The organism is Microbacterium sp. zg.Y909, from assembly GCF_024626565.1.
The window spans coordinates 1-53,363 of sequence record NZ_JANJFJ010000008.1 but is presented as its reverse complement, the minus strand read 5'-3'; the positions used below and the strand labels follow the sequence as shown (position 1 = coordinate 53,363).

Here is a 53,363-nt window from a genome sequence, read left to right as displayed (position 1 = left end):
GCTGGGGTCTGGGGGGTGTCGGCGAGGTCGGGGGCGATCGCGTTCACGCGGATCCCGGACGGGCCGAGCTCCACGGCGAGGCTCTTGGTGAACGCGGCGACGCCGGCGTTGTAGGCCGAATAGACGGCGTTGCCCGGGATGCCGCGGAACGCCTCGACGGTCGACACGTTGATTATGCTGCCACCCCTGACCGCAAGCATTCCGGGGAGGAGCGCATGCGTGACCGCGAACACATGCCAGAGGTTGATCTCGTGCAGCTGCCGCCACTGCTCCGGCGGGCTCTTGGCGAAGAACGACTTCGCGGGACGGAAGTCGCCGACATTGTTCACGAGAACGTCTGCGTGGCCGTGGTCGGCCTCGATGGTCGCCGCAAGCAGGGCGATCGTCTCCTCCCGGGTGATGTCGCCGACCAGCACGGTGCAGGTGCCGCCGTCGGTACGGATGTCGGCGGCGGTGTCGGCCGCGGCATCCGCATCGATGTCAAGGAGCACCACGTGGTCGCCGTCATGTGCGAAACGGCGGCTGATGCCGCCGCCGATGCCTCGTGCTCCACCGGTCACCGCGACGGTGCGGGGCCGCTGCTGAGGAACGCCAACGTGACTCATGCAACAAACCTAGCATTTGGTTGGTACCATGGACAGGTCGGCGCAGCGGAGCGCCATACGGAGGAGGCGGAGTGAGCCTGGTCATGGATTTCACGGGCAGGGTCGTCGCGGTGACCGGCGGCAGCCGAGGGGTCGGGCGCGGTGTGGTCGAGGCGTTCCTCGCCGCCGGCGCCATCGTCGAGTTCTGTGGCCGCTCTGAGCCGGCGAGCGTTCCCGAGCGTGACGGCCGTGTCGCGGCGTTCCGTCCCGTCGATGTGCGCGACGCCGCGCAGAACGAGGCATGGATCGCCGGGATCGCCGAGCGCCACGGCCGCCTGGACGTGCTCGTCAACAACGTCGGCGGCTCCCCGTTCGGGCGATTCGAAGCAGGGTCGTCGCGCTACTTCCAGGCCATCACCGAGATCAACTTCCTCTCCGCTGCGGTGGCCACGCGCGCGGCGTTCGCGCCGCTGCGTGCCGCCTCCGGGAGCGTCGTCAACATCACCTCGATCAGCGCCCGGCGACCGAGCCCCGGCACCGCTGTGTACGGCGCCGCGAAGGCAGCCCTCGAGAGCCTGACCCGCAGCCTCGCGGTGGAGTGGGCGCCGGAGATCCGCGTCAACGCCGTCAGCAGCGGCCTCGTGCATACCGAGAGCGCCGTGGACCATTACGGAACACCGGAGCAGTACGCCCGGATCGCGGGCACGATCCCACGCGGTCGGCTGGCATCGCCTGACGAGCTCGGCAACGTCTGCGTCATGCTGGCCTCGCCGCTCGCGGCCCACGTCACCGGCGCCGTCATCCCGGTGGACGGAGGCGGCGAATGGCCCGCCTTCCTGACCCACACCCCGCACGCAGACATCGTGCAGCAGGCCGACCGCCTCGACAACACCGGAGGAACCCCATCATGACCGAAGCCGTCATTGTCTCTGCTGTGCGCTCGCCCATCGGCCGCGCGTTCAAGGGCAGTCTCAAGGACATGCGTGGCGATGACCTCGCCACCCAGATGGTGCAGGCCGCCGTCGACGCGGTCCCCGGCCTCGACCCGAACGAGATCGTCGACCTGATGGTCGGCTGCGCCCAGCCGGCGGGACAGCAGGGCTACAACATCGGACGGATGCTGGCGCTGCAGCTCGGGTGGGACGCGGTACCGGGCACCACGGTCAACCGGTACTGCGCCTCATCCCTGCAGACCTCGCGCATGGCCTTCCACGCGATCAGGGCCGGCGAGGGAGAAGTGTTCGTCTCCGCCGGCGTCGAGGCGGTCTCTCAGTTCGGCTCGGGCAAGTCGGACGGGATGCCCGACACCAAGAACCCGCGGTGGACGGAGGCCGCGGCCCGCACCGGCCGCGAAGCGGAGGACCCCGACTTCGTGTGGTCCGACCCGCGGGAGCGCGGTGAGCTCGAGGACATCTACATCGCGATGGGAGAGACCGCCGAGAACGTGGCGTCCTTGCGCGGGGTTTCGCGCCGCGAGCAGGACGAGTGGGCGGTGCTCAGCCAGAATCGTGCCGAGGCCGCGGCCGCTCGGGGCTTCTGGGATAAGGACATCACCCCCGTGCGTCTCGTCGACGGCACGCTCGTGACGAAGGATGACGGCCCCCGCGCGGGCGTCACGCTGGAGGGCATCAGCGGCATGCAGCCGGTGTTCCGCCCGCACGGCACCGTGACCGCGGCGAACTGCTGCGCGCTGAACGACGGTGCTGCCGCGCTCGTGATCATGAGCGACACCCGAGCCGCGCAGCTGGGTCTCACCCCGCTTGCGCGCATCGTGTCGACGGGGGTCTCGGCGCTGTCGGCCGAGATCATGGGCCTAGGGCCGGTGCAGGCGGTCGAACGCGCCCTCGCCCACGCCCGCATGAGCATCGGCGATATCGACATCCTGGAGATCAACGAGGCCTTCGCAGCCCAGGTGGTGCCCTCGATCGCCGACATCGGTATCGACCCCGAGCGGGTGAATGTGAACGGCGGCGCGATCGCCCTCGGCCACCCCTACGGCATGACGGGCGCCCGTATCACGACGACGGCGATCAATGCGCTGCGTGAGCGCGACGAGCAGTTCGCCGTGGAGACCATGTGCACGGCAGGCGGCCAGGGCATGGCGATGGTGCTGGAGCGCTTGAGCTGAGTCCGAACGACGAAGCGGCCTCCCGAACGGGGAGGCCGCTTCGTCGTTTCGCAGCGATCTCCGCCTTTCAGCGGGTCAGGCGACCATCTGGCGCAGCTCCGATTTCAGGATTTTTCCGGTCGCGTTGCGCGGGAAGTCCTCGACGAACACGAACTCGCGGGGCACCTTGAAGTTGGCCAGCTGGGTGCGGCAGAACGCCTCGAGGTCGGCGGCGTCCGGGCGCGGTGCGGCGTTGTGCAGTAGCAGCACGTAGGCGCGGCCGACGGTGCCGAGACGCTCATCGCCGACGCCGATCACGGCGGACTCGTTGACGGCCGGATGCTTGCGCAGGGCGTTCTCGACCTCGGCCGGGTACACGTTGAAGCCGCCCACGATGTACATGTCCTTCAGGCGGTCGGTGATCTTCAGGCATCCGTGCTCGTCGAGGCGGCCGACATCGCCGGTGTGGAGCCACCCGTCGGCGTCGCGCACCGCGTCGGTCGCGGCCTGATCCTCGAAGTAGCCGAGCATGACGTTGGGCCCGCGCAGCAGGATTTCACCGTCGGTGTCGATTCCGGCATCCTCACCGTCCGCCCCGACCACGCGGATCTCAACGCCCTCGACGGCGGGGCCCGTGGTCTCCGCCGTGTGCTCCAGCGACTCGCCGGGCCGGGAGAGGGTGGCGACCACGCATTCGGTGAGCCCGTAGGCCTGGGCTACGGTCTCGAAGCCGAGCGTGCCCACCATGTCGTGGAAGAGCGTCGCCGGCGCGGCGGTGGCCCCGGCTATCGCGAAGCGCAGCGACGACAGGTCGTACTCGCCGAGGCGGGGGTGGTCCAGCAGCGAGGTAAAGACGGTGGGCACACCCGGCAGCACGCTGATGCGCTCCGTCTGCACGAGCTCGAGCAGACGGCCGGCGTCGAACACCGCTACGGGGTAGATCGTCGTCCCCGCCATCAGTGAGGCGACGATGCCGGCCTTGTAGCCGAAGCCGTGGAAGAACGGGTTGACCACGGCGTAGCGGTCATCGGGGGTCAGTCGTGCGCCGAGGCCCCAGGCGCGGGCGACCGAGAGGGTCTGGCGGTGCGCACTGAGCACCCCCTTCGGGATGCCCGTGGTGCCCGAGGTGAACAGCACATCCATGATGTCGTCGGAGGTCACGGCGTCTGCTGCCGCAGCCACGCGGCCCTCGTCGACCGCATCGCCCGCGGCGAGGAACTCGGCCCAGGAGACGACCCCGGCCTCACCGGTGTCGTCGAGGGTCACCACCGTGCGCAGGTGGGGGAGGCCGGGGATGGACGGGCCGTCGGATCCGCGCCCGGCCGCCGCTGTGCGCAGCGCCTCGCTGTACGACTTGCCGAGGAACCCGTCGGCCAGCACCAGGGCGGTGGCGCGGGAGCGCGCGAGGATCTCGGCCGCCTCATGCCCCGTGTAACGGGTGTTGAGGGGCACCACCGCGATGCCGATGAGCTGGGCGCCCAGCATGGCCAGGATGAACTCGTGCCGGTTGGGCGCCCAGAGACCGATGCGGTCTCCCGGCGCCACACCCTGAGCGAGGTAGGCGCGGGCGACGGAGCGGACCCGGTCGTACAGCTCGGCGTAGCCGATGGTCAGGTCGTCGCCGATGATGGCCGGATGGTCGCCCAGCGTCGCCTTCTCGGCGAGGAGGGCGGGCACTGTCGTGGCTTCCGATACTGTCATGGTCGTCCTTTCCAGGAACCTGCGTACACTCCGAGTGGGAGTTTCGGGAAAACAGTTCGATGCAACCCGCCTGAGCAAGCGCGTGTGAGATCTTCGGTTGAGGAGCAGGGATGGCAACGACCAGAAGCGGAGGCCGTCAGGAGCAGAGCTCCGAGCGACGCGATCAGATCATCTCGATCGCCGCGCGGCTCATCGCCAAGCGCGGCTACTCCGCGACCACGGTCCGCGACATCGCTGACGAGGCCGGCATCCTCTCCGGCAGTCTGTACCACCACTTCTCCTCCAAGGAGGCGATCCTGCAGGAGATCCTGCGCAGCTTCCTCACAGGGCTGCTCGGGCGTTTCGAAGAGATCGTCGCCGAGGGGGGCAGCCCTCGCGACAACCTGGACAAGCTCATCGCGCATGCCTTCGCCACGATCGAGAGCCAGCCGGATGCGGTCGGCCTCTATCAGAACGAACTGTCGTTCCTCGCGCGCCAGCCCGGCTTCGAGTTCCTGCGTGAGGACAGCGAGCGCATCGAGGCGATCTGGCTGTCGCAGATCGTCGAGGGGCAGAAGGTCGGCGTGTTCCGCGACGCGATCGACGCCCCGATCGCGTACCGATTCATCCGTGACGCCGTGTGGTCCACCGTGGCGTGGTACCGTCCCGGTCGCGGTCACACGGCCGCGAGCCTGACTGACAACTTCCTGGACCTGCTGCACGAGGGCCTCCTCGCCGACTGAGTGCATCACGGACGGGGTGGATGCCCGTCAGTCGGCGACTTCGCGGCTGCGGGTGCCGCGCGGATCGAGGATCTCGCGGATCAGTCGCAGCTCCACGGCGTTGGGGGTGCGCGTGAGCGGGGCATCCGTCTCGTCGAGTGCGAATCCGGTGCTCGCGGCCACGGTCCGGGGGTCGACTCCGGGGTGGACCGACAGCACCGTGACGGCGCCGTCGGGGGCGTACCCGAGCACCGCGAGGTTGGTCACGATCACGCCGAGGTGGTGGTGCTCAAGGCCGGCCTCGCGGGCACGGTCGTTGCCGACGCCGGAGACCATGTCGACGGTCTCCACGAAGATGCGGGGGCTGTGACGGGAGATCCAGTAGTCCACGCGGTGGTTGGCGGTGTTGCCCGGCGCACCGCGCACGCCGATGAGCTGGCGCGTGGGGTGCGCCCACCCGCCGATGAGCGAGATGTTCTGGTTGCCGAACCGGTCGATCTGGCTTGCGCCCATCATGCTCTGGCGGCGACCGGTGGCCACGATGTCGAAGATGCGACGGAACGGCGCCCACCCTTCGATCGTGGGGGCGGGCGCGCCGGGATCGCCGGGCATGGGCGGACCGGAGAGGAAGAAGGCCTCGCCGTCGCTGAGGACGATGTCCGGGGCGGTGGTGAGCTTCGCCAGACGGGCTCCGAGGGCGGGGATGATGCCGACGGCGTGCGCGAGGATCTCGCCCGAGGTGCGGTAGGTGTCGGCGCAGGCGGTGATGCAGACCTCAGCGGTGGTGGCAGAGCGCGCGCTCTCGGGGGTGGCGACGGTGGTCATGACTCTCCTCGGTCGGCGTGGAAGCGGGCGACGGCGGCGTGGTAGCCCGCCTCGTCGACCAGCAGGAACGTGCGCTGGAACTCGGCCCAAGCGTCCGGGTCCTTCGCGGAGGCGGCGTAGTGCTTCTGGAAGAGCTCGTCGCGCTCGTAGTCGGGGGCGCACGTGGTGAAGTGCGCGCCCTGGGGCGCCTCGACGACCGCCGAGGCGTAGATGCGGCTGAACAGGAGCGTGTGGAACGAGCCCTCGTCGAGCAGCGCCGAGGTCGGGATGACCTTCTCGGTCGACACGATCGTGCGCGTCGCGGCCATCGCGAACAGGTCGTCGAAGTAGGGGTCCGGGCCGAGGTACTGAGCGTTGCCCTGGGCGTCGGCGCGGTTCACGTGCACGAGGGCGACGTCGAGGGGGAGCGCCGGCATAGCGACGTACTCGGCGTCGGAGTAGGGCGATGCCACCGTGCGCAGCTTCGGATTGGCGGGGAGCACGTCGGACCCGAGGCCGGCGAGGATGGGGAGGAAGTCCAGGCGTGCGTTCGCGGCGCGGAGCCCGGTGACGAACATTCCCTCGTCGTACTCCTCGATCTCGAGGTCGCCGCGCTCGCGTGCCTGGGTGAACAGCGGGTCGAGAGGGATGCTGTCCAGCGACACGAACCCGTAGACGAGTCGGCGTATGCGGCCGGCGGCCGCGAGCAGCCCGACGTCGGGACCGCCGAAGGCCACCACGGTGAGATCGGTTATGTCGCGCCGCAGGATCTCACGCACGAGGGCCATGGGCTTGCGCCGGGACCCCCAGCCGCCGATGCCCACCGTCATCCCGCTCTCGATGGTGGCGACCGCCTCCTCGATGCTCAGCCGCTTGTCCGACATCCCCGCTCCTTCGCGCGACAGCGCTAAACCTAGCGCTTGTTTGGGAATCACAGTAGCATGCCGGGAAATGACCAGCGAGGGAGCTGCGCATGACCGGAGAGTCCATGGTCGACCACGTCGTGGTCACCGGAGGGGCTAGCGGGATCGGCGATGCCGTGGTCGGTCGGCTGCTCGACCGGGGGATCGACGTCACCGTGTTCGACCTCCGACCGAGCGTCCGACTCGGGGTGCCCACCCGCATCGTCGACCTGCGCGACGAGAGCGCGGTCGAGGCGGCGATGACCGAGACCTGGGCGTACGCCCCGGTCGGCGGCCTCGTCGCCTGCCACGGCATCCGGGGCGCCTACGTGCCCGCACTCGAGATGGACCTCGACCAGCTGCGCCTGATGTTCGATGTGCACGTGGTGGGTGCGCTCGCCGCCTCACGGGCGCTCGTGCGTCGCCTCGGCGCCGCGCCGGGGTCGATCGTGCTGGTGTCATCGACCACGGCCTACCGTGGGTGGGCGAACCAGACGGACTACGGACCGGCCAAGGCCGCCGAGCGCCAGCTGATGGAGAACCTCGCGGTCGAGTGGGCTCCGCGCGGCGTGCGGGTGAACGCCGTCGCGCCCGGACACACCCTGACCCCGTTGGTGCAGGAGATGGTGGAGCACGGCTACGACCTCGCCCCGGTCGTGCAGCGCATCCCGCGCGGACGTCTCGCCGACCCCGCCGAGATCGCCGCCGCGATCGTGTGGATGCTGTGCGACGCCACGCACGTGATCGGACAGTGTCTGCCGGTGGATGGCGGGTGGACGGTCGTCGGCCGATGATGCCGACCCGCGTGCTCGGAGATCTGGAGGTCTCGGCGCTCGGCATGGGCGCGATGACCCTCACCCAGCTGCCGGGCGCTGACACCGCCCGCGGCATCCGGGCCGTGCACGCCGCCGTCGATGTCGGGATCACCCTGTTCGACACCGCCGACGCGTACGGGCCGACGGATGACATCGGTGTGAACGAGCGGACGCTCGTCGAGGCCGTGCGGCGGCACCCCGACGCGGCCGAGCGGGTGGTGATCGCCACCAAGGGCGGACACACCCGCGGTCCGGCCGCCACCTGGTGGGTGGACGGCTCCCCGGCGGCCGCCCGGGCCTCGGCGCAACGGCTCGGCCTCGATGCCCTACCGCTGTACCAGCATCACCGTCCGGATGTGAAGGTGCCCTACGCGGAGTCGATGGGGGCTATGCGCCAGCTCGTCGATGACGGGGTGGTCGTGCGCGTCGGCGTCTCGAACGTCGATGCCGACCACCTCGACACCGCGATCCGCGTGGTGGGCGGCGCCCTGGTCAGCGTGCAGAACGAATACTCGGTGCTCGAGCGATCGAGCGAGCCGGTGCTGCGGCGGTGCGAGGACCACGGCTTGGCGTTCTTGGCGTGGGGTCCGCTCGGCGGCATGCGCGCGGCGAAGGGACTCGGCGCAGCTGCGCCATCGGTCGCACTGGTCGCCAGCCGGCACGGGGCGAGCCCGCAACGCATCGTGCTGGCCTGGCTGCTCGGCCGTACTCATCCCGATTCCCGGCGCGAGTCGGCCGGAGAGCGTGCAGGACTCGGCAGCCGCGGTCGACCTGCTCCTCGACGACGACGACCGGCGTCTGCTCGACGGCGTGGCCGCGGCGGCGGGGAGTGCTCAGTGAGGCTCTTGCAGCAGCTCGACTCGCACGTCGTCGGGGCCGAGCACGTAGACGTAGCGGTAGCCCTCGAGCGGGCCGGCGGTGGCGGTCATGGTCGCAGACAGTGGAGCGTGCCCGAGTGCCTCCAGACGCGCCAGGCTCGCCGCGATGTCGGCGACGACGATGGCCGGATGCGCGGCGCCGATGTGCCCGTTGTCGGGGTCGATGCGCCGGTTGTCGGCACCGCGGTACTCGGCGAGCTCCAGAAAGGCGCCGTCCTCGAGGCGGATGAACGTCAGCAGGACCCGCACGCCGGGGTGGCCGGTGGCAGCCTCGACCGCCGGTCCGCTCTTCGACAGGGGTCCCGTCACGTCGCCGTCGGTGGCCGCGACGTAGAACGCGGTAGCGGCTGCGGTGTTGCTCACGGTGATGCCGATGTGGTGCAGCCGGGGCATCCTGCCTCCTCTTCAAACAAACACTTGCTCAGAAACTATCTCGGAGGACATCCATGAACGCAACGCCCGTCATCGACCTCGCCGGTCGGGTGGCCGTGATCACCGGAGCAGCCGGGGGTCAGGGCCGCTCGCACGCCGCCCTGTTCCACGAGCTCGGCGCGGACCTCGTACTCACCGACCTCGACGGCCCCGCCGTCCGCGGCGTCGCCGCGCAGTTCGGCGACCGGGCAGTTGGGCTCGAGCACGACGTGTCGTCGTCCGATGCCTGGGGGCAGGTGGCGGCCGTGGCGAGGGGGAAGTTCGGTCGCGTCGACGTGCTCGTCAACAATGCCGGATTCTGCCCCGAGGGGCCCCTCGCCGCGACCTCCGAGCGTGTCATCCGCCTCACGCTCGACGTGAACCTGATCGGACCGATGCTCGGCGTGCAGGCGCTGCTGCCGCTCATGGGAGACGGCGCCTCGATCGTGAACATCGCCTCCACCGCCGGCGTCGCCGGCTACGCCAATCGGGTGCCCTACTCGGCATCGAAGTGGGGACTGCGCGGGGTGTCGCACGCGCTCGCCCGGGAGTTCGCGGGCACCGGGATCCGGGTGAACACCGTGTGTCCCGGCGCGGTGGACACCCCCATGGCCAGCGAAGACGCCCGTTCCGGCGTCGGGTTCATCACCCGCATCCCCATCCCGCGCGCCGGTCGTCCGGAGGAGATCTCGAACCTCGTGGCCTACCTGGCCAGCGACGCGAGCAGCTACTGCACGGGGCAGGACTTCATCATCGACGGCGGTCAGGTCGCCTGATGCCCAGCTACGCCTTCGACGGTGTCCTGCCGGTGGTTGATCCCACCGCGTTCGTGCACGAGACCGCAAGCCTGATCGGCGACGTCATCATCGGGCCCGGATGCTACATCGGCCCGTTCGCGAGCCTCCGCGGCGACTTCGGGCGCATCGTCGTGGGGGAGGGGTCGAACGTGCAGGACTCGTGCGTCATTCATGCCTTCCCCGGTGCCGATGCCGTGCTCGAGCCCCACAGCCACGTCGGACACGGAGTGGTGCTGCACGGGTGTCGCATCGGCTCCTTCGCCCTCATCGGCATCGGCTCCACCGTGCTCGACGGGGCGGAGATCGGCGCGGAATCCCTGGTGGGCGCGGGTGCGGTCGTGACGGCCGGGACAGTGGTTCCGGAGGGCTCGAAGGTGCTCGGAGCCCCGGCTCGCGTCGTCGGCGCGCTCGACGACGAGGCCCTGGCGTGGAAGCGCAACGGGGTGCGGATCTACGAGGAGCTGGCGCGGCGGAGCCGCGAGACCCTGCACCGCGTCGAGCCTCTCAACGCGGTGGAACCGGACCGGCGCGGCACCTCGTGGCCGTCGGATGCGGCGACGCCGCTGCATCGTAAGCGCGCGGAGGGGGCATCGTGAGCGAGCGGTTCACCGACTGGCTCGCCATCACGCGCACGATCGCCCGCTACGGGCGTTTCGCCGACCAGCGGTGCTCTGCCGACATGGCCGACCTGTTCACGGCGGACGGGCGGCTGCTGATGTTCCGGCCGCGTGCCGACACGCCTGCCGAGTCGCCGCAGGGCCGTGTACAGCTGATCGCGGCCTTCGATGTGCTGGCGAACTTCGCCGCGACGAGTCACGTGCTGTCGCCGAGCGACATCGAAATCGATGGCGACACCGCGCGTGCGCGCACCGCCTGCATGGCGCACCACATCAGCGACACCCCGGACGGGCGCACGCGCTTCACGCTGGCCGACCGCTACGACGACACGCTGGTGCGCGTGGACGGCGGCTGGCTGTTCCAAGAGCGCCGGAAGTACACGGACTGGACCGAGCAGACCCCGCTCCGCCGCTGATCCGGTTCCCCATGCCCCGGTGCGGGAATCAGAGGGGCCAGGCGGCGCGGAGCTCGCGCGGGGTGCCGAAGAGCTGACCGAGCGCGTGGGCGCGCTTGAAGAAGAGGTGCGCGTCGTGCTCCCACGTGATCGCGATGCCGCCGTGCAGCTGGATCGTCTCGGCGGCGATGTGCGCCAACGCCTCAGAGCAGGTGGCCTTCGCGATGACGGCGAGCTCGAACCGGTCGGCGGTGCCGGAGGCGAGGGCGTCGGATGCCGCGCGCGAGGCGGTGCGGGCCGCCTCGGCCTGCACGTGCATGTCGGCCATCCGGTGCTTGAGAGCCTGGAAAGAGCCGATCGTCCGCCCGAACTGCACCCGCTGCATCGCATATGCGACCGTCTCGTCCAGTGCACGCGCGGCCGTGCCCGCCTGTACGGCGCTGACTGCCGCGAGGGCGAGAGCTCGGACGGTCTCCAGTACCTCAGGGTCCGCAGTCCCCAGCGGACGCGCCGGTACGGCGTCGAAGCGCAGGGTCACCAGGCGCAGGGTCTGATCCATGGTGGGGGTGTCTTCGCGCTCGACCGCGGCGATGTCGAGCAACTCGAACAGACGCGGGCCATCAGGGGTGCGTGCGAGGGCGAGCAGCACGTCGGCGGCGGCACCGTCGAGCACGAAGCCACTAGCGCCGGTGAGCGTCCACCCGGATCCGCTCTCGGTCGCCCGCACCCCGACGCGGCCGGCGACGAAGCGTCCGTCGGGGTCCGCCCACGCCAGGGCTGCGGACGACGAGCCCTCGGCGATGCCGGGAAGCAGACGCGCAGCGGCGTCCGCGTCTCGCGATGCGATGATCGCCTGCGCCGCAATCGCGACGGAGCCGAGGTAGGGGGATGGCGCGAGCGAGTAGCCGATCTCCTCGAGCACCAGTTGCGCCTCGCGGAGCGTGAAGCCGGCGCCGCCGAATTCCTCGGGGATCGCTATACCGGCGATCCCGACCTCTTCGCACAGCAGTCGCCACAGGCCGGCGTCGAATCGCTCGGCCGTGTCCAGTGCGCGACGGGTCGCCGCGCTGTCCGCACGCTGGGTCAGAATGCCGCGCACCAGCGCGACGAGTTCCCGCTGGTCCTCATCGGGGTCGAATGACATCACCGCTCCTTCGGGAGGATGTCGCGGGCGATCCGTGCCCGGTGGAAGTCGGGGGTGCCCCACGCCGCAGACAGTGCGGGCGCGAGACCGAGCCAGATCCGCAGCGTGTGCTCGGCGGTGTAGCCGATGGCGCCATGCACCTGCAGCGAGACCCGCGCGGCCAGCATGGCCGCGTCTCCGGCGGCGACCTTCGCTGCGGAGACCGCCCTGTCCTCGTCGGGCATGCCGGTGCGCAGGGTCGCGTTCCAGACGAGTGGCCGCGCGAAGCTCAGTGCGATGCGCACGTCGGCGAGCTGATGCTTGAGTGCCTGAAACTCGCCGATGGGACGGCCGAACTGCTCGCGCACCTTCGCGTACGACACGGCTTCGTCGAGCATCCGCTCGCCTGCGCCGACGAGGGTGGCCGCCGCGGCGACGGACGCCTCGTTCAGCGCGGTATGGAGGGCCCCGGGGTGCAGCGCGGTCGCGGTGCCGGCCGCTACGAGACGCGCGAGGCGTCGGGTCGGCGCCACCGAGGTCAACTCCTCGACGACATCGCCCTGCTGCAGTGCGTCTCCTCGCACGACGAACCGGTGGGAGGCGAGAGCCGCGTCGAGCGCTGTGGGCGCGATCCCGTCGACCGCCGCTGTCGCGATCGCCCCGGCGGCGAGCTCGGCCCGGGTGTGCTCGGGGACCAGCCCGGGCAGCAACGCGACCGTCTCCAGATAGGGGCCCGGGACCGCGTGGTAGCCGAGCCGTTCGAACACCACGGCAAGGTCGCCGAGGGTGCCGCCGAATCCGCCCGCATCCTCGCTGGTGCGCAGGCCGAGCAGTCCGAGTTCGGCGAACTGCCGCCAGAGGCCGAGTCCGGGGCCGGTGTCACCGTCGGCCCAACTGCGTGCGACGTCCGCACCGCCCGCACCCTCGACGATCTCGTCGACGGTCTCAGCGAATGCGACCTGTTCTTCCGTGGGCAGGAACCGCATCATCCGCGCCTTCCGTCTCCGCCGCGGGGGAGTCCGAGGATTCGCTCCGCGATGATGTTCCGCTGGACTTCGTTTGTACCCGCGTAGATCGGGCCAGCGAGGGAGAACTGATAGTCATCGACCCAGCGACCCCCGCCGACCGCGGAGACTCCGCGCAGCTCGGCCTCCGGGCCGAGGATGCGCAGCGCGGTCTCGTGGATGTGCACGTCGAGCTCCGACCAGAAGACCTTGTTCACGCTGCCCTCGGCTCCGACCGTACCTCCGTCGAGGAGCGTGCTGACCGTGTGCCAGGTGAAGAGACGATAGGCCTCAGCGCCGATCCAGGCGTCGACGACCGCGGCATCCTCGCTCCGGCGCGCGTACTCGGCCTGCAGGGTGACGAGCCGTTCGGTGGCCGCGAGGAAGCGTCCTGGCGCGCGCAGCGAGAGCCCGCGCTCGTTCCCGGCGGTGCTCATGGCAACGCGCCATCCGTCGCCCGGCGCGCCCAGAACGTCTTCGTCCGGCACGAACACGTCGTCGAAGAAGATCTCTGCGAAACCCGTCGTGCCGTCGAGCTGAGCGATGGCGCGGACGGTGATGCCGTCGGCGTCCATCGGGAAAAGGAAGTAGGTGAGTCCGCGGTGCCGCTGGGCGTCGGGGTCGGAACGGAACAGACCGAACCCGCGATCGGCCCAGACCGCGCGCGAACTCCAGATCTTCTGTCCGTTGAGCACCCAGCCGCCGCGGGCCTCGTCGCGGCGGGCGGTGCTGCGAATCGCGGCGAGGTCGCTGCCGGCGCCTGGCTCCGACCATGCCTGTGCCCAGATGAGCGAGCCGTCGGTCATCTGCGACAGGAACCTCTCGTGCTGCGCGGGGGTGCCGTGCTCGAACAGGATCGGCGCGAGCAGCGAGATGCCGTTCTGGGCGACGCGGGTCGGTGCGCCCGCACGGTAGTACTCCTCCTCGAAGAGCACCCACTCGGTGATGCCCGCGTCCCGCCCGCCGTACCGCTCCGGCCAGGAGACGACCGACCACCGGCCTGCCGCGAGCGTCGCTTCCCATTCGCGGTGGGCCGCGAATCCCGCCTCGGTGTCCATCGACGGAAGCGGGCTTCGGGGCACGTGCTCTTCGAGCCAGGTGCGTGCTTCGGCGGCGAATGCCTCCTGCTCGGGGGTGAGGTCGAGGTTCACTTCTTCGCTCCCCGCGCGGTGTCGGCCTTGATGGAGCGCACATCCACACCGCCGAGCGAGTCTCCGCCGACCTCGGCGTTGTGCGCATGCGCGGCATGATGCAGGCCGAACACCGAGTCCATGCCGGTGCGCATGCCCTGCAGGTCCTCGGCCTGGTTCACCGCCTTCTTGGTCAGCGCGAGTCCGAGGCGGGGCATCCGGGCGATCCGCTCGGCGAGCTCGAGGGTGCGCTCTTCGAGGTCGTCGCGGGCGACGACGTGATTCACCATGCCGAGCTCGTACGCGCGGGCGGCCGGCATCCGGTCGCCCGTGTAGAGCATCTCCTTGGCCGCGCGGGGATTGGTGACCCACGGGTGCGCGAAGTACTCGACGCCGGGGATGCCCATCGCCACCACCGGATCCTGGAAGAAGGCGTCGTCGGCGGCCACGATGAAGTCGCACGACCAGGCCAGCATCAGGCCGCCGGCGATGCAGGCGCCCTGCACCATCGCGATGACGGGTTTGGGGATCTCGCGCCAGCGACGACACATACCGAGGTACACCTCGGACTCGCGGGCGAAGCGCGAGTCGACGCCTTGCGCGCCGACGTGGTCCCACCAGATGACGGCCTTCCGCTCGAAGCTCTGGTCGATGTCGCGCTCGGGTGTGCCGATGTCGTGGCCGGCGCAGAAGTGCTTGCCGTTGCCGCCGAGCACGATGACCTTGACGGTGTCGTCGTCGACGGCGCGGGTGAAGGCGGCGTCGAGCGCGTAGGTGACCTTCGAATTCTGGGCGTTGCGATACTGGGGGCGGTTCAACCGGATGATCGCGGTCGAGCCGCGCACCTCGTAGGTCACCACGGCATCGGCGGATTCGACGGTCATGATGGGTTCCTCTCTGAACTCCCGCGCCAACCAAACAATCGCTTGGTTTCCTTGATACTATACGTGAACGGCACCGCCAAGACCACGTCGGACGCGGGGCCGACGGTCACGACTCGATGAGGAGACAGATGGACGCGACGCAGCACGACGCGGATGAGCGCTTCCGCGGCGAGGTCCGGGAGTGGCTGGAGCAGAACCTCACCGGTCGCTTCGCCGAGCTGCGCGGGCGCGGCGGCTCTGGCCGCGAGCACGAGGACTTCGAGGCCCGGCTCGAGTGGAACCGGCATATGGCGGCCGCCGGATGGACGTGCGTCGCATGGCCCGTCGAGCACGGGGGACGCGGGCTCAGCATCGCGCAGCAGGTCATCTTCCATGAGGAGTACGCGAGGGCTGACGCTCCGGCCCGGGTCAACCACCTCGGCGAGGAGCTTCTCGGTCCGACTCTCATCGCCCACGGCACAGCCGAGCAGCGGGCGCGCTTCCTCCCACCGATCGTCGCCGTCGAAGAGCTCTGGTGCCAGGGCTACTCCGAGCCCGGCGCCGGCTCCGACCTCGCCGCCGTGTCGACGAGGGCGCAGCGTGTAGGCGATGAATGGTCGATCACCGGACAGAAGGTGTGGACCTCGCTCGCGCAGCAGGCCGACTGGTGCTTCGTGATCGCCCGCACAGAGGCCAGCTCCAGCCGACACCGCGGACTCTCCTACCTCCTCGTGCCGATGGACCAGCCCGGTGTGGAGGTGCGGCCCATCCTGCAGCTGACCGCGACCAGTGAGTTCAACGAGGTCTTCTTCGACGATGCGCGTACGGATGCCGCGCTCATCGTCGGCGGCGAGGGGAACGGCTTCAAAATCGCGATGGCGACGCTCGGCTTCGAGCGTGGGGTTTCGACGCTCGCCCAGCAGATCGCATTCCGGCGGGAGCTGGATGCCGTGATCGATTCGGCCACGCGCAACGGCGCAATTGACGATGCGGTCATCCGCGACAGGCTCGTGCGGGCGCGGATGACCCTGGAGGTCATCCGCCAGCACGCCCTGCGCACGCTCGGCGGCGAACAGGGCGACGGTGCCTCGGTCACGAAGCTGTTGTGGTCGAACTGGCACCGCTCGCTCGGCGAGCTCGCCATGGATGTGAACGGCCCCGCGTCCCTGCTCGTCGGCGAGGAGTATGCGCTCGATGACCTGCAGGCCCTCTTCCTGTTCAGCCGCTCCGACACGATCTACGGCGGATCCGATGAGATCCAGCGAAACATCATCGCGGAGCGCGTGCTCGGCCTTCCCCGAGAGGCCCGCCCATGAGCATCACCGCCCCTGAGTACGTCGCCGGGCACGACCTGCTTGCCGGAAAGCGCGTCGTAATCACGGCCGCCGCCGGTGCCGGCATCGGCCAGGCCGCCGCGATCCGCTGCCTGGAGGAAGGGGCCGCGGTCGTCGTCCTCGGCGACACGCACCCCGGCCGTCTCGCCGAGACGGAACGCGACCTCGGTGACCGCTTCGGCGCGGACCGCGTGCGCACCGCCGTGTGCGATGTGACGGTCGAGGAGCAGGTCGGCGCCCTCCTCGACGTCGCGGAGGAGGGCGGGGCCATCGACGTGATGATCAACAACGCCGGTCTCGGCGGATCGGTGTCGATCCTCGACATGACCGACGACCAATGGGACAGGGTGATCGACGTCACCCTCACCGGCACCTTCCGCGGCATCCGCGCGGTCGGTCGCCGCATGGTCGCCGCCGGAACGGCCGGGGTCATCGTCAACAACGCCTCCGTCATCGGCTGGCGTGCGCAGGCCGACCAGGCGCATTATGCCGCCGCCAAGGCCGGTGTGATGGCGCTCACCCGCAGCGCAGCGATGGACCTCGCCGCCCACGGCATCCGGGTCAACGCGGTCTCGCCGAGCCTGGCGATGCACCCGTTCCTCGAGAAGGTCACCTCCCCGGAACTGCTGGAGCAGCTCACCGCCCGCGAGGCGTTCGGCCGCGCGGCGCAACCCTGGGAGATCGCCAATGTCATGGTGTTCCTCGCGAGCGCATATTCCTCGTATATGACCGGCGAGGTCGTCGCCGTCAGCAGTCAGCACGCGTGAGTTCAGAGAGAAGGAAGAACATGGCAGAGGCATACATCGTCGATGCGGTCCGCTCGCCCGTCGGCAAGCGCGGCGGCTCGCTCTCGGGCATCCACCCGGCCGATCTCGGCGCGCACAGCCTGAAAGCGCTGGTCGAACGCACCGGCATCGACCCCGGCGCGCTCGACGACGTCATCATCGGCGCGACCGACACGATCGGCGGACAGGCCGGCAATGTCGGGCGCTCCGCTGTGCTGGTCGCCGGCTTTCCCGAGCACGTCCCCGGTGTCACGATCGATCGCCAGTGCGGATCGAGCCAGCAGGCTGTGCATTTCGCCGCGCAGGCGGTCATAAGCGGCACGAGCGACCTGATCATCGCCGGGGGCCTGCAGAACATGTCGCAGCTTCCGATCTCCTCGGCCATGGCCGCCGGCGAGGCCTATGGCTTCACGACCCCGTTCGCCGAGTCGCCCGGATGGCAGGCCCGATACCCCGACCAGGAGATCTCGCAGTTCGTGGGTGCCGAGATGATCGCCGAGAAGTGGGACATCACGCGCGAGGAGATGGAGCAGTTCGCGCTGGAGAGTCATCAGCGGGCCGCGGTCGCGCAGGACGAAGGGCGTTTCACGAGCCAGATCGCGCCGCTGAACGGCCTCGCACACGACGAGGGCTTGCGCCGTGACACCTCGCTGGAGCGGATGGCCGGGCTCCAGACCCTGACCCCCGGCGGGAGGCTGACCGCCGCCGTGGCGTCGCAGATCAGCGACGCGTCCAGCGCGGTGCTCGTCGCAAGCGCACAGGCGGTGAAAGACCACGGGCTCACCCCGCGCGCCCGGATCCACCACATGTCGGTGCGCGGCGACAGCCCGGTGTTCATGCTCACGGCCCCGATCCCCGCGACCAAGTACGCGTTGGAGCGCTCGGGCCTGAGCCTCGACGACATCGACCTGTTCGAGGTGAATGAGGCCTTCGCCTCGGTCGTGCTCGCCTGGATGAAGGAGACCGGGGTCGCGCGCGACAAGGTCAACGTCAACGGTGGCGGAATCGCGCTCGGGCATCCGATCGGTGCGACCGGCACCCGGCTCATGACCACGATGCTGAACGAGCTCGAGCGCACCGGTGGCCGCTATGGCCTGCAGACGATGTGCGAGGGCGGCGGGCTCGCCAATGTCACCATCATCGAGCGCCTCTGAGGGGTGTCGACATCGAGAACGGGCCGCTTCGGACGGGCGGCCCGTTCTCGTCCCGTTCAGTCGATGAGGCAGGATGCCGCGACCTGGAGCTGCTCCACGGCGTCGCGGACGACCCGGTCGACGAGCTCCTCGCAGCTGGGCAGGTCGTCGATCATGCCGACCACCTGCCCGGCGGCGAGCATCCCGGCACGCGTGTCGCCGTCGACCAGTCCGGCTTTGAGCAGCATCGGGGTGTTCGCGGCGAGGGTCATCTGCGCCCAGCTGCGCCCCGTGGCCTTCTTCATCGAGGCGGCGTCGGTGGCCAGTCCGCGCCAGCTCATGCCCGACATCCGCTTGAACGCGAGCGAGCGCCGCAGGGTCGGAAGCAGCTGCCGGATGCCGGCGCGTCGCTCCAGGCCCTCGATGTACTCCGTCCGCAGCAGCCGGTGCGGCATCCCGTCGGCCTTGGTCGTGACGACCGTTCCGTCGAGTCCGAAGCCCAGGTAGCGCTGCTTGATGGCGTCGGGAACCGCGCTGTCGCGCGTGAGCAGGAATCTCGTCCCCATGCCGACTCCCGCAGCACCGTAGGCGAGCGCGGCGGCGAGCCCGCGGCCGTCGTGGAAGCCGCCCGCGGCGACCACCGGAATGTCCACCGCCGCGACGACGGAGGGCACGAGTATGGAGGTGGGGACCGCGCCGGTGTGGCCGCCGCCCTCGCCGCCCTGCACCATGACGGCATCCGCGCCCCACGCCGCGACCTTCTCGGCATGGCGCACCGCACCGATCGAGGGGATCACCACGACGCCGTGCTCCTTGAGCTTCTCGATCAGCTCCCGTCGGGGGGCGAGCGCGAAGCTTGCGACTTTCACTCGGTGACGGATCAGGATGTCGACGCGCTGCTCGGCGTCGCCGGCGTCCGCGCGGAGGTTCACCCCGAACGGCCGCTCCGTGCGCTCCTGGACCTCGATGATCTGTCGCTCGAGTTCGTCGGTGCCCATGGTCGCGGAGGCGAGGATGCCCAGCCCTCCGGCTTCGGCTGTCGCCGAGACCAGGCGGGCTCCGGCGACCCACCCCATGCCGGTCTGCACGACGGGGTGGTCGACGCCGGTCAGGCGCGTGAGTGCCGTCGTGAGCATAGGGGGAGTGGTCATGTCGGGACACCTCTCTGTGTCGTGCGTCGAGTCGTACGCCCACGCGCAGTGCGCGGGCGTATGCGCGGAGCATACTCTACTTGCCCTAGCGTTTGCTTGGTTGCTAGGGTGAGGGTGTTCCATCGGCCGAGGACGCCGGTGCAGCCTCGAAGGAGAGTCGAACATGGCAGGAATTCTCGATGGTCGGGTCGCGATCGTGACCGGCGCCGGACGCGGTCTCGGGCGCGAGCACGCACTCGAACTCGCCCGGCAGGGTGCGAAGGTCGTCGTGAATGATCTGGGCACCGCGCTGGACGGCGCCGGGAACTCGGTCGGCCCCGCCCAGGATGTCGTCGACACGATCCGCGGCGAGGGAGGCGAAGCGATCGCCAACGGCTCCGACATCGCGGACTTCTCGCAGGCGGGCGAGCTCATCGCGCAGGCGGTGGACGCCTTCGGAGGGCTGGACATCCTCGTCAACAACGCCGGCTTCGTGCGCGACCGCATGCTGGTCAACGCCGAAGAAGACGAATGGGACGCCGTGATCCGCGTGCACCTCAAAGGGCACTTCGCCCCCTTGCGCCACGCGAGCGCCTACTGGCGCAGCCAGGCCAAGGAGGGCCGGCTCCCCACCGCCCGAGTCATCAACACGTCGTCGGGGGCGGGGCTCCAGGGCAGCGTGGGTCAAGCGGCCTACTCGGCGGCCAAGGGCGGTATCGCATCGCTCACCCTGGTCGCCGCACACGAACTCGGCCGCTACGGCGTCGCCGTGAACGCGATCGCACCCTCCGCGCGCACGCGCATGACCGAGGGCGCCTTCGCCGAGGCCATGGCTGCGCCCGCCGCGGGCTTCGACCGCATGGACCCGGCGAACGTCTCCCCCCTCGTGGCCTGGCTCGCCAGTGCCGACTGCGATGTCACGGGCCGCGTGCTCGAGATCGAGGGTGGGCGGATCTGCCTGGAAGAAGGATGGCGTCACGGACCGGTCCGCGAGATCGACCGCCGCTGGGCCGCTGCGGAGATCGGCGACGCCGTGCGCGCGCTCGTGCACGAGGGCGCACGCCCGGAGGCGGTGTACGGCGCATGAACACCGGCGACTGGGCGGGCCGGCCGCTCGGCACGCGCACGGTCGGGTACGACGAGAGTGATGCGATCCTCTACGCCCTCGCGGTCGGAGCCGGCGCCGACGATCTCGACCTCGTGTTCGAGGATCGGCTCCGGGTGCTTCCGTCATTCGGGCTCACGCTCGCGCAATGGGCCCCCGACATCCTCGCGGCAGCCGGTGCCTACGGCGACGCCGCCGTGCACGGATCCCAGACCCTCGAGGTGCACCGTCCGCTGCCGAGATCAGGCGAGATCGCGCTGACGGCGCGGGTCGGTGACGTGTGGGACAAGGGCACCGCCGCGGTCTTCGAGGTGATCGTGGAGTGCGATCTGTTCACTGCGATGTGGTCGCTGTTCGCACCGGGCAGGGGAGACTTCGGTGGCGAGAGGGGCCCGTCGCGCGAACCCGAACCCGGTCGCGGGCGAGGGACGATCAGCGCGATGTCGACGTTCCCGACTCAGGCCGCCCTCTACCGGCTCACCGGAGACCGCCATCACATCCACATCGACCCGGAGGCTTCGGCGCGGATCGGTCAGCCGACCCCGATCCTTCAAGGGCTGTGCACTCTCGCCGCCGCGACCCTGGTGCTCGCGCGCGATCGCGGCGCCCACCCCGCAGACCTTACTTCGCTCCGCGGACGCTTCAGCGGGCCCGTCGTCCCCGGCGATGTGCTCGAGCTGGAGAGCTGGCCGGAGGGAACTTTCGACCTGCGCCGCGACGGTGTGCCGGTGATCTCGGATGGAAAGGCGGACTTCGCATGAGCCGTGTCCTCGTCGTCGGTGCCACAGGCATGATCGGAAGCCGCATCGCGACCGACCTCGCCGCGAGAGGGGACGAGGTCACGGTCATGTCGCGCCGCGGCCCGTCCGATCGCGACCCGAGCGCCGTTGCGGGCCTGCCGCGGCTGATCGGGGACTACACGGAGACCGAGTCGAGTCCCGTGCTGCTGGAGGGCTACGACGCGATCGTGTTCTCGGCGGGCAACGACATCCGACATGTCCCGGCCGAGCAGGAGGACGCCGCGTTCTGGGAACGCACACAGAGTGGCGGCGTCCCACGTTTCGCCGCCCGAGCCCGGGCCGCCGGAGTGTCCCGTTTCGTCCAGATCGGTAGCTATTACCACCAGTTGCACCCGGAGTGGACGGAGCGCATCCCCTATGTGGCGGCGCGCCGGGACGCCGACGACGGGGCACGCGCACTCAGCAGCGACGGCTTCGCCGCGATCACTCTGAACCCACCCTCCATCGTCGGCGCCGACGAGCGCGGGCTGCGCCGTTTCGCTCGCATGGTCGCGTGGGTGCGCGGGGAGGTCGACGAGCCGGCGCTTTTCGCTCCTCCCGGCGGTACGAACTATATGTCCGTCCACTCGCTCTCGCAGGCGGTGCAGGGGGCGCTCGACTCGGGCGCAGCAGGCCACGCCTACCTGGTGGGCGACCGCAACCTCAGCTATCGCGATTACTTCCAGCTCCTGGCCGATGCCGCAGGCAGCCGGCACGTGATCGAGGAGCGCGACGAGGAGCACCCCTTCCAGCCCGACCGCTTCATCGTGCAGGGTCGTGGGGCCGTGATCGCCTTCGAGCCCGACGCCGAGGAGACCGCGCTGCTCGGTTACGACCGCCACGACGTCGAGCGCGCGCTCGAGGAGATCGTCGCCGGGGTCGACGCGCGACCATGAGCGGCGACAGCACCCGCGTGTGCGTGAGCGGCATGGCCGCGCTGTCGTGGGACCTCGCCGACGAGATCGCTATGTACGGGCGCACCGGCACGGACCTCATCGGTCTGCCCGCGTTGAAGGTCGCCAATCACGGTATCGCGGGTGTGGCGGATCTGCTCGAGGAGCACGCGGTGCGTCTCGGCTACCTCGTGCACCCGCTGCGCGCCCACCCCGACGACGACAAGGGCTGGGAGCGCCAACTCGCGGAACTCGCCGACGCTGTGCGTCACGCGCACGATCTCGGCGCCGGCACGGTGTATCTGACCTCGGGGTCCTCCGGACACCTGGGTTGGGAGCGTGCGGCAGATCTCTTCACGGAGCGCCTGGCCGCTCTCGTACAGTTCGCGGGGTCGCTCCAGGTCCGGCTCGCCGTCGAGAACACCATGTCGCTGCGCAGTGACATCAGCTTCACGCACACGGCAGCCGACGCGTTCGCACTCGCGGATAGAGCGGGGATGGGTGTGTGCCTCGATCTGTACTGCTGCTGGCAGGAACGTGGACTCGGCGAGCTCATCTCCGGACGAACGCCGCAGATCGAGATCGTGCAGGTCTCGGACTTCATGCTCGGCACCTCGTCCTTCCCCAACAGATGGGTGCCCGGCGACGCCGACCTTCCGGTGGAGTCGCTGTTGGCTCAGGTGCTCCGTGCCGGGTACGAGGGCATCGTCGACGCCGAGCTGATCGGGCCGGCCATCGAGGAGGAGGGCCCGGAATCGGCCCTTCGCCGATCGGTCTCCTGGATGCGCGCGCAGATCGCTGCGCCGACGCAGAACCCCAGAATCCCAGAATCCCATAATCCCAGAACCAGAGTTAGGTAGGCACTCATGTCGATCGACATCACGACGCAGGACAAGGGCGTGCGCGTCGTCACGATGAACTATCCCCCCGTGAACGCGCTGCCCGTGCAGGGCTGGTTCGACGTGGCGGACGCGATGCGCAAGGCAGGAGCCGACGGCTCGAGCCGCGTGGTCGTCCTCCGCGCCGAGGGGAGGGGCTTCAACGCCGGCGTCGACATCAAGGAGATGCAGCGGATCGAGGGATTCAGCGGCCTGCTCGGCGCCAACCGCGGCTGCTTCGAGGCGTTCAAGGCGATCTACGAATGCCCGGTCCCGGTCATCTCGGTGGTGAACGGCTTCTGTCTCGGCGGCGGTGTCGGCCTCGTCGGCAACTCCGACGTGATCATTGCATCGGACGACGCGTACTTCGGCGTGCCGGAGGTCGACAGGGGCGCCCTCGGCGCCGCGACCCACTTGGCCCGGCTCGTGCCGCATCACATGCTCCGGGCGATGTACTACTCCGCACGCACGGTCACCGCGCAGCGCCTGGCCGAGCTCGGCTCGGTGGATCAGGTCGTGCCGCGGGGCGAGCTCGACGGCGCGGCGTTCGCGTTCGCCGCGCAGATCGCCGCGAAGGACACGCGGGTGATCCGCGCAGCGAAGGAGGCGCTGAACGGCATCGATCCGATCGACGTCAACCGCAGCTACCGGTTCGAGCAGGGGTTCACGTTCGAGCTCAACCTCGCCGGCGTCGCCGACGAGCACCGCGACGAGTTCGTTGCCACCGGCAACGCGCTGGAGACCTGATGGCCTCACTGCGGCAGCTCGACGAGATGGCCGGGCTGTTCCGAGACGGGATGACCATCGGCATCGGAGGGTGGGGGTCTCGGCGGAAGCCGATGGCGCTGGTGCGAGAGCTCGTGCGCAGCGGTGCGCGCGACCTGACCGTCGTGACCTTCGGCGGGCCGGACGCCGGCATCCTCTGCGCGAGTGGACAAGCCTCGCGCATCGTGCACGGCTTCGTCTCGCTCGACTCGATCCCGATCGACCCGCATTTCGCCGCGGCACGCCAGCGGGGCGCGGTGGCGACCACCGAACTCGACGAGGCGATGCTGGTCGCCGGTCTGCGTGCGGCCTCCCGGCGACTCCCGTTCGAGGTGCTGCGCAACGGAATCGGCTCGGATGCCGTGACCGAGAACCCGGAGATCCGCACCATCGTGTCGCCGTACGGCGACGGTGAGACCCTCGTGGCCATGCCGGCGATCCCACTCGACATCGCCCTCGTGCACGTGGAGCAGGCGGATCGCGTCGGCAACGCGCAGTGCCTCGGCCCGGATCCCTTCTTCGATGAGCTCATCGCGCGGGCGGCGGCGCTCGCCGTCGTCTCGGCGGAGCGCATCGTCGGCACCGAGCGGCTCGCCGCCGAGCATCCGTCGACCCTGATCCTGAACCGCTCGGAGACCCACGTCGTGACCCATGCACCGCGGGGCGCGGGGTTCACGGCCCTGCTGCCGGAGTATGCCCGTGACGAGGTCGCCCAGCGTGCGTACGCGGACTCGGCGCGCGATGCGGAGGCCTCGCGGCGGTACCTCGACGAGTACCTCGCGCACGATGCGACACGCGCCGAAGCAGAAGGAGAGGCGCCATGATCACGCGCGCGGAGATCGCTGCCACGGCCTGCGCCGACCTGTTCCGCGGCTCCGGCGCGATGCTTGCGAGCTCCTTCGGGGTGATCCCGACGATCGGGGCTCGTCTGGCAAGGCTCACGCATGCGCCGGACCTCCTTCTGAGTGACGGTGACGCGACGCTGTTCGCCGATACGCCCGCCGTCGATCGGCCGTTCACCCGTCCCGAGGGGCATCTGCCCTACGCGAAGCTGTTCGAGCTGATCGCCACGGGCCGCCGGCATGTGATCATGGGAGCTCCGCAGCTCGACCGACACGGCAACCAGAACCTCTCGGCGATCGGCCCGCGCGACCGGCCGACGCATCAGCTCGTCGGGGCCCGCGGCGCGGCGACGAACACGGCGAACCACGCCACCAGCTATTTCGTCCCACGCCATTCGCCGCGGGTCTTCGCCCCGACGGTGGACACGGTGACCGGGGTCGGGGCCGACCGCGCCGCGCAGTGGGGACTGAGGTTCCATGACCTGCGCGGTGTCGTGACGAACCTCGCGGTGCTCGACCTCGCGGGCCGTGACGGCACCATGAGAGTCGTCAGCGTGCATCCCGGAGTGCGGGTGCGTGAGGTCGTCGCCGCGACCGGGTTCCCCCTCGAGATCCCGGCCGATGTGCCCGTCACGCGCGCACCCGATGAGAGCGAGCTGCACCTGATCCGCGCCGTGCTCGACCCCCGGGGCCTGCGCGAACGCGAGCTTCCCGAAGCCTGACCCAGCTGGCATCTCACGCCGACCCGGATTCCGGTCGGCGTGAGACGGCTCCCAGGCCTGCCATGCTCAGAGGGGGACCGACGTTGACGTCATCCGTCGTGCTGGGTATTGTTGCAACAACCAAGCATTTGTTTGGCGCACTGCGGCGCCAGACCCGAAGGAACCAATGGAGGTTTCCCGTGAAGTCACAGCGACTGCTCGCCCTGGTTGGGGCTGCAACTCTCGTCGTCACGCTCTCCGCCTGCGCGGGCGATGACACATCGGACTCGGCGGGCGCGGGATCCGGAGACGGGGAGATCATCTTCGGTCTTGACGAGGACAGCACCGGCCCCGGCGCCTCCTACGCGGTGATCGCGGGCAAGACGATCCGCTTCGCGGTCGACGAGATCAACGCCGCAGGCGGGATCGACGGCCAGCAGATCCGGATCGTCGTCGGCAACGACGAGTCCGACCCCACCAAGACCCCCACCGTGTTGCGCAAGCTCGTCGACGAAGGGGCTCAGGTGATGCTGCTCGACACCGGCAGCGGCGCGGTGCTGCAGGGCAAGTCGGTCCTCAAGCAAGCCGGCATCCCCGCCATCGCTCCGACGGCGGTGACGACCTCGGTCGCGGAGGCTCCCGACAACGAGTTCACCTACATGCTCGCCAACGGCGTCGACCAGTTCGCCGACGCGTACTGCGGAGCGATGGAGACCAAGGGCTACGAGAGCATCGCCGTCCTGTCCGACGCCTCCCCGGCCATCGACAATATCAACAAGCTCATCATCCCGATCCTCGAGGACTGCGTAGAGGTCGTCGCCGAGGAGTCCGCGCCGGTCGACGCCGCCGACCTCACGGCCCAGGCTGCGCGCATCAAGCAGGCCGACCCCGACGCCATCCTGGTGTCGAGCCTCGGCGGCAACTTCGAGGTGCTCGCGCACAACACGCTGCACCAGCAGATTCCCGGTGTGCTGCGCTTCTCGCTGGCCTCGATCGGCAACCAGCCCGACTCGTGGGGACGCACCAACAAGGGCGCCCTCGCCGATGTCGTCTACATGGGCGCACTCGACATGGAAAACAAGAAGACCCAGGAGCTGGAGAAGAAGCTCAAGAAGGCCAACGGCGACGACTACCGCCTGACGGCATACGACGCGCAGGCCTACGACTCGGTCTACCTGCTCAAGGCGGCCATCGAGGCGGCCGGTGGCGCGGATGACCCCATCGCCGTCCGCGATGCGCTGAACGAGATCAGCGACTTCGAGGCGTCGTTCGGTCAGCCCGGGTTCACCCTCTCGTTCACGCCCGACAAGCACATGGGGGCCGACGGACTGTGTGGTCTCGTGCTCTCCGGCTTCGACGAGAACAATCAGCCGACGGGTGCCTGGGCGGACTACCAGGTGACGTGCGAGTCGCAGTGACATGACCGACCCTCAACTCTGGCTCTCGGTCCTGGAGATCGGCAGCTTCTTCGGACTCATCGCCCTCGCCTATCAACTGACCCTCATCGGTGCCGGCTTCTTCAACTTCGCCATCGGGCCCTACGCCATGGCGGCGGCCCTCGGCGCCAGCTGGCTCACGATCGAGATCGGAGTGCCGATCGCACTCAGTCTCGTTCTGGGTCTGCTCATCGCCGTCGCCGCGAGTGGACTGACCGAGCTTCTCGTCGTCCGGCAGGTGCAGAAGCGATCGGGTCGCGGCGAACTGCCCGCGCTCGTCGCGGTCACGGCGGTGCTGTTCATCGTCCAGCAGGGCGCGGGTGCCATCTTCGGGCGCCCCGCTCTGCCCGGGCAGGTGCTCTTCTCCTTCGGCCCGTGGCAGATCGGATCGGCCTACGTCTCAGGAACCGCAGTCGTGCTGATCGTCGCCACGGCGCTGATCTTCATCGCCGTGTCGGTGTGGATGCGGCACAGTCGCACCGGACGCCTGCTGCGCGCCGTGGGAGACAACCGCAGTGCAGCAGGCCTGCTGGGGCTGCCGGTCGGGCGGATCAGACTCATCGCCTTCCTGCTGGCAGGCCTGATCGCGGGGGCGGCCGGACTCCTGTACGCGCCCAAGACCGGGGTCGCCTTCACCAGTGGGCTGTCGTGGACGCTCGTCGGATTCCTGGCGCTCGTGATCGGTGGCACCGGACGCACCTGGGCCCCCCTGCTCGGCGGCTTCGTGCTCGGCGCGATCCAGGTGTTCGCCCCGTTCTACTTCGGCAGCATGGGCCCGACCACGATGGTCCTGCTGATCGCCCTGCTGTTCTTCGCTTTCCGCCCCCATGGCCTGTTCTCGACGCGGGTGCGCATATGACCATTCAGGAGACTCCCGTGAACCCGATGACCGCGCCGGCCCCTGGCGCCCGTCGCCGCGCAGGGGCGCGTGCGCTGATCGTCCCGGCCGTGGCGGTCGCCGTTGGCGCTCTCGCCCTGGTCTGGGCGGGCAACAGCGGCTTCCGCCAGGACCTTCTGGTCATGGTCGCCGTGTACGCACTGATCGCCCTGGGCATGTACATCCCGTTCGTGATGGCCGGATCGATGTCGATGGCGTACGCGGCCTACGCGGCCATCGGTGGGTACAGCGTCGCCATCGTGACCACCGAGACCGGACTCCCGCCGATCCTGGGGTGGATCATCGGCCCCTTCATCTCCGCCGGGGTCGCGGTCGTTCTCGGCCTCCTGACCCGGCGCCTCAGCGGGTTCTACCTCGCTGCGGTCACGCTGTTGTTCAGTATGGCCTTCGAGCCGTGGGTGATCGCGCTCGAGCCGATCACAGGCGGATCGGCCGGCATCGGCGGCATCCCCTCGCCGACCTTCTTCGGCTGGGAGCCGCCGCGGCTGGTGCTGCTCGCGATCGCGCTGCTGCTCGTCGTGGTCGTTGCGACCCTCGTCGAGCGCATCCGCACCGGAGCATGGGGCGTCACGGTGCGCACCATGCGCGACGTGCCATCGGCCGTGGAGGCGATGGGCGCCCGCACCACGACGCTCACCACCGTCACCCTCGCGGTCGGCGCGGGCCTGGCCTCGCTGGCGGGTGCGCTGTTCGTGTCGTTCATGCTCAGCATCACCCCGGAGACCTTCACGCTCTCCATCGTGTTCATGGCGCTGTTCGTCCCGCTGATCGGCGGGCAGGCCACAGCGTGGGGCTGCGTGATCGGCGCGATCGTCGTGATCCAGCTCACCGCGAACATGCCGACCGAGTTCGAGGCCTCGGGGCAGCTCGTGCTCGCGATCGGCGTGCTGCTGATCCTGCTCGTCGCCCCGGCCGGCCTCATCGGCTACGGGAAGGCGCTCATTACCTGGGTGCGCGGTCACATCGGAAAGGAACGCGAATGAACAGCGGCGATCTCACGGGCGATGTCGCGTTGCGCGGAGAGGGCCTGAGTAAGGCCTACGGGGGCCTCGTCGCGCTCGACGACGTCTCCTTCCACGTGGGCAAAGGTGAGATCCTCGGACTCGTCGGGCCGAACGGCGCCGGCAAGACCACGCTCGTCGATCTCATCACCGGCATCCAGCGGTCCGATTCGGGAACGCTCACCCTGAACGGTGAGCGGTTGAGCGGGCCGACCGCGGTGCGGGCTCGCAAGGGGCTCTCGCGCACGTTCCAGCATCCGCATCTGGCACTGGAGCTCACCGTGCGGGAGAACCTCCTCGTCGGCGCGGCGGCCGAGCGGTTCCCCTCCTGGTGGCGCATGACCGCTGGTGTCATCACGGACGGCATCCGGCACCGCAGGCAGGAGCAGGATCGCGTCACCCGGGTAGCGCAGGAGCTCGGCGTGCCCGGGCTCGACGAGCTGTGCGCCAACCTCTCCCTGGGCGAGCAGCGTCTCGTCGAGGTGGCGAGGGCGCTCGCGCAGGACCCGCAGGTGATGCTGCTGGATGAGCCCTTCGCGGGTGCCGACGGCGACTCGATCGCTGGAATCATCGACGCCATCCGTCAGGTGCAGTCGCGTGGACACGCCGTGATCCTCGTCGACCACAACGTGGATCTGCTCACGTCCCTCGCCGATCGCGTCATGCTGCTCGCGCAGGGTCGACGCGTGTTCGAGGGGGCTCCCGAGGAGTGCCTTGCGAGTCCGGAGATGCAGAGCGTGTACTTCGGAACCACTGAGGAGGATGCCGCATGAGTGCGGATCTCACCGTCACCGATCTCACGGTGCGCTACGGCACCGCCACCGCGGTCGAGAAGGCGACGCTCACCGCGCCCGCGGGGCGCATCACCGCGGTCGTCGGCCCCAACGGCGCCGGAAAGTCCAGTCTCGCGCTCGCCATCTACGGCGCGGTATCCGCCGCGGGCGATATCGCCCTCGGCGGCACCGACCTATCGTCCCTGGCGTCGATCGACCGGGCCAGGGCGGGATTGGCGGTCGTCCCGCAGGGCCGTCAGCTCTTCCCCAAGCTCACGGTGCGCGACAATCTGCAGGTCATGGCGGAGATGCTCCGTCTGAAGAAGTCCGCCGTCGACGATGCGCTGGACCGATTCCCCGTGCTGCGGGAGCGCCAGGGGCGGCTCGCCGGCGTGCTGTCGGGCGGCGAGCAGCAGATGCTCGTCGTCAGCAGGGCGCTGATGGGCGAACCCCGCTGTCTCGTGCTCGATGAGATGATGACCGGCCTCGCCCCGAAGATCGTCAGTGGGCTCGCCGGAGCGATCCGGGAGATCGCCGATCGCGGAGCCAGCGTGCTGATCGTGGACCCGGCGATCGGGTCTCTGCAACGGGTGATCGATCGCGGATATGTGCTGCTGCGTGCTCAGCTCAGCGGCGCCTACGACGATGTCGCGGCTCTCGAGGACGGGTATCAGCGCGCGATGGGAATCATCCAACATGAGATGGGAGCGGAATGAAGATTCCGGCACAGAACTCGAAGACCGCGGCCCGCTACGTCGCACAGGGCTGGTGGGGGGATCTGACGGTCGCCGACTACGTGGCGAAGAACGCGCGGGAGATCCCTGAGCGCATCGCGTACGTCGCTGACGGCACCCGCCTGACCTGGAAGGAGTACGACGAGCAGATCGACCTGCTCGCGACCGCACTCGTCGCGCTGATCCCCCGGGGAGCCCGCTTCGGGATGCTGCTCCCGGACTGTGCCGAGTTCCACGTGGCGCTGTGCGCGGCGGAGCGCAGCGGCACTGTCGCGGTCGGCATAGGGGCGCGGTCCGGTCGCGACGAGGTCCGGCACCTGATGTCGCGCTCGGAGGCTTCCGTGCTCGTGATGCGGGAGAGCCACCGCGACCGCGCGGCCCTCGATCACGTCGCCGATCTCGCCGAGGACGGCTGGAGCGTCGAGACGGTCATCATCGTCGACCCGTCGGGCCCGGTGCGTGTGCATCGGTTCGCGGACGGCACATCGACGGTCGAGGACGTTCCGCACGCATCGATCGAGCAGACGAGAGCGCGCGCGGCCGGTCCGAACGAGTTGTCAATGCTGAACTCGACTTCGGGTACGACCGGGCGGCCGAAGCTCGTGACCCAGTTCGCCAACCGCATGATCGCCTTCTCCAAGATGGCGTTCGAGGCGGCGGACTTCACCGGCGACGACGTGATGCTCGGCGCGGTGCCGGGTCCGTTCGGCTTCGGGCTTTGGACCGCGCATTACGCGAGCGCGATGCTCGGGATGAAGACCGTGCTCATGGAGCGGTTCACGGTCGAGGAGACGCTCCGTCTGATCGATGCGGAACAGGTCACGATCCTGGCGTGCGTGAGCACGCAGTTCAAGATGATGCTCGATTCGCCGGCACTCGACTCCGCCTCACTCGAGAGCCTGCGGGCGATGTTCACCGGTGGGGAGGCGGTGCCCTACGAGCGGGCGCTGCAGTTCGAGGAGCGCGTGGGGGCGAAGGTGCTGCAGTTCTACGGCTCTAATGAGTCGGGGGCCATCAGCAATACGAGCCTGCGTGACACGGCGGATCAGCGGCTGCGCACCGCGGGACGCGTGATCGAGGCGATGGATATGCGACTGTACGACTCCCAGGGCAAGGACATCACCGCGACCGGAGGGCCCGGGCGCCCCGGTGTGTGCGGTCCCACGATCTGCATGGGCTACTACGGCGACCCGGCGGCGAACGAGGAGCTGTTCCACGATGGACGCCTCATGATGCCGGACCTCGTCACGGTCGACAGCGACGGCTATCTGCGGGTCGTGGGCCGCACGAGCGATCTGATCATCCGCGGCGGCAAGAACATCTCGGCCGTCGAGGTCGAGGAGCTCGTCGAGCAGCATCCCGGCGTGCTGATGGCCGCGGCGGTGCCTGTTCCCGACGACCTCTTCGGCGAGCGCATTGGCGTCGCCGTGACAGTGAACGGCCTCGCAGTGACGGTCGCCGACATCACCGAGTACCTGTCTGGTCGCGGCATCTCCAAGCACCTGTATCCCGAGCGGGTCGTGGTCCTGGACGAACTGCCCCGGGCGGCGGGCGGCAAGGTGGCTAAAGGCGCAGTGCGCGAGATCGTTGCGGCGCAGACCGTGGCAGACGCCGATCTGCGGGGCGCCATCGCCGTGTGAGGGCGGGTACGCGGAAGGGGGGCGTCGGGGAATCTCCGACGCCCCCCTTCGCATCCCGCGTCAGCGGGTCAGTAACCCGCCGTGCAGCAGCTGCAGGAACTGCTCGGTCAGGCTGGCGGCCGTGTGGCGGCCCTCCGGACGGTACCAGCGCACGGTCGACCAGACGGCGTCGCGGATGAAGCGGTAGGTGACAGCGGGGTCTCCGACATGGAAGATGCCCTGTTCCGCGCCGGAGGTGAGCTGATCGATCCAGATCTTCTCGATGCGCTCGCTTTGGGCGACGAGGAACTCGAAGCCCGGCTGCGTCGCGAGGAAGGCGGCCTCGTTCTGGTACAGCCCCACCGCGGAGGGCTCGCGGTCGATCGTCGTGAACGCGCACTCGACGAGTGCGTCGATCCCGGTGCGGGGGTCTGTCGTCTCGGCGGCGATCTGCTCGTATCTCGTGAGGAGCCGGCTCATGAAGCCGTGCAGGATCTCCTGCAGAATCGCCTCCTTCGAGGAGAAGTGATGGTAGAGACTGCCGGACAGGATGCCCGCTTCGTCGGCGATATCGCGGACGGTCGTCGCCGAGTAGCCGTGATGGGCGATCAGTCGTGCGGCGATCGCGAGGATCTCGTCCCGTCGTTCGGAGCTCTGCTCCGCCTTGCTCTTCGTGGCTGCAGGCATGGGAGTCAGCTGGCCCTCTCTGCGCCCGAGCACATGCCGGAGAGCGCGGTATGAATGTGGAGCACGTCGTCGGCTCCGCCGCCCGCGTGGTGCGCGACTCCGGGCAGAGCCGCGCCAACATCGTCGCACAGGGGCCCCGCGATCGCGGCGGCGATTGAGGTGGCGTCCCATCGGCCCGCGGTGATCTCGCGCGTGAGGCGCGGGGGGCGGAAGAGTCCGAGGCGCTCGCCGTCGAACCGGAGCACGTGTCCGTGCAGTGCGGCCGACGCGTCGCTGAGCAGGTAGGTCACGACGGGAGCGACGCCCTCGGGGGCTGCGCCCTTGTCTTCGCCGGCCGCGCCCATCTGCGTGGACATGCCGGTGCGCGCGCGGGGCGCCAGACCTGTGATGCGGATGCCGGTGCCCTCCAGCTCGACGGCGAGGCCGTAGACGAGGCCGAGAGCTGCGGCTTTGGTCGTGCCGTAGAGGGCGAGATTCTCCGAGCCGAGGAGCGACCCCGAGACGATCACCACGATGCTGCCGCCTTCGTGCATCGCGCGCGCCGCGGCGACGACCGTCGAGATCGTGCCATCGACGTTCACTGCCAGAGTGCGGCGGATCGTGTCCTCGCTCTGCTCCAGCAGCGCGCCGGGGCTGAGCAGGCCGGCGTTGGCCACGAATCCGTCGAGTCCTCCGTAGGCCTGGACGGCGGCGTCGACGATGCGGGCTCCGTCGCCGGCTGCGGAGATGTCGGCCGAGACAGCGAGGGCGGTCCCGCCCTGGGCGAGGATCTCCTCGACGACGTTTTCGGCGGCGTGCCGGTCGATGTCGGCGATGACGACTCGTGCACCCGCGTGGGCGGCGGCCAGAGCATAGGCCCGGCCGAGACCGGCGCCGGCGCCGGTGATCGCGACGCTGCGACCGTCGAGCACGTCCATCCGGGCCTCCTTCGAACGGCTGAATAGGGTAACGTTACCAAACAAACGCTAGGTGCCATGATTCTTGCGACCCACTATGCACCGCGATAGGGTTTTGCGACAAGCGTTTGCTTGGCTTGAACCGGGGGCGTCATGCTGCACAGCGATACTCGTCGGCTCACGTATAACGACACGGATCCGGCAGGCATCCTGTACTACGCGAGCTGGTTCCCGAAGATGGAGGCGCTCTGGAGCGACTTCCTCTTCTGCAACGGCTACCGTCAGGATCAGTCGCTCGCCACCCGCGGATGGACGACGGTGACCCGAGCCACTCAGTGCGAGTACCTCGTGCCGGCCCGGCTGTTCGACGAAATCCGTCTCGAACTGCGCGTCGGGGCGGCCGGCACGACGTCGTTCCCGGTCGAATACCGGATGGTGCGCTTCGAAGACGACGCGCTCGTCTCTCGGGCGAAGACGACGATCGTCCTGGTCGACGGCGCGCAGCGGGCGATCCGCATCCCCGAGGACTTCCGCCGGCAACTGGCGGCGTGGGCGCAGTGAGCGTCGTCGAATCGCTGAGCCCGACCCAGATCGCGGCGTGGGACGGCGGCGAGACAGCTGTGGCGGAGCAGGTGGCTCCCGACGTGTGGGCGATCCCGGTGCCCATCCCTGCGGGCACCATCCCGCATACCCTCTGCTACGCGCTGCTCGACGATCGAGGCGTGCATCTCGTCGACCCGGGGTGGGGTGACGAGACCGGCATCGAGGCGCTGACGGCCGGGCTTCTCGCCGCCGGCCGTGCGCTCGGCGACGTGCGCACGGCGATCGCGACCCATTTCCATCCGGATCACCTGGGGGCCGCAAGCGTCCTGCGCGGGCTCGTCGGCGCGCGGGTGGTCTTCTCCTCGGTCGAGCAGCGGGTGCTCCAGAGCGAGACGTCGCCGGCGGCGACCGATGCGCCGGCCTACCGCGCGACCCTGCGCGAGTGGGGCGTTCCGGACGGCGAGTGGGAGGCGCTGCTCGCCTCCTTCGATCGGCCGAGCCTGGTGTCCTCCGCCGCGCCGGACCAGGTGATCGGCGACAACAGTGTGCTGGAACTCGGCACGCATCGGCTGCGGGTCATCGCGACGCCCGGGCACACCGACGGCCACGTCTGTCTCGTCGATGAAGAGCGCGGGCTCCTTTACTCCGGGGACCATGTGCTTCCGCGCATCTACTCGGGGATCGGGATCGGCACACTTCCCGGAAGCGACCCACTCGGCGACTACTTCGCCTCCCTCGATCGGCTCGCCCCGTACGACCGGTACACCGTGCTCCCTGGCCACGAGTACAGCTTCCGCGGGCTGGACGCCCGGCGCGCGCAGCTGATCGCGCACCATCTGCGCCGCACCGCGGAAGTCGCGGCCCTGCAGGAGGAATTGGGCGATGCTCCCGTTTGGGAGTACGCGCGGCGACTGACCTGGACGGCGGGCTGGGATGGGATGCGGGGATTCTGGCTGCACTCTGCGCTGCGTCAGACGGCGTTGCACCGGGAGTATGCGCGCACCGACGGCGCGCGGGAGCGACTGGCGGTCGCCGCGGTGTGACGGCCCCCTCAGATCGCGCGGGTGAGACGCCACGCTTCGGCGGCGATGCGCTCGGCCTGTGCGGCGAACGATGCCGGTGAGCGGTCGCTCGCCCCCATCGCCCCGCGCGACATCCGCGTGTACACGTTCTCGACGATGCACGCGACCTTCCACCAGTTGTAGGCGACGTAGAAGTCGATGCGGGAGACATCGGTGTGTGGCGCCGCCGCGATGTACAGCTCGAACAACTGGTCGCGCGAGGGGAAGCCGGGCGCGAGGGTCGGAGAGTTCTGCAGGGCGCGCACTTCGTCATCCGGCTCGGCCCAGTAGGTCAGGAGCTGACCGAGGTCCGCCAGCGGGTCGCCGACGGTGGTGAGCTCCCAGTCGAGGACCGCGCGGATGGTGCCGTCGGGGCCGTACACGCAGTTGTCGATCCGGTAGTCGCCGTGCACGACCCGCGCCGAGGTCTGTGCGGGGACGAGTTCGCGCAGCCGGTCGTGCGCGCGGCCGATGTCGTCGAGCACCCGCACCCTGTCGGCCGTCCAGTTGGAATGCCAGCGGGTGAGTTGGCGAGAGATGTAGTCCTCGCGGGCCGCGAGCTCGCCCCAGCCGACGTCGTGGGGGTCGACCGCATGCAGATCGGCGAGGCTCGACACGAGGGAGGCAGCGAAGGTGTGGCGACGCTCGGGGGCCACGGCCGCGTCCACCGCTGCGGGGTCGCGCAGGACGAACCCGTCGATGTGCTCCATGACGTAGAACGGCGCACCCGTGATGCGTGCATCCGAGGTGCGTCCGGCCACGGCGGGAACGGGCACGGGGGTGCCGGCGAGTCGGGCGAGCACGCCGGCTTCGCGTAGCACGTCGTGCGAGCGGGAGTCGCCCATCCCGAGAGGCGCCCGGCGCAGCACCCAGCGCGAGCCGGAGTCGTTCTGCGCCAGATAGGTGAGGTTGGAGCGGCCGCCGGCGATCTGCTCGAAGGCGAGGGCGCCGGAGGCACCGTCGATGTTCTCGGCGAACCACGCCGAGACGGCGTCCGAGTGGAGTCCTGGATCGGTGGGGTGCTGGCTCATAGGGGGATCCTCTCCGTGGGCTGTGCGGTTGCTCCGTCGAGGAAGACCGACAGGATCGACCGCGCGAGCCCGTCGTGCCCCAGCTCGGACGAGGGGGAGAAGGAGCGCGCGGTCAGCCATACCGCATCGCGGAGCAGCAGATAGAGAAGCTCCACCGGCACGTCCCCGCGAAGGTCGCCGGCGGTGACACCGCGCTCCAGGGTCGTCATCCAGCTCTCCCTGATCGTGCGGGTGGCATCGCGGATGCAGTCGCGGGAGGGCAGCTGGCGCAGGTACGCGGTCTCGCGCTGGTAGATCTCGGAAGCGTGTGTGTTCGCGCGGCTTACCCGGGAGGAGGCCATCACCAACCCGCCCAGTGCCGCCCGGGCGTCGTGCTCCGCGGCCAGCACCCGCTCGTACTGCGAGACCAGCTCGTCGAGGTAGAGGGTGACGATGCGGTCGGCGATCGCGTCCTTCGAGGGGAAGTGGTGGTAGAGGCTGCCGGAGAGGATCCCGGTGCGACCGGCTATGTCGCGCACGGTGGTGCCGGCGATCCCCTTCTCGGCGAACAGCTCGGCGGCGCACGCGAGGATCAGGTCGGTGCGTCCGGACCGATCCATGCGGGCTTCGTGCGGGGTCTCCATTGCGTCGACTATACAACCAATCAAGCATTTGCTACGGTGTTTGTGAAGCAAGCACTTGTTAGGTGCATCTCCAGGGATCAGTGAGGATCGCAGTGGCGGATAAGACGATGACGGAAGCGGAGGTGGTCAGCCGACTGCGCTCGGGCATGACCATCGGGATCGGAGGATGGGGATCGCGGCGCAAGCCCATGTCGCTCATCAAGGAGATCGTTCGCTCGGATCTGACGGACCTGACGATCGTGTCGTACGGCGGCCCGGACGTCGGACTGCTGTGCGCGGCCGGGAAGGTGAAGAAGGTCGTCTTCGGCTTCGTGTCGCTTGACTCGATCCCCCTCGACCCGCACTTCCGCGCCGCACGCCAGAACGGCGCGATCGAGGTCGAGGAGTACGACGAGGGGATGCTGCAGTGGGGCTTGCACGCCGCGGGCATCCGACTGCCCTACCTGCCCACCCGGGCCGGACTCGGCTCTGACGTGATGCGGGTCAACCCGCACCTGAAGACGATCGTCGATCCGTACCAGGGCGAGACGCTGGTGGCCATGCCCGCCATCCCCCTCGACGCGGCTCTCGTGCACATGAACCGGGCCGACGTCTACGGCAACGCGCAGTACCTCGGGCCCGATCTGTACTTCGATGACCTGTTCTGCCTCGCGGCGGAGAATGCCTACGTCTCCGCCGAGCGCATCGTGCCGACGGCCGAGCTGACCGCGATCGCGCACCCCGCGACGATCCGTATCCCGCGGCTGCTCGTCACGGGCGTCGTCGAGGCCCCCGGTGGTGCGCACTTCACCTCGTGCGTGCCGGACTACGAACGCGACGAGCAGTTCCAGCGCGAGTACGTCGCGGCCGCCAAGGACCCCGAGCAGTGGGAGGGGTTCCTCAACCGCTATCTCGCCGAGCCCGCACCGATCACGAACGGAGCCCTGTCATGAGCGACGCCACCCGCGCCGAGATCTGCGCCGTCGCCTGCGCCGACGCCTACCGGCACAACGGCGAGATCATCGCGAGTGCCTTCGGGACGGTCCCCGCGATCGGCGTGCGGCTGGCCCGCCACACGTTCTCCCCGGACCTCATGCTGTCCGACGGCGAGGCCACAGCCGTGCGCGGCACCTGGGCCGTCGGCGCGGCCGCCGACGGCGAGATCGAGGCCTGGCTGCCGTTCAACCAGATCTTCACCCTGGTGTGGAACGGGAAGCGCCACATTACGATGATCCCCACGCAGCTGGACGCCTTCGGCAACGCCAATATCTCGGCCATCGGCGATCACGCCAAGCCCAAGGTACAGCTGCTCGGCGTGCGCGGGGCGCCGGGAAACTCCGTGTACCACCCCACCAGCTACTGGGTCCCCGCCCACAGCACGCGGGTGTTCGTGCCCGAGGTCGACATGGTCTCCGGCGTCGGCAACGACAACGCGCGGGCGGCGGGTCCGTCGGCGCAGAAGCACCACGATTTGCGCGTCGTGATCACCGACCTGGCCGTGCTCGACTATGAACCGGATTCCGGCCGACTGCGCCTGAAGTCGGTGCACCCCGGAGTCGGTGTCGACGACGTCGTCGCGGCCACCGGCTTCGACCTGGTGATACCCGATGCCGTTCCCGAGACCCGTCTGCCGACGGCGGAGGAGCTCGACCTGATCCGCACGGTGATCGATCCGCGAAGCCTGCGCGACCTCGAGGTGCGCGCATGACCGCTCCGGCGGTGGCCCCGGTGCTGCGCACCCGCATCACCGACCTCTTCGGTGTGCGCCACCCGATCGTCCAGACCGGTATGGGGTACGTGTCCGACGCGACGCTCACCGCCGCGACCGCGCGCGCGGGTGGGCTCGGGATCATCGCGGGCGGGATGCTGTCGCTCGAGGAGCTCGCGCGGGCCATCGACCAGGTGCAGGCGCAGACACCCGAGCCGTTCGGCGTCAACATCCGCGCCAACCAGGAGGACGTCGACAAGCGGGTCGACCTCCTCATCCGCAGTGGTGTCAAGGTCGCCTCGTTCGCTCTCGCTCCGAAGCGCGCGCTGATCGACCGCCTCAAGGACGCCGGCCTGGTCGTCGTCCCCTCGATCGGGGCGCGCCGGCACGCGGAGAAGGTCGCCGAGTGGGGTGTGGACGCGGTCGTCGTGCAGGGGGGCGAGGGGGGCGGTCACACCGGCTCAGTGCCCACCAGCTTGCTGCTGCCTCAGGTCGTCGATGCTGTGGACATCCCGGTGATCGCAGCCGGGGGCTACTTTGACGGACGCGGGCTCGTGTCGGCGCTCGCCTACGGTGCCGACGGCATCGCGATGGGCACGCGCTTCATGATGACCTCCGACTCGCCGGTCGCGCAGGCCGTGAAGGACGTGTACCTGTCCAAGTCGGTCACCGATACCGTCGTCACCGTCGAGATCGACGGTGTGCCGCAGCGCGTGCTGCGCGCGGGCACCATCGACAAGCTCGAATCGACGCGCGGTCCGCAGCGGATGCTGCGTGCCGCACGCAACGCCTTCGCCTTCCAGAGGCTCTCGGGCACCCCGTGGCCGCACATGATCCGTGAAGGATTCGCGATGCACCGCGACGAAGGGCTCAAGTGGCGCCAGGTGATCATGGCGGCCAATGCTCCGATGCTCTACCGCTCGGCGCTGCTCGAGGGCAACGCCGACATCGGGGTGATGGCGACGGGGCAGGTCGTCGGCCTGATCGACGACGTGCCGAGCGTAGCCGAGCTGATCGACCGCATCATCGCCGAGGCCGGGACGGTTCTGGCGAGACTCGGCGCCGGGCAGACGCACGCCGCCGACCCGAACGACATCGCCGCACCGGCGACGCAGATATCGATGAGGAGAGACGCATGACGAATCAACTTGACGGCCGCGTGATCGTGGTCACGGGAGCGGGCCGCGGCGTCGGCCGTGAGCACGCCCTGCTCGCGGCGCGCGAAGGCGCGCGCGTCGTCGTGAACGACAACGGCACGGGTGCAGACGGGTCCGGCGCGGATGACACGATCGCCGCGGCGGTCGTTGACGAGATCGTCGCCGCGGGCGGCACCGCGGTCGCGAGTACGGACGACGTCACCACGATGGAGGGAGCACAGCGCCTGCTGGACACGGCGCTCAAGGCCTTCGGCGAGGTGCACGGGCTGGTCAACAACGCCGGGATTCTGCGCGACCGCATGTTCGTGAACATGAGCGAAGACGAATGGGACGACGTGATCACCGGGCAGCTGCGCGGCACCTTCGCACCCTGCCGCGTCTTCGGTGCCCACTGGCGCGACCGATCGAAGGCGGGCGACGAGGTCTCGGCGTCGATCGTCAACGTCTCGAGCACGTCAGGTCTGATCGGCGCGGTCGGTCAGAGCAACTACGGTGCGGCGAAGGCCGGCATCGCCTCGCTCACGCAGATCATCGCGCAGGAGCTGGGTCGCTATGGCGTGCGCGCCAACGCGATCACCCCCGTCGCCCGCACCCGGATGACGCAGGACGTGCCGGGCATCAAGGAGCTCGTGGCAGTCCCCGAGGACCCGGAAGCATTCGATGTCTTCCACCCGGGCAACGTCTCGCCGGTGGTGGCCTACCTGCTCACCGCGGACTGCCCGGCGACGGGCGCGGTGTTCTACGCCAAGGGCGGCGAGATCCGTCAGTTCCTGCCCTGGAGCTACGGCAAGGTCATCGACAAGGGTGACCGGTGGACGGTCGAGGAGCTGAAGAAGGAGATGGCCGACCTTGTCTGAGCAGATCACCCCCGTTCCCGGGCCCGGCCATGCACTCGTGCGGGGGCGTTCGGTCGTCATCACCGCGGCCGCCGGTACCGGCATCGGGTTCGCCGCCGCCCAGCGCTTCGCCATCAACGGCGCCGACCTGACCATCAGCGATCGTCACGAGCGTCGCCTGGGCGAGGCCGCTGACCGTCTCGAGGCGGAGTTCGGTGTGCGTCCGCACACCGTCCCGTGCGACGTCACCGATCCGGCGCAACTCGACCACCTGATGGACAGCGCGGTCGAGCGCCATGGCCGCATCGATGTGCTCGTGAACAATGCGGGGCTGGGTGGAACAGCCAGCGTGATGGAGATGACCGACGACCAGTGGTCCTCGGTGCTGGATGTCACACTGACGAGCACCTTCCGGGCGACCCGCTCGGTGCTGCGCCACATGCTGCCGCAGGGATCCGGTGTGATCATCAACAATGCCTCCGTGATCGGGTGGCGCGCGCAGGCCGGGCAGGCGCACTATGCGGCGGCGAAGGCGGGTGTCATGGCGCTCACGCGGGCATCCGCCATGGATGTCGCCCCGCACGGCATCCGCATCAACGCCGTCTCTCCCAGCATCGCGATGCACGCGTATCTCGCCAAGGTCTCCGACGACGACCTGCTCGCGCAGCTCAGTGCCCAGGAAGCGTTCGGGCGGGCGGCACAGCCGTGGGAGATCGCGAACGTCATGGTGTTTCTCGCCAGCGACTACTCCTCCTATATGACCGGCGAGGTCGTGTCGGTCAGCAGCCAGCACGCCTGAGAAGAGAGTCGACATGGCCGATCTGAATGCGGTGGGAACCGCGGGCGAGACCTACGTGCTCGATGTGGAGCGGGGAAAGATCCGGGAGTTCGCGCGAGCGACCCGATCGAGCAACCCCGCCTACCTCGAGCCCGAGGCTCCGGTGTGCCCTCCCACCTTCCTCACCGTGACCAACCTGTGGCAGCCGCCGGCGGGAAATCCGTGGGATGCCACGAAGCTCGACGGCAGGCGCGTGCTGCACGCGGAGCAGCAGTACGAGTTCTTTGGCCCCCCGCCGACGGCCGGCACCCGACTGTGGTGTACCTCGCGAATCGCGGACATGTATGTCAAGGAGGGCAGGCGCGGCGGCGAGCTGACCTTCGTCGTCATGATCACCGACTTCCTCGATGAGGAAGGCGTGCTCGTCGCGCGCTCCACCATGACCGGCGTCGAGACCGCCCGCGCCGCCAAGGAGGAGTCATGAGCGCCCGTCCGATTCCTGCACCGTGGGTCATCGATCCGCAGACCCGCACGGACTTCGTCCGCTACCAGGGCGCGTCGGGCGACATGAATCCGATCCACCACGACCAGACCTACGCCGAAGCCGCGGGCTACCCCTCGCCGTTCTCGGTGGGGATGCTGCAGGCGGGGATCCTCGGCACCTACGCGACCGACTGGCTGGGAGCCAACGGCATCCGCTCGTTCCGCACCCGGTTCAAGGAGCAGGTGTGGCCGGGTGACGTGCTCACCTGCACCGGTCGCGTCGTGCGGGAGTATGAGCAGGACGGCACCGCGATGATCGATGTCGAACTCGACTGCACCCGCCAGACCGGCGGCGTCGCGGCGACGGCATGGGCGACCTTCGTCGCACCGGAGGCAGCGGCCTGATGCGCGCCCAGATCGCGCACCGGCTGGGAGGCCCCAGCGTCTTGAGCTTCGATGAGATCGAGACTCCGATGCCGGGACCGGGCCAGGTCCTCATCGATGTTCGCGCCGCCGGGGTAAACTTCCCCGACGGGCTCATTGTCGCGGGCACCTATCAGACCAGGCCCGAGCTGCCGTTCATCCCGGGCTCCGAGGTCGCTGGCGTCGCCGCCGCCGTGGGCGCCGATGTCACGGCGGTCCGCGTCGGCACACGGGTTCTCGCCTTCACCGGCATGGGCGGGTACGCGGAGCAGGTGCTCGTCGCAGCCGACATGGTCTTCGCGATACCGGACGCGATGTCGTACACCGACGCGGGCGGGTTCCCCGTCGCGTATGGCACCTCTTTTCATGCGCTCGTGGACCGCGCCGACCTGCGGCCTGGCGAGACCGTGCTGGTGCTCGGAGCATCGGGGGGCGTGGGTTTGACGGCCGTCGAGATCGCCAAAGCACTCGGAGCCCGTGTGATCGCCGCGGCCTCGAGCGAGCAGAAGCGTCGGCTGTGCCTAGAGCACGGCGCAGACGACGTGATCGACTACTCTGCCGGCGACTTGCAGGATCAGCTCAGAAGACTCGCTCCCGGGGGCGTCGATGTGGTCTACGACCCGGTGGGCGGAGAGCATGCGCAGACAGCGGTGCGCTCCCTCGCCTGGGGCGGGCGGTACCTGACCATCGGGTACGCATCGGGCGATATCCCCAAGGTGGGTCTGAACCGGCTCCTCGTGTGCGGGGGTTCGCTGCTCGGTGTGCTGTGGGGCGCCTGGGCCCGCCGCAACCCCGAATCCAACGCGCACAACATGGCGCGGATGTTCGACTGGCACGCGCAGGGCCTGTTGCGTCCGCACATCCACGCCGTGCACCCCCTCGTGAATGCCGCGACGGCTCTGGAGGTCGTGATGGAGCGAGGAGCGCTCGGCAAGGTGATCCTGGCGAACACGACGGGTGATCTCGAATCCGAAAAGAGAGAAGAGTGCTGATGCAGCTGTCACCGAGTCACGAGGCGCAGGTCGTCATCGATCGCCTGAACAGGTTCATGGACGAGTTCGTGTACCCCGCCGAGCCCGTCTATCAGGCGCAGCTCGAGGCGAACGGGCCGCGCAGCCATGAGGTGCCAGCGATCATCGAGGAACTCAAGGTCGAGGCACGCGCTCAGGGCCTTTGGAACCTGTTCCTGCCGGCGCTCTCCGGACTGACGCACCTCGACTACGCGCACGTCGCGGAGATCACCGGCCGATCGCCGTACATCGCTCCCGAGGCGCTGAACTGCTCCGCCCCGTCCACGGGCAACATGGAGATCCTGCACATGTTCGGCACTCCTGAGCAGCAGGAGCGGTGGCTCGAGCCGCTCATGGCTGGGCGCATCCGCTCCGGGTTCTCGATGACCGAGCCGGATGTCGCGTCCTCCGATGCGCGCAACATCTCGACCTCGATCGTCCGCGACGGCGACGAGTACGTCATCAACGGGCGCAAGTGGTGGACGACGGGAGCCGCCGACCCGCGCTGCGAGATCCTCATCCTGATGGGCAAGACCGACCCGGAAGCGGCGGCCCATCGACAGCAGTCGATGATCCTCGTCCCGATCGACACCCCGGGTGTCGAGGTCGTCCGGTCGCTGCCGATCTTCGGATACCACGATCAGCAGGGCCACGCCGAGATCGTGTTCACGGATGTGCGCGTGTCGGCGGGCAACATGCTCTCCGGCGAGGGCGAGGGATTCGCGATCGCTCAGGCTCGGCTCGGGCCCGGTCGCATCCACCACGCCATGCGCTGCATCGGCATGGCCGAGCGTGGGCTCGAGATGATGGCGAAGCGGGTCATGCAGCGCGAGGTCTTCGGGGGTCCGCTGTCGGATCAGGGCATCATCCAGACGTGGATCGCCGAGTCCCGGCTGGAGATCGAGCAGGCGAGATTGCTGGTCCTCAAGGCCGCGTGGATGATCGACGAGGTCGGGGCGAAGGGTGCAGCGATCGAGATCGCCGCGGTGAAGATCATCGGACCCCGGACGGCTCGCTCCGTGCTCAACCGGGCGATCCAGGCCTTCGGCGGCATGGGTGTGACGGATGACACCCCGATCGCGCGCATGTGGGCCAGTGCCCGCATCCTCGGCATCGCCGATGGTCCGGACGAGGTGCACCTGCGTTCGGTGGCTCGTCAGGAGCTTCGCAAGTATCGGTGAGTCGTCCGCGCCGACGGGGTGGGTCAGGCGGTCAGCCGTCGCCACAGCTCGTCGGCGCGGCGCTCGGTGTCTGCCGGCGACCCGTCGGTGCGGATCACGACGTCCGCGATCGCGAGGCGCCGTTCCTCGTCACCCTGAGCCCGCACCCGGGCCTCCGCATCCTCGCGCGTGTATCCGCGATCGCTCTGCAGTCGGCGGATGCGCTCGTGGGCAGCTGCCTCCACGGTGACGATCACGTCGTACGTCCACGGCAGATCGGCGCTGTCGGCGGTGAGCAGGGGGATCTCGTGCACGACCACGGCCTCGCTGCCGCGGTGCGCGGCGATCTCCGCGGCCGTCGCGTGCATGATCGCCGGGTGGATTATCGCGTTGTAGCGCAGCCTCAGCTCTTCGTCGTGGAAGACGACGGCAGCAACGCGCTCCCGGTCGAGCGAGCCGTCCTGCCTGATCACCTGATGGCCGAGAAGGGAGGCGATCTGTGCCAGCACGACCGGACCGTCGGGGCCCTGCGGGTCCACGACGCGCCGCGCGGTCGCGTCCGCGTCGATCACCTGCGCTCCGCGCGCGGCCAGCGCCCGCGAAACGGTGCTCTTGCCGGCTCCGATTCCGCCGGTGAGAGCGACCAGTCTCACCTCAGCAGCGGGCCGCGGTCAGCATCTCGCCGAAGAACGGCGCGGGCGCGTCGCGTCTCGGGCGGGGCCGACGACCTCGCCGTCGACGAGCCCAGCCTTGCTGATCGGAAGTCGTAGGTTGCCCGCCAGCACCGGGCTCGCATACAGCCGAGAGGTCCCGCATCCACGTCAGTGCCCGGACGGCCGATGACTTCGGGCTGGGCTTCGTCGCTCATGCCGTGACTTTACGCGCGGCATCCGAGATCAGAAAATCCGCACAATGATGGTCGCCAATCCTGCTTGGGGTCGTCGCTGCGTTCCGCGCGAGTCAAGGCCCATGGCGACGACACGCGCACGGCGGAGGTCATGGATCCAGACGTTGCGCGGCCTGCTGTGGTAGGCGCTCGGGGAGCGGCCGTGGCCGTCAGCCGCCGACCCGCGGCGGCAGCTGCTGCAGCGTCCAGGTGTTGCCATCAGGGTCATCGAAGGTCACGAACCGTCCCCACGCCTGCTCGTCGACCCCCTGTGCCTCCACGCCCGCAGCGCGCAGGTCCGACAGTGCCGTGTCCGCATCGGGCACCACGACCTGGATCGAGTCCTGGCTTCCCGGGGCCATCCGGGAGCCGAGCCCGGTGCCGAAGGCGATCGAGCAGGCCGACCCCGGCGGAGTCATCTGCACGAACCGCAGACCCTCGTACGGGAGCTGATCGTGATCGGCGGTGAAGCCGATCCTCGTGTAGAACTCCTTCGCGCGGTCGACGTCCGTCACCGGAACGAAAATGAGCTCGATCTTCCAGTCCATGGCGTTCTCCTCAGCCGGGGATCCCGGCGGGATCGCTGTATCGCTGACGGTACGCGGCAACGCGGACACGTCGTGTCCTCGTTTGGCGGGCGTGGTCGGGGTGTTCGTGGGCCCGAGGGGATCGGGTCTTGGGTCGTGGGACCGTGTATGTCACCCTCGGAGCAGCGACGACGCACCGGGAGGGACGATGGACGAGGTTGTGGAACTGATCCCCGCCGAGGCGCTGCGGATCGGCAGCGGCCGCACCCGCCGGTTCGTCGGGCGTGAGCACGGCGCGGGCCTGTCGTACTTCTTCGTCGACAACGACCCCGGTCAGGGCCCGGAGCTGCACCGTCATCCGTACACCGAGACCTGGATCGTGCTCGAGGGTGAGGCTGAGGTGACGATCGGCGATCGCGTCTTGCGGGCGACGGCCGGGGACACCGTCACCGCGCCGCTGTGGACCTGGCATCGCTTCGTCAACTGCGGCACGTCGCGGCTGCGGATCGTCTGCATGCATGCGTCGCCGGTGATCATCCAGGAGTGGTGGGATTCCCGCGGCACGCTCGACATCCCCTCGCTGACCGACTGAAGGAGTGCACATGTCTTTCCAGGCGTACCTCGACGCCGTCGAGAAGAAGACCGGGCTCACCCCGCGCCAGCTGGTGGATATCGCCGCGGAGAAGGGTTTCGATTCGTCGACCCCTGCCGCTCCCCTCGTGCAGTGGCTCGCCGAGGACTACGGCGTCGGCCGTGGACACGCCATGGCGATGGTCCACGTCATCACGAAGGGGCCCCAGATCAGCGCGAAGCACGTCGGCAGCGGCGGCACGCACACCGACCCCACCGACATGCTGTGGCTCGACGGAGCGGCGACGAACCCGCATCCCTGAGGCCGCGGATCAGAAGCGGGCCGAGAACCCGCCGTCGGTGTGCAGCAGCTGCCCGGTCACCCAGCGGCCCTCGGGCGACAGCAGGAACGCGACCACCCCACCGATGTCGCGGGGCGTGCCCATGCGCCCGAGCGGGTGCATCCCGGTGAGGGCGGTGCGCGTCTCGTCGTCCATCCAGCCGGTGTCGATCGGGCCCGGGTTGACGACGTTCGCCGAGATGCCGCGGGGACCCAGCTCGCGGGCCGCGGAGATGACGATGCGGTCGAGGGCCCCTTTGGAGGCGCCGTAGGGGAGGTTGCCGGTGGTGTGGTCGCTCGTGAACGCGACGATCGCGCCGCCGGCGGGAGGTGCCTGCCTGGCGAACGCGGCGATCAGCAGCAGGCTCGCGCGGGCGTTGACCGCGACGTGACGGTCGAAGCTGTCGGCGGTGGTGTCGAGGATGCCGGATTGGACATCGTGTGCGTGACTGAGGATCAGGGCATCGAGGGGCCCGTGGTCGCCTCGCACGGCTTCGATCAGGGCAGCGGGGGAGGCGGGGTCAGACAGGTCCGCTGGGTAGTCCGCGGCAGTGAGGTCGCTCGTGACCACGTGCCAGCCGTCGGCGACGAGGCGCGGTGCGACACCGGCGGCGATGCTGTTCGCGCGCGCGGCGCCGGTGAGAAGGGCGAGGGGCATAATCCGATGCTAGGCCCGCGCGGGCGGAGGCCTTCGCGGCGCCGGCCCTTGTCGATGGGTGAGGGCCCGACCGTCCTAGTCGCTGGACGTGCCGGGGCGCAAGGCCTTCATCGCGCTCAGGTCGGTCACGTAGTGTGGGGCGCGTGACGGAGATGCAGACGATGGTTCGAACCGAAGTGCGGATCAACGGGGAGGGCTATCTCCTGGCGCAGGGCGAGGATCTCAACGAACTCCGACGTCAAATGGAGAGCGCCTCCCGCGAAGGCGGCCGGTTCGTGGACTTCACTGTGGTGGGCAACCGTTCGGTTGCGGTGCTGGTCTCACCCCGCACCGAGGTCGTCATCGCCGAGGAGACGGTGCAGTTCGACCCTCGTGACACGGGGGACGACGAAGACCCGTTCGGTGGGTTCTTCGACTTGTGAGGGCGGGCCGCGTTCGCAGCGGCTCACTAGGACAGAGATAGACCTCGTGCGCCGCCGCGCGCAGACCGGAGGCCCCGATGGGGAAGTTCACCTACAACTCACAGACCAGCGCGACCTTCGATGATCGGCTGCTGGCCCACCTGCAGGTCGTGATGGGTGCAAAACTCCGTCGCTCCGAGGGGTTCTTCTTCACCTGGAAGGACGACACGAGCCTGGGGAGCGGCCGTACGTCGCTGTGGATCCACCCGGGGGCCTCGTTGACCTTCAAGTTCAGCGGCAGCCGCCAGCCCCGCATCAACCGTGCCTGGATCGACGCACTCGCCGCGACGGCGAACTCGCCGCGTGGCCTGTATGCGGTTCCCGAGCCGCAGGGGTCGGAGAGCGACGTCGAGCGGGTCCTGCTGGGTTGACCCCGGCCGCCGGGGGCTGACGGATCCGTCCGGGTCAGGCGACGGTTGCGGGGGAGGGGGAGGCGGCGGCGCGCGATGCGCGGCGGCGCCGCACCAGCGCGAGGATCCACTCGACGACGAGACACGCCCAGGTGACCAGCCAGACGAAGACGGCGAGCGTGAAGACCGCGGTCGACACCGCGGCTGCCCCCGAGTCACCGGCCAGACCCGTCCACAGCATGAACGTCGAACCCAGATCCCCGGTGCCGCCGTCGACGAGGAAGAGGCCGGCGAACACGACGGCGATGCTCGTGGCCCAGGAGTACACCAGTCCGCGGGTGGCGACCGGTCCCTCGCGCAGCGCGCCGCGCGACCTCAGGTAGCCGCTGACGGCGACCGCGACCTGCAGGGCGTATCCGATGATCCACAGCGGCGCGGTCACGAAGAGGGCGAAGACCATCCAGCCCAGCGAGGCCAGCTTCAGCGCCATCGCGAGGACGGGCAGTGTGAGGAGGGCGATACCGGTGAGGGTGGCGGTCGTGTCGCTCAGTCGGCGGGTCATCGCTCCATCATGCCGTCACCGCGGCACGGCAGATGAACGCCCCCACGCGGCGCGTCCGCGGGGCCGCTTCATGTCAAGTCGTTGCATCCGCCCGCCGCCGTGCGCTCTGATGGACCGCATGGATGACGACCGCAGCCTGCCGCCGATCACCCCCGGCCCGGAGCCCGACACGACCGATGCTGCCGAGCCCGACGACGTCGATGCGCCGCTGGATGCCGAAGACGCGCCGCCCATGGTGGACGGCGACGGCCAGATCGTCGGGAACTGAAGCGCGTCGGTGTGCGGGAACGGACGCGCGGCGTCGATAGCATCGAGTGTCGGTGCGAATGAGGGAGAACACGTGATGGGCGCTGAGCGACCTCCCTTCAGTCCTGTCATCTCCCTGCTCACGGTGTCGTCGATCTGGGACGGGCGCCTGGGCGCCGCGCTGAAGACCGTCGGTCTGACGACCCGCAAGTACGCACTCCTCGCGCACATCGGCGCGGAGCCGGGCATCTCGTTCAGCGAGTTGGCGCGACGCAGCCAGATCACCGTGCAGACCGCCCACACGGCGGTGCGTGCCCTCGCCGCCGACGACATGGTGACCGACGCCACCGCTCATGCCGGTGCCGCTTCCGATCTGCGGGTCACGGCCAAGGGCCAGCGCGCTCTGGCCGCAGCCGAGGCGCTGCTGGCGTCGCTGGACGCAGAGCTCACCGCAGAGCTGCCGTCGCTGACCGGCGCGCTGCAGGGCCTGCATGAGAATCCGTTCAGTGGTCAGACAGCTTCCTTCAGCTAGCCTGAAGGTATGTTCCGCACGCCGCTGACGCTCTTCCGCACGCTTGCGATCGCCGAGGCGGTGTCGTGGACGCTGCTCATCGCCGGACTCATCCTGCGGGCCACGCTGGGACTGGACATCGCCACGACGATCGGCGGCAGTATTCACGGGTTCGTCTTCCTCTCCTACGGGGCGACGGCGATCCTGGTGGCCAAGAACAACCGATGGGCGCCCGGCCCCACCGCCGTGGCCGTCATCTCCGCAGTGATCCCGTACGCGACGATCCCGGTGGAGATGTGGCTGAACCGCACCGGCCGACTCAACGGCCAGTGGCGACTGGAGGAGACCGACGACCCCCGCGAACGCGCCTGGCACGACCGGCTGCTGCGTGCGCTGCTGCGCCGGCCGCTGCTGTTCGGACTGGCCCTGCTGGCCGCGGTGATCGTGGCGTTCACCGTGCTGCTGATCATCGGACCTCCCGGCGGACGCTGAGTTCAGCGCGGGCGGATGCCAGGATGGGGGCGTGTCGACGTCGATCCTCCGCACCGCCGCCCGCTGGGCGCTGGCGGGCCTGCTCGCCGCGGCGGGCCTCGCGCACCTGTTCTGGCTGCGACGCGGTTTCCGCATCGCCGTGCCGGACTGGGCGACCCGGGTGCTGCGCACCGACAAGGACATGATCGTCGTGGCATCCGGCGCCGCCGAGCTGCTGCTGGGCACGGCGCTGGTCACCCTGCCTCGCGAGCGACGGCGCATCGGCGTGGCCGTGGCGGCATTCTTCGTCGCCGTGTTCCCGGGGAACGTCCACCAGTGGCGCACCCGCCGGCCTGCCCCGGGCCTGCGCACCGACCGGGCGCGCCTGCTGCGACTGCTGCTGCAGCCGGTGCTCGTGGCGTGGGCGCTGTGGGCGACCGCGCCACAGGAGAGGAGCTGACATGCTGTCGATCGGCATCGCCGCCGCCGCAGGACCTGAGGTCGCGGCGCGACTGGCGCCCGTGCTCGAACGGGGCGGTTTCCACGCGCTGTGGGTCAACGACACTCCGCACGCCGACGCGCTCGAGGTGCTGGCGGCGGCTGCCGCGGTGACCGAGCACCTGGTGCTGGCAACCGGCGTGCTTCCCGTGGACCGCCGTGCGGCCCCCGAGATCGCCGCGACGGTGACGAGACTCGGACTGCCGCAGGAGCGACTGGTGCTCGGCATCGGGTCGGGACAGCTGCGCGCGGGGGCGCTGGACGCCGTCGGCCGCGCCGCGGAGGCGCTGCGGGAGACCACCGCGGCGCGTGTCGTCGTCGGGGCGCTGGGCCCTCGCATGCGGCGGCTCGGCGTGCGGACGGCGGACGGCCTGCTGCTGAGCTGGCTCGACCCCGAAACGGCCGCGCGGCAGACGATCGCCGCCCACGCGGACGCGGCCAACGCCCACGTCGCGCTGTACGTGCGCGCCTCCGTCGACCCCGCTGCGGACCCGCGGCTGCGCGCCGAGACGGATCGCTACGCCGGGTTCCCGAGCTACGCCGCCAACTTCGCGCGGCTCGGGCTGGCGCCGCACGCGACCGTCATCGACAGCGCGGCGGACCTCGGGAGCGCGGTGGCGGCGTACGAGTCCGTCGTGGACGAGGTCGTGCTGCGGGCGGTCACCTCCGCCGACGGTCCCGAAGCGTACGTCGCGTTCGCCGAGCACGTCGCCGCTGCAGTGTCGGAATAGCCCGATCGCGCAATCTGTCTCACGGAAACACGCGGAAACGGAATTTCTGAAGGGTGACCGCGTTTGGTTACCTGTCATGGTGAGCACTGAAACGATTCCGACCGCGTCCGACGCCTACGCCCAGTGGGCGCGCGCCCGTCGCGAGACCGTCACCGCCCCGCAGGGCGCCCTCTCGCTCGTGCTCACGCACTGGTCCGCTCCCGGCGAGCCCCCGGTCGACGAGGCCGCGGCCCGCGTGGGGCAGCCCGACGACGCGATCTTCACACGGCTGCAGCGCACCGACATCGACACCGGGCTGCCGCAGGAGGGCTACCGCATCTGGCGGCGGGATTCTCCTGCGCAGCAGGCCTTCGAGGACATCGAGCGCTACCCGTACGACCCGGCCTGGGTGCTCGAAGGACGCTTCGAACTCGTCGACGAGCAGCGCGTCGTGCCGTTCGAGCACATCAAGGATGCCGGCGCCACCCGTGGCCTGCCGGTGTCCGGAGACCTGGTGTTCTCCGTCGACGGCACCGAGTACCGCCTGAACGCGTTCGACACCGTCTACGGCGGCACCGCCAAGCTGCAGCTCGTCTTCGGCGACCGCACCAACGGCACGGAGACGTACGGTGCCGGGCGCTTCCTGTTTCTGGACCGCCCTGCCGAATCGCGCGAGCTGCGCCCCGGCGACAGCGTCGCCCTGACGGTCGACTTCAACCGCGCGACCGTGCCGCCGTGCGGGTTCTCGAACCAGATGAACTGTCCGCTGCCTCCGGTGCAGAACCGGCTGCCGTTCGCGGTGCGTGCCGGGGAGAAGCGCGTGCGCTTCGCCGACGGCTTCACCCTCTGAGCGACTTCCCCCTCTGACCTTCCCCTCTCGAGTCGGTTCCCCCTCTGACCGACCTCCCCCCAATCCGGCAGTTCTTGCCGTCGCCCCCCACAGCAAAGGACCCGACGTGACCTCACGCCGCCTCACCCGATATCTCGCCGCGCCCGCGATGGCATCCGCAGCCCTCCTCGTGCTCGCCGGCTGCGCCTCCGGCGGCTCCTCGTCGTCGGGATCGGGCCAGCCCGACGCCGCGGCCGAGATCGTCATCGGCTCGCAGAACGAGCCCACGAACCTCGACCAGATCTTCGGCGGCTCCTCCGGTGTCACCGAGGTCTTCACCGGCAACGTGTACGAAGGCCTCTTCCGCATCACCGACGACGCCGAGGTCGAGCCGCTCCTGGCTGCCGAGACCGAGGTGTCCGACGACGGCCTGGTGTACACGTTCACCCTCGCCGACGCCGCTTTCCACTCCGGCGACCCGCTCACCGCCGACGACGTCAAGTACAGCCTCGAGCGCTTCGTGGGCGAGGATTCCATCGCGGCCCGCAAGAACCAGCTGAAGGTCATCGACACCGTCGAGGTCGTCGACGACACCACCGTCGCGGTCACGCTGAGCCAGCCGTCGATCAGCTTCACGTACAACCTCGGCTACGTCTGGATCGTCAACGACGAGGCGGGGGAGCTGACCACCAGCGCCGACGGCACCGGGCCCTACGCCCTGGCCGACTACCGCAAGGGCGACTCGATCACCCTCGAGGTCAACGACGACTACTGGGGTGACGCACCCGCCAACGGCGGCGTCGTCTATCAGTACTACGCCGACCCGACGGCGCTGAACAACGCGCTGCTGACCGGCGCCGTCGACCTCGTCACGAGCCAGTCGAACCCCGACAGCCTCGCCGAGTTCGAATCGGCCGGCTTCCAGATTATCGAGGGCACCTCGACGACGAAGGAGCTGCTGGGTCTGAACACCCGGATCGCACCCTTCAACGACGCTGCCGTGCGCAAGGCGCTGTACTCCGCGATCGACCGCGAGAAGCTGCTCGACGCCATCTGGGACGGCCGCGGCGAGCTGATCGGCTCGATGGTGCCGCCGTCGGAGCCGTGGTACCTCGACCTCGCCGACAACAACCCGTACGACCCCGCCCTGGCCGAGCAGCTGCTCGCCGACGCCGGCTACGCCGACGGATTCACCTTCACGATCGACACCCCCGACTCGGGCGTGCACTCCACGGTCGCGGAGTTCCTCAAGTCCGAGCTGGCGAAGGTCGGCGTGACGGTGGAGATCAACATCATCACCGACGACGAGTGGTACCAGAAGGTCTACACGGACAAGAACTTCGAGGCGACCCTGCAGGGCCACGTCAACGACCGTGACATCAACTTCTACGGCAACCCCGACTTCTACTGGGGCTACGACAACGCCGACGTGCAGACGTGGCTGGCTCAGTCCGAGGCGGCATCCACCGTCGAGGAGCAGACCGAGCTGATCGCGAAGGCGAACCAGCAGATCTCCGACGACGCCGCGAGCGTCTGGCTCTACCTGAACCCGCAGCTGCGCATCGCGGCGGAGGGGGTCAGCGGCGTGCCGGAGAATGGACTGAACTCCCTCTTCTACGTGTACGACATCACGAAGGCGTAGCGATCACCCGGTACCTGCTTCGACGGACAGGATTGCTGCTGCTGGCGTTCGCGCTGGCGGTGACGATCCTGTTCGTCGTGCTCCGGGTG

Annotated in this window: 63 protein-coding genes and 1 pseudogene (1 of these 64 running past the window's edge); 46 read left to right on the top strand and 18 right to left on the bottom strand. The window is 69.4% G+C overall.

Going from position 1 to position 53,363, the window contains the following annotated elements; all coding sequences use genetic code 11:
- On the bottom strand, positions 1–605 hold the 5' portion of the coding sequence (locus NQ160_RS01490) for an SDR family NAD(P)-dependent oxidoreductase (protein WP_257513462.1). Its footprint begins 229 nt before the window's first position; the window shows 605 of its 834 coding nt (coding positions 1–605); the start codon lies at positions 603–605; the stop codon falls past the left edge of the window.
- A 71-nt stretch (positions 606–676) separates the two neighbouring features.
- On the opposite strand from NQ160_RS01490, the gene NQ160_RS01485 reads away from it, so the two are divergent.
- Both NQ160_RS01485 and NQ160_RS01480 read left to right on the top strand, forming a co-directional pair.
- A complete protein-coding gene (locus NQ160_RS01485; RefSeq protein ID WP_257513461.1) occupies positions 677–1,495 on the top strand; it encodes an SDR family oxidoreductase in 819 nt (272 codons plus the stop codon).
- Positions 1,492–2,712: an acetyl-CoA C-acetyltransferase gene (locus tag NQ160_RS01480; protein WP_257513460.1), complete on the top strand. Its 1,221-nt coding sequence runs from the start codon at positions 1,492–1,494 to the stop codon at positions 2,710–2,712. Before NQ160_RS01485 ends, NQ160_RS01480 begins: the two co-directional genes overlap by 4 nt.
- A gap of 75 nt (positions 2,713–2,787) precedes the next feature.
- Here the strand turns inward: NQ160_RS01480 and NQ160_RS01475 are convergent, their stop codons facing one another.
- Entirely contained in the window at positions 2,788–4,392 is a 1,605-nt protein-coding gene (locus NQ160_RS01475; RefSeq protein WP_257513459.1) for an AMP-binding protein, read from the bottom strand.
- Between the two features lie 110 nt (positions 4,393–4,502).
- Here NQ160_RS01475 and NQ160_RS01470 point away from each other — a divergent pair, with 110 nt between their 5' ends.
- Positions 4,503–5,114 carry a TetR/AcrR family transcriptional regulator gene (locus NQ160_RS01470; protein WP_257513458.1) on the top strand — a complete coding sequence of 204 codons (612 nt, stop codon included), beginning with the start codon at positions 4,503–4,505 and terminating at the stop codon, positions 5,112–5,114.
- Between the two features lie 27 nt (positions 5,115–5,141).
- Here NQ160_RS01470 and NQ160_RS01465 read toward each other — a convergent pair whose 3' ends face one another.
- Complete coding sequence (locus NQ160_RS01465; protein WP_257513457.1) at positions 5,142–5,918, bottom strand: CoA-transferase subunit beta; 777 nt, start codon at positions 5,916–5,918, stop codon at positions 5,142–5,144.
- Positions 5,915–6,781, bottom strand: a complete 867-nt coding sequence (locus NQ160_RS01460) for a CoA transferase subunit A (protein ID WP_257513456.1) — start codon at positions 6,779–6,781, stop codon at positions 5,915–5,917. Before NQ160_RS01460 ends, NQ160_RS01465 begins: the two co-directional genes overlap by 4 nt.
- Positions 6,782–6,870: 89 nt before the next feature.
- Between NQ160_RS01460 and NQ160_RS01455 the strand changes: the two genes are divergently transcribed.
- Both NQ160_RS01455 and NQ160_RS24935 read left to right on the top strand, forming a co-directional pair.
- Positions 6,871–7,593 carry an SDR family NAD(P)-dependent oxidoreductase gene (locus NQ160_RS01455; protein WP_257513455.1) on the top strand — a complete coding sequence of 241 codons (723 nt, stop codon included), beginning with the start codon at positions 6,871–6,873 and terminating at the stop codon, positions 7,591–7,593.
- Positions 7,590–8,306: pseudogene (locus tag NQ160_RS24935) on the top strand (aldo/keto reductase); the annotation flags it as partial. The gene NQ160_RS01455 and the pseudogene NQ160_RS24935, both read left to right, overlap by 4 nt.
- Before the next feature lie 141 nt (positions 8,307–8,447).
- On the opposite strand, the gene NQ160_RS01450 reads toward NQ160_RS24935, so the two are convergent.
- The gene (locus NQ160_RS01450) at positions 8,448–8,885 is read right to left on the bottom strand and encodes a VOC family protein (RefSeq protein WP_257513454.1); all 438 of its coding nucleotides are present in this window, start codon (positions 8,883–8,885) and stop codon (positions 8,448–8,450) included.
- A 53-nt stretch (positions 8,886–8,938) separates the two neighbouring features.
- Here NQ160_RS01450 and NQ160_RS01445 point away from each other — a divergent pair, with 53 nt between their 5' ends.
- Genes NQ160_RS01445 through NQ160_RS01435 form a run of 3 tightly spaced genes read left to right on the top strand, consistent with a single transcriptional unit; the run spans position 8,939 to position 10,733 of the window.
- Positions 8,939–9,679: an SDR family NAD(P)-dependent oxidoreductase gene (locus NQ160_RS01445; RefSeq protein WP_257513453.1), complete on the top strand. Its 741-nt coding sequence runs from the start codon at positions 8,939–8,941 to the stop codon at positions 9,677–9,679.
- Positions 9,679–10,296 (top strand): gamma carbonic anhydrase family protein, encoded by a 618-nt coding sequence (locus NQ160_RS01440; protein ID WP_257513452.1) that lies wholly within the window; start codon positions 9,679–9,681, stop codon positions 10,294–10,296. Before NQ160_RS01445 ends, NQ160_RS01440 begins: the two co-directional genes overlap by 1 nt.
- Positions 10,293–10,733 (top strand): nuclear transport factor 2 family protein, encoded by a 441-nt coding sequence (locus NQ160_RS01435; protein WP_257513451.1) that lies wholly within the window; start codon positions 10,293–10,295, stop codon positions 10,731–10,733. Before NQ160_RS01440 ends, NQ160_RS01435 begins: the two co-directional genes overlap by 4 nt.
- Before the next feature lie 28 nt (positions 10,734–10,761).
- Here the strand turns inward: NQ160_RS01435 and NQ160_RS01430 are convergent, their stop codons facing one another.
- The 4 genes from NQ160_RS01430 to NQ160_RS01415 are packed head-to-tail and all read right to left on the bottom strand — an operon-like array spanning position 10,762 to position 14,853.
- Positions 10,762–11,856 (bottom strand): acyl-CoA dehydrogenase family protein, encoded by a 1,095-nt coding sequence (locus tag NQ160_RS01430; RefSeq protein ID WP_257513450.1) that lies wholly within the window; start codon positions 11,854–11,856, stop codon positions 10,762–10,764.
- The gene (locus NQ160_RS01425) at positions 11,856–12,821 is read right to left on the bottom strand and encodes an acyl-CoA dehydrogenase family protein (protein WP_257513449.1); all 966 of its coding nucleotides are present in this window, start codon (positions 12,819–12,821) and stop codon (positions 11,856–11,858) included. The genes NQ160_RS01430 and NQ160_RS01425 overlap by 1 nt, the downstream gene beginning before the upstream one ends.
- On the bottom strand, positions 12,821–13,990 hold the full coding sequence (locus NQ160_RS01420) for an acyl-CoA dehydrogenase family protein (protein WP_257513448.1): 1,170 nt from the start codon (positions 13,988–13,990) through the stop codon (positions 12,821–12,823). Before NQ160_RS01420 ends, NQ160_RS01425 begins: the two co-directional genes overlap by 1 nt.
- The gene (locus NQ160_RS01415; RefSeq protein ID WP_257513447.1) at positions 13,987–14,853 is read right to left on the bottom strand and encodes an enoyl-CoA hydratase; all 867 of its coding nucleotides are present in this window, start codon (positions 14,851–14,853) and stop codon (positions 13,987–13,989) included. Before NQ160_RS01415 ends, NQ160_RS01420 begins: the two co-directional genes overlap by 4 nt.
- Before the next feature lie 128 nt (positions 14,854–14,981).
- On the opposite strand from NQ160_RS01415, the gene NQ160_RS01410 reads away from it, so the two are divergent.
- From NQ160_RS01410 to NQ160_RS01400, 3 genes are read left to right on the top strand one after another with little or no spacing between them, the layout of a single operon-like run.
- Complete coding sequence (locus NQ160_RS01410; protein ID WP_257513446.1) at positions 14,982–16,148, top strand: acyl-CoA dehydrogenase family protein; 1,167 nt, start codon at positions 14,982–14,984, stop codon at positions 16,146–16,148.
- Positions 16,145–16,933: an SDR family oxidoreductase gene (locus NQ160_RS01405; RefSeq protein WP_257513445.1), complete on the top strand. Its 789-nt coding sequence runs from the start codon at positions 16,145–16,147 to the stop codon at positions 16,931–16,933. The genes NQ160_RS01410 and NQ160_RS01405 overlap by 4 nt, the downstream gene beginning before the upstream one ends.
- A gap of 20 nt (positions 16,934–16,953) precedes the next feature.
- Positions 16,954–18,105: an acetyl-CoA C-acetyltransferase gene (locus NQ160_RS01400; protein ID WP_257513444.1), complete on the top strand. Its 1,152-nt coding sequence runs from the start codon at positions 16,954–16,956 to the stop codon at positions 18,103–18,105.
- A 56-nt stretch (positions 18,106–18,161) separates the two neighbouring features.
- Here the strand turns inward: NQ160_RS01400 and NQ160_RS01395 are convergent, their stop codons facing one another.
- The gene (locus NQ160_RS01395) at positions 18,162–19,235 is read right to left on the bottom strand and encodes an NAD(P)H-dependent flavin oxidoreductase (RefSeq protein ID WP_257513443.1); all 1,074 of its coding nucleotides are present in this window, start codon (positions 19,233–19,235) and stop codon (positions 18,162–18,164) included.
- A gap of 163 nt (positions 19,236–19,398) precedes the next feature.
- Between NQ160_RS01395 and NQ160_RS01390 the strand changes: the two genes are divergently transcribed.
- The 13 genes from NQ160_RS01390 to NQ160_RS01330 all read left to right on the top strand — a co-directional run bounded on the left by NQ160_RS01390 (position 19,399) and on the right by NQ160_RS01330 (position 31,659).
- Complete coding sequence (locus NQ160_RS01390; protein WP_257513442.1) at positions 19,399–20,301, top strand: SDR family oxidoreductase; 903 nt, start codon at positions 19,399–19,401, stop codon at positions 20,299–20,301.
- Positions 20,298–21,080, top strand: a complete 783-nt coding sequence (locus NQ160_RS01385; RefSeq protein ID WP_257513441.1) for a MaoC/PaaZ C-terminal domain-containing protein — start codon at positions 20,298–20,300, stop codon at positions 21,078–21,080. Before NQ160_RS01390 ends, NQ160_RS01385 begins: the two co-directional genes overlap by 4 nt.
- The gene (locus tag NQ160_RS01380; protein ID WP_257513440.1) at positions 21,077–21,994 is read left to right on the top strand and encodes an NAD-dependent epimerase/dehydratase family protein; all 918 of its coding nucleotides are present in this window, start codon (positions 21,077–21,079) and stop codon (positions 21,992–21,994) included. Before NQ160_RS01385 ends, NQ160_RS01380 begins: the two co-directional genes overlap by 4 nt.
- Complete coding sequence (locus NQ160_RS01375; protein ID WP_257513439.1) at positions 21,991–22,851, top strand: sugar phosphate isomerase/epimerase family protein; 861 nt, start codon at positions 21,991–21,993, stop codon at positions 22,849–22,851. The genes NQ160_RS01380 and NQ160_RS01375 overlap by 4 nt, the downstream gene beginning before the upstream one ends.
- Before the next feature lie 6 nt (positions 22,852–22,857).
- The gene (locus NQ160_RS01370) at positions 22,858–23,616 is read left to right on the top strand and encodes an enoyl-CoA hydratase family protein (RefSeq protein ID WP_257513438.1); all 759 of its coding nucleotides are present in this window, start codon (positions 22,858–22,860) and stop codon (positions 23,614–23,616) included.
- A complete protein-coding gene (locus NQ160_RS01365; RefSeq protein ID WP_257513437.1) occupies positions 23,616–24,458 on the top strand; it encodes a CoA transferase subunit A in 843 nt (280 codons plus the stop codon). Before NQ160_RS01370 ends, NQ160_RS01365 begins: the two co-directional genes overlap by 1 nt.
- Positions 24,455–25,198, top strand: a complete 744-nt coding sequence (locus NQ160_RS01360) for a CoA-transferase subunit beta (RefSeq protein ID WP_257513436.1) — start codon at positions 24,455–24,457, stop codon at positions 25,196–25,198. The genes NQ160_RS01365 and NQ160_RS01360 overlap by 4 nt, the downstream gene beginning before the upstream one ends.
- A 179-nt stretch (positions 25,199–25,377) precedes the next feature.
- On the top strand, positions 25,378–26,595 hold the full coding sequence (locus NQ160_RS01355; protein WP_257513435.1) for an ABC transporter substrate-binding protein: 1,218 nt from the start codon (positions 25,378–25,380) through the stop codon (positions 26,593–26,595).
- 1 nt (position 26,596) lies between these two features.
- Positions 26,597–27,472 (top strand): branched-chain amino acid ABC transporter permease, encoded by an 876-nt coding sequence (locus tag NQ160_RS01350; RefSeq protein ID WP_257513434.1) that lies wholly within the window; start codon positions 26,597–26,599, stop codon positions 27,470–27,472.
- Between the two features lie 26 nt (positions 27,473–27,498).
- Positions 27,499–28,494: a branched-chain amino acid ABC transporter permease gene (locus NQ160_RS01345; RefSeq protein WP_257513483.1), complete on the top strand. Its 996-nt coding sequence runs from the start codon at positions 27,499–27,501 to the stop codon at positions 28,492–28,494.
- On the top strand, positions 28,491–29,285 hold the full coding sequence (locus NQ160_RS01340) for an ABC transporter ATP-binding protein (RefSeq protein WP_257513433.1): 795 nt from the start codon (positions 28,491–28,493) through the stop codon (positions 29,283–29,285). The genes NQ160_RS01345 and NQ160_RS01340 overlap by 4 nt, the downstream gene beginning before the upstream one ends.
- A complete protein-coding gene (locus NQ160_RS01335) occupies positions 29,282–30,001 on the top strand; it encodes an ATP-binding cassette domain-containing protein (protein WP_257513432.1) in 720 nt (239 codons plus the stop codon). Before NQ160_RS01340 ends, NQ160_RS01335 begins: the two co-directional genes overlap by 4 nt.
- Positions 29,998–31,659 carry a class I adenylate-forming enzyme family protein gene (locus tag NQ160_RS01330; protein ID WP_257513431.1) on the top strand — a complete coding sequence of 554 codons (1,662 nt, stop codon included), beginning with the start codon at positions 29,998–30,000 and terminating at the stop codon, positions 31,657–31,659. Before NQ160_RS01335 ends, NQ160_RS01330 begins: the two co-directional genes overlap by 4 nt.
- A gap of 60 nt (positions 31,660–31,719) precedes the next feature.
- Here the strand turns inward: NQ160_RS01330 and NQ160_RS01325 are convergent, their stop codons facing one another.
- Positions 31,720–32,325 carry a TetR/AcrR family transcriptional regulator gene (locus NQ160_RS01325; RefSeq protein ID WP_257513430.1) on the bottom strand — a complete coding sequence of 202 codons (606 nt, stop codon included), beginning with the start codon at positions 32,323–32,325 and terminating at the stop codon, positions 31,720–31,722.
- A 5-nt stretch (positions 32,326–32,330) separates the two neighbouring features.
- A complete protein-coding gene (locus NQ160_RS01320; RefSeq protein ID WP_257513429.1) occupies positions 32,331–33,242 on the bottom strand; it encodes an SDR family NAD(P)-dependent oxidoreductase in 912 nt (303 codons plus the stop codon).
- Between the two features lie 132 nt (positions 33,243–33,374).
- Here NQ160_RS01320 and NQ160_RS01315 point away from each other — a divergent pair, with 132 nt between their 5' ends.
- Together NQ160_RS01315 and NQ160_RS01310 are read left to right on the top strand one after the other, a co-directional pair.
- Positions 33,375–33,782 (top strand): acyl-CoA thioesterase, encoded by a 408-nt coding sequence (locus tag NQ160_RS01315; RefSeq protein WP_257513428.1) that lies wholly within the window; start codon positions 33,375–33,377, stop codon positions 33,780–33,782.
- The gene (locus NQ160_RS01310; protein ID WP_257513427.1) at positions 33,770–34,807 is read left to right on the top strand and encodes an MBL fold metallo-hydrolase; all 1,038 of its coding nucleotides are present in this window, start codon (positions 33,770–33,772) and stop codon (positions 34,805–34,807) included. Before NQ160_RS01315 ends, NQ160_RS01310 begins: the two co-directional genes overlap by 13 nt.
- A gap of 8 nt (positions 34,808–34,815) precedes the next feature.
- Here the strand turns inward: NQ160_RS01310 and NQ160_RS01305 are convergent, their stop codons facing one another.
- Positions 34,816–35,856, bottom strand: coding sequence for a phosphotransferase family protein (locus tag NQ160_RS01305; protein ID WP_257513426.1), 1,041 nt, complete (start codon positions 35,854–35,856; stop codon positions 34,816–34,818).
- Positions 35,853–36,479 (bottom strand): TetR/AcrR family transcriptional regulator, encoded by a 627-nt coding sequence (locus tag NQ160_RS01300; RefSeq protein ID WP_257513425.1) that lies wholly within the window; start codon positions 36,477–36,479, stop codon positions 35,853–35,855. Before NQ160_RS01300 ends, NQ160_RS01305 begins: the two co-directional genes overlap by 4 nt.
- A gap of 107 nt (positions 36,480–36,586) precedes the next feature.
- Between NQ160_RS01300 and NQ160_RS01295 the strand changes: the two genes are divergently transcribed.
- The 9 genes from NQ160_RS01295 to NQ160_RS01255 are packed head-to-tail and all read left to right on the top strand — an operon-like array spanning position 36,587 to position 44,034.
- On the top strand, positions 36,587–37,411 hold the full coding sequence (locus NQ160_RS01295) for a CoA transferase subunit A (protein ID WP_257513424.1): 825 nt from the start codon (positions 36,587–36,589) through the stop codon (positions 37,409–37,411).
- A complete protein-coding gene (locus NQ160_RS01290; RefSeq protein ID WP_257513423.1) occupies positions 37,408–38,166 on the top strand; it encodes a CoA-transferase subunit beta in 759 nt (252 codons plus the stop codon). The genes NQ160_RS01295 and NQ160_RS01290 overlap by 4 nt, the downstream gene beginning before the upstream one ends.
- On the top strand, positions 38,163–39,305 hold the full coding sequence (locus tag NQ160_RS01285) for an NAD(P)H-dependent flavin oxidoreductase (RefSeq protein ID WP_257513422.1): 1,143 nt from the start codon (positions 38,163–38,165) through the stop codon (positions 39,303–39,305). Before NQ160_RS01290 ends, NQ160_RS01285 begins: the two co-directional genes overlap by 4 nt.
- Positions 39,302–40,180 carry an SDR family oxidoreductase gene (locus NQ160_RS01280; RefSeq protein WP_257513421.1) on the top strand — a complete coding sequence of 293 codons (879 nt, stop codon included), beginning with the start codon at positions 39,302–39,304 and terminating at the stop codon, positions 40,178–40,180. The genes NQ160_RS01285 and NQ160_RS01280 overlap by 4 nt, the downstream gene beginning before the upstream one ends.
- Complete coding sequence (locus tag NQ160_RS01275) at positions 40,173–40,958, top strand: SDR family oxidoreductase (RefSeq protein ID WP_257513420.1); 786 nt, start codon at positions 40,173–40,175, stop codon at positions 40,956–40,958. Before NQ160_RS01280 ends, NQ160_RS01275 begins: the two co-directional genes overlap by 8 nt.
- Positions 40,959–40,971: 13 nt before the next feature.
- A complete protein-coding gene (locus NQ160_RS01270; RefSeq protein WP_257513419.1) occupies positions 40,972–41,421 on the top strand; it encodes a MaoC family dehydratase N-terminal domain-containing protein in 450 nt (149 codons plus the stop codon).
- The gene (locus NQ160_RS01265; RefSeq protein ID WP_257513418.1) at positions 41,418–41,825 is read left to right on the top strand and encodes a MaoC/PaaZ C-terminal domain-containing protein; all 408 of its coding nucleotides are present in this window, start codon (positions 41,418–41,420) and stop codon (positions 41,823–41,825) included. Before NQ160_RS01270 ends, NQ160_RS01265 begins: the two co-directional genes overlap by 4 nt.
- Positions 41,789–42,835, top strand: a complete 1,047-nt coding sequence (locus NQ160_RS01260) for an NADPH:quinone oxidoreductase family protein (RefSeq protein ID WP_257513417.1) — start codon at positions 41,789–41,791, stop codon at positions 42,833–42,835. Before NQ160_RS01265 ends, NQ160_RS01260 begins: the two co-directional genes overlap by 37 nt.
- Positions 42,835–44,034, top strand: coding sequence for an acyl-CoA dehydrogenase family protein (locus tag NQ160_RS01255; protein WP_257513416.1), 1,200 nt, complete (start codon positions 42,835–42,837; stop codon positions 44,032–44,034). The genes NQ160_RS01260 and NQ160_RS01255 overlap by 1 nt, the downstream gene beginning before the upstream one ends.
- A 23-nt stretch (positions 44,035–44,057) precedes the next feature.
- On the opposite strand, the gene coaE is transcribed toward NQ160_RS01255, so the two are convergent.
- Both coaE and NQ160_RS01245 read right to left on the bottom strand, forming a co-directional pair.
- A complete protein-coding gene (coaE, locus tag NQ160_RS01250; protein WP_257513415.1) occupies positions 44,058–44,666 on the bottom strand; it encodes a dephospho-CoA kinase in 609 nt (202 codons plus the stop codon).
- A 403-nt stretch (positions 44,667–45,069) separates the two neighbouring features.
- Positions 45,070–45,447 (bottom strand): VOC family protein, encoded by a 378-nt coding sequence (locus NQ160_RS01245; RefSeq protein WP_257513414.1) that lies wholly within the window; start codon positions 45,445–45,447, stop codon positions 45,070–45,072.
- A 187-nt stretch (positions 45,448–45,634) separates the two neighbouring features.
- Between NQ160_RS01245 and NQ160_RS01240 the strand changes: the two genes are divergently transcribed.
- Together NQ160_RS01240 and NQ160_RS01235 are read left to right on the top strand one after the other, a co-directional pair.
- The gene (locus tag NQ160_RS01240) at positions 45,635–46,018 is read left to right on the top strand and encodes a cupin domain-containing protein (protein WP_257513413.1); all 384 of its coding nucleotides are present in this window, start codon (positions 45,635–45,637) and stop codon (positions 46,016–46,018) included.
- 10 nt (positions 46,019–46,028) lie between these two features.
- Complete coding sequence (locus tag NQ160_RS01235) at positions 46,029–46,319, top strand: DUF4287 domain-containing protein (RefSeq protein WP_257513412.1); 291 nt, start codon at positions 46,029–46,031, stop codon at positions 46,317–46,319.
- 9 nt (positions 46,320–46,328) lie between these two features.
- Here the strand turns inward: NQ160_RS01235 and NQ160_RS01230 are convergent, their stop codons facing one another.
- Complete coding sequence (locus NQ160_RS01230; RefSeq protein WP_257513411.1) at positions 46,329–46,994, bottom strand: SDR family oxidoreductase; 666 nt, start codon at positions 46,992–46,994, stop codon at positions 46,329–46,331.
- A 161-nt stretch (positions 46,995–47,155) separates the two neighbouring features.
- Here NQ160_RS01230 and NQ160_RS01225 point away from each other — a divergent pair, with 161 nt between their 5' ends.
- On the top strand, positions 47,156–47,416 hold the full coding sequence (locus NQ160_RS01225; RefSeq protein WP_257513410.1) for a hypothetical protein: 261 nt from the start codon (positions 47,156–47,158) through the stop codon (positions 47,414–47,416).
- 77 nt (positions 47,417–47,493) lie between these two features.
- Positions 47,494–47,826, top strand: a complete 333-nt coding sequence (locus tag NQ160_RS01220; RefSeq protein ID WP_257513409.1) for a DUF7882 family protein — start codon at positions 47,494–47,496, stop codon at positions 47,824–47,826.
- A gap of 34 nt (positions 47,827–47,860) precedes the next feature.
- On the opposite strand, the gene NQ160_RS01215 is transcribed toward NQ160_RS01220, so the two are convergent.
- Positions 47,861–48,367: a hypothetical protein gene (locus NQ160_RS01215; protein ID WP_257513408.1), complete on the bottom strand. Its 507-nt coding sequence runs from the start codon at positions 48,365–48,367 to the stop codon at positions 47,861–47,863.
- A 118-nt stretch (positions 48,368–48,485) separates the two neighbouring features.
- Between NQ160_RS01215 and NQ160_RS01210 the strand changes: the two genes are divergently transcribed.
- The 7 genes from NQ160_RS01210 to NQ160_RS01180 all read left to right on the top strand — a co-directional run bounded on the left by NQ160_RS01210 (position 48,486) and on the right by NQ160_RS01180 (position 53,274).
- The gene (locus NQ160_RS01210) at positions 48,486–48,635 is read left to right on the top strand and encodes a hypothetical protein (RefSeq protein ID WP_257513407.1); all 150 of its coding nucleotides are present in this window, start codon (positions 48,486–48,488) and stop codon (positions 48,633–48,635) included.
- Positions 48,636–48,710: 75 nt separating this feature from the next.
- On the top strand, positions 48,711–49,145 hold the full coding sequence (locus NQ160_RS01205) for a MarR family winged helix-turn-helix transcriptional regulator (RefSeq protein WP_257513482.1): 435 nt from the start codon (positions 48,711–48,713) through the stop codon (positions 49,143–49,145).
- Positions 49,146–49,154: 9 nt separating this feature from the next.
- A complete protein-coding gene (locus NQ160_RS01200; protein ID WP_257513406.1) occupies positions 49,155–49,616 on the top strand; it encodes a DUF3817 domain-containing protein in 462 nt (153 codons plus the stop codon).
- 31 nt (positions 49,617–49,647) lie between these two features.
- A complete protein-coding gene (locus NQ160_RS01195) occupies positions 49,648–50,055 on the top strand; it encodes a hypothetical protein (RefSeq protein ID WP_257513405.1) in 408 nt (135 codons plus the stop codon).
- A 1-nt stretch (position 50,056) separates the two neighbouring features.
- Positions 50,057–50,824 carry an LLM class flavin-dependent oxidoreductase gene (locus tag NQ160_RS01190; protein WP_257513404.1) on the top strand — a complete coding sequence of 256 codons (768 nt, stop codon included), beginning with the start codon at positions 50,057–50,059 and terminating at the stop codon, positions 50,822–50,824.
- 76 nt (positions 50,825–50,900) lie between these two features.
- Positions 50,901–51,653, top strand: coding sequence for a DUF1684 domain-containing protein (locus NQ160_RS01185; protein ID WP_257513403.1), 753 nt, complete (start codon positions 50,901–50,903; stop codon positions 51,651–51,653).
- Positions 51,654–51,759: 106 nt separating this feature from the next.
- The gene (locus NQ160_RS01180) at positions 51,760–53,274 is read left to right on the top strand and encodes an ABC transporter substrate-binding protein (RefSeq protein WP_257513402.1); all 1,515 of its coding nucleotides are present in this window, start codon (positions 51,760–51,762) and stop codon (positions 53,272–53,274) included.
- The last annotated feature ends 89 nt before the right edge of the window (positions 53,275–53,363 follow it).

Bases quoted from the DNA above. Each gene is read 5' to 3' on its own strand.
- NQ160_RS01480 (WP_257513460.1), top strand. From the start codon at position 1,492: ATGACCGAAGCCGTCATTGTCTCTGCTGTGCGCTCGCCCATCGGCCGC.
- NQ160_RS01475 (WP_257513459.1), bottom strand. From the start codon at position 4,392: ATGACAGTATCGGAAGCCACGACAGTGCCCGCCCTCCTCGCCGAGAAG.
- NQ160_RS01470 (WP_257513458.1), top strand. From the start codon at position 4,503: ATGGCAACGACCAGAAGCGGAGGCCGTCAGGAGCAGAGCTCCGAGCGA.
- NQ160_RS01465 (WP_257513457.1), bottom strand. From the start codon at position 5,918: ATGACCACCGTCGCCACCCCCGAGAGCGCGCGCTCTGCCACCACCGCT.
- NQ160_RS01460 (WP_257513456.1), bottom strand. From the start codon at position 6,781: ATGTCGGACAAGCGGCTGAGCATCGAGGAGGCGGTCGCCACCATCGAG.
- NQ160_RS01455 (WP_257513455.1), top strand. From the start codon at position 6,871: ATGACCGGAGAGTCCATGGTCGACCACGTCGTGGTCACCGGAGGGGCT.
- NQ160_RS01450 (WP_257513454.1), bottom strand. From the start codon at position 8,885: ATGCCCCGGCTGCACCACATCGGCATCACCGTGAGCAACACCGCAGCC.
- NQ160_RS01445 (WP_257513453.1), top strand. From the start codon at position 8,939: ATGAACGCAACGCCCGTCATCGACCTCGCCGGTCGGGTGGCCGTGATC.
- NQ160_RS01440 (WP_257513452.1), top strand. From the start codon at position 9,679: ATGCCCAGCTACGCCTTCGACGGTGTCCTGCCGGTGGTTGATCCCACC.
- NQ160_RS01430 (WP_257513450.1), bottom strand. From the start codon at position 11,856: ATGTCATTCGACCCCGATGAGGACCAGCGGGAACTCGTCGCGCTGGTG.
- NQ160_RS01425 (WP_257513449.1), bottom strand. From the start codon at position 12,821: ATGCGGTTCCTGCCCACGGAAGAACAGGTCGCATTCGCTGAGACCGTC.
- NQ160_RS01415 (WP_257513447.1), bottom strand. From the start codon at position 14,853: ATGACCGTCGAATCCGCCGATGCCGTGGTGACCTACGAGGTGCGCGGC.
- NQ160_RS01410 (WP_257513446.1), top strand. From the start codon at position 14,982: ATGGACGCGACGCAGCACGACGCGGATGAGCGCTTCCGCGGCGAGGTC.
- NQ160_RS01405 (WP_257513445.1), top strand. From the start codon at position 16,145: ATGAGCATCACCGCCCCTGAGTACGTCGCCGGGCACGACCTGCTTGCC.
- NQ160_RS01400 (WP_257513444.1), top strand. From the start codon at position 16,954: ATGGCAGAGGCATACATCGTCGATGCGGTCCGCTCGCCCGTCGGCAAG.
- NQ160_RS01395 (WP_257513443.1), bottom strand. From the start codon at position 19,235: ATGACCACTCCCCCTATGCTCACGACGGCACTCACGCGCCTGACCGGC.
- NQ160_RS01390 (WP_257513442.1), top strand. From the start codon at position 19,399: ATGGCAGGAATTCTCGATGGTCGGGTCGCGATCGTGACCGGCGCCGGA.
- NQ160_RS01385 (WP_257513441.1), top strand. From the start codon at position 20,298: ATGAACACCGGCGACTGGGCGGGCCGGCCGCTCGGCACGCGCACGGTC.
- NQ160_RS01380 (WP_257513440.1), top strand. From the start codon at position 21,077: ATGAGCCGTGTCCTCGTCGTCGGTGCCACAGGCATGATCGGAAGCCGC.
- NQ160_RS01375 (WP_257513439.1), top strand. From the start codon at position 21,991: ATGAGCGGCGACAGCACCCGCGTGTGCGTGAGCGGCATGGCCGCGCTG.
- NQ160_RS01370 (WP_257513438.1), top strand. From the start codon at position 22,858: ATGTCGATCGACATCACGACGCAGGACAAGGGCGTGCGCGTCGTCACG.
- NQ160_RS01365 (WP_257513437.1), top strand. From the start codon at position 23,616: ATGGCCTCACTGCGGCAGCTCGACGAGATGGCCGGGCTGTTCCGAGAC.
- NQ160_RS01360 (WP_257513436.1), top strand. From the start codon at position 24,455: ATGATCACGCGCGCGGAGATCGCTGCCACGGCCTGCGCCGACCTGTTC.
- NQ160_RS01350 (WP_257513434.1), top strand. From the start codon at position 26,597: ATGACCGACCCTCAACTCTGGCTCTCGGTCCTGGAGATCGGCAGCTTC.
- NQ160_RS01345 (WP_257513483.1), top strand. From the start codon at position 27,499: ATGACCGCGCCGGCCCCTGGCGCCCGTCGCCGCGCAGGGGCGCGTGCG.
- NQ160_RS01340 (WP_257513433.1), top strand. From the start codon at position 28,491: ATGAACAGCGGCGATCTCACGGGCGATGTCGCGTTGCGCGGAGAGGGC.
- NQ160_RS01335 (WP_257513432.1), top strand. From the start codon at position 29,282: ATGAGTGCGGATCTCACCGTCACCGATCTCACGGTGCGCTACGGCACC.
- NQ160_RS01330 (WP_257513431.1), top strand. From the start codon at position 29,998: ATGAAGATTCCGGCACAGAACTCGAAGACCGCGGCCCGCTACGTCGCA.
- NQ160_RS01325 (WP_257513430.1), bottom strand. From the start codon at position 32,325: ATGCCTGCAGCCACGAAGAGCAAGGCGGAGCAGAGCTCCGAACGACGG.
- NQ160_RS01320 (WP_257513429.1), bottom strand. From the start codon at position 33,242: ATGGACGTGCTCGACGGTCGCAGCGTCGCGATCACCGGCGCCGGCGCC.
- NQ160_RS01315 (WP_257513428.1), top strand. From the start codon at position 33,375: ATGCTGCACAGCGATACTCGTCGGCTCACGTATAACGACACGGATCCG.
- NQ160_RS01305 (WP_257513426.1), bottom strand. From the start codon at position 35,856: ATGAGCCAGCACCCCACCGATCCAGGACTCCACTCGGACGCCGTCTCG.
- NQ160_RS01300 (WP_257513425.1), bottom strand. From the start codon at position 36,479: ATGGAGACCCCGCACGAAGCCCGCATGGATCGGTCCGGACGCACCGAC.
- NQ160_RS01295 (WP_257513424.1), top strand. From the start codon at position 36,587: ATGACGGAAGCGGAGGTGGTCAGCCGACTGCGCTCGGGCATGACCATC.
- NQ160_RS01290 (WP_257513423.1), top strand. From the start codon at position 37,408: ATGAGCGACGCCACCCGCGCCGAGATCTGCGCCGTCGCCTGCGCCGAC.
- NQ160_RS01285 (WP_257513422.1), top strand. From the start codon at position 38,163: ATGACCGCTCCGGCGGTGGCCCCGGTGCTGCGCACCCGCATCACCGAC.
- NQ160_RS01280 (WP_257513421.1), top strand. From the start codon at position 39,302: ATGACGAATCAACTTGACGGCCGCGTGATCGTGGTCACGGGAGCGGGC.
- NQ160_RS01270 (WP_257513419.1), top strand. From the start codon at position 40,972: ATGGCCGATCTGAATGCGGTGGGAACCGCGGGCGAGACCTACGTGCTC.
- NQ160_RS01265 (WP_257513418.1), top strand. From the start codon at position 41,418: ATGAGCGCCCGTCCGATTCCTGCACCGTGGGTCATCGATCCGCAGACC.
- NQ160_RS01260 (WP_257513417.1), top strand. From the start codon at position 41,789: ATGGGCGACCTTCGTCGCACCGGAGGCAGCGGCCTGATGCGCGCCCAG.
- NQ160_RS01255 (WP_257513416.1), top strand. From the start codon at position 42,835: ATGCAGCTGTCACCGAGTCACGAGGCGCAGGTCGTCATCGATCGCCTG.
- NQ160_RS01245 (WP_257513414.1), bottom strand. From the start codon at position 45,447: ATGGACTGGAAGATCGAGCTCATTTTCGTTCCGGTGACGGACGTCGAC.
- NQ160_RS01240 (WP_257513413.1), top strand. From the start codon at position 45,635: ATGGACGAGGTTGTGGAACTGATCCCCGCCGAGGCGCTGCGGATCGGC.
- NQ160_RS01235 (WP_257513412.1), top strand. From the start codon at position 46,029: ATGTCTTTCCAGGCGTACCTCGACGCCGTCGAGAAGAAGACCGGGCTC.
- NQ160_RS01230 (WP_257513411.1), bottom strand. From the start codon at position 46,994: ATGCCCCTCGCCCTTCTCACCGGCGCCGCGCGCGCGAACAGCATCGCC.
- NQ160_RS01225 (WP_257513410.1), top strand. From the start codon at position 47,156: ATGGTTCGAACCGAAGTGCGGATCAACGGGGAGGGCTATCTCCTGGCG.
- NQ160_RS01220 (WP_257513409.1), top strand. From the start codon at position 47,494: ATGGGGAAGTTCACCTACAACTCACAGACCAGCGCGACCTTCGATGAT.
- NQ160_RS01215 (WP_257513408.1), bottom strand. From the start codon at position 48,367: ATGACCCGCCGACTGAGCGACACGACCGCCACCCTCACCGGTATCGCC.
- NQ160_RS01210 (WP_257513407.1), top strand. From the start codon at position 48,486: ATGGATGACGACCGCAGCCTGCCGCCGATCACCCCCGGCCCGGAGCCC.
- NQ160_RS01205 (WP_257513482.1), top strand. From the start codon at position 48,711: ATGGGCGCTGAGCGACCTCCCTTCAGTCCTGTCATCTCCCTGCTCACG.
- NQ160_RS01200 (WP_257513406.1), top strand. From the start codon at position 49,155: ATGTTCCGCACGCCGCTGACGCTCTTCCGCACGCTTGCGATCGCCGAG.
- NQ160_RS01190 (WP_257513404.1), top strand. From the start codon at position 50,057: ATGCTGTCGATCGGCATCGCCGCCGCCGCAGGACCTGAGGTCGCGGCG.
- NQ160_RS01185 (WP_257513403.1), top strand. From the start codon at position 50,901: ATGGTGAGCACTGAAACGATTCCGACCGCGTCCGACGCCTACGCCCAG.